The organism is Rhodococcus sp. 4CII (assembly GCF_014256275.1).
Lineage (GTDB): Bacteria > Actinomycetota > Actinomycetes > Mycobacteriales > Mycobacteriaceae > Rhodococcus_F > Rhodococcus_F wratislaviensis_A.
In genome coordinates this window covers 6,755,172-6,812,842 of sequence record NZ_JACCFE010000002.1, presented here as the reverse complement: position 1 = coordinate 6,812,842, position 57,671 = coordinate 6,755,172, and the positions used below count along the sequence as shown (strand labels likewise).

50 protein-coding genes and 1 pseudogene (2 of these 51 cut by a window edge) are annotated in these 57,671 nt (G+C 68.8%); 21 read left to right on the top strand and 30 right to left on the bottom strand.

Going from position 1 to position 57,671, the window contains the following annotated elements; translation table 11 throughout:
* Window positions 1–1,083, bottom strand: partial view of a Xaa-Pro peptidase family protein gene (locus tag H0B43_RS32415; RefSeq protein ID WP_185724203.1) — the 5' portion only. 57 nt of this gene lie to the left of the window's left edge; only the first 1,083 of its 1,140 coding nucleotides appear in the window; its start codon is at window positions 1,081–1,083; the stop codon falls past the left edge of the window.
* A gap of 36 nt (window positions 1,084–1,119) precedes the next feature.
* Between H0B43_RS32415 and H0B43_RS32410 the strand changes: the two genes are divergently transcribed.
* Window positions 1,120–2,076, top strand: coding sequence for a 5'-3' exonuclease (locus tag H0B43_RS32410; RefSeq protein WP_185724204.1), 957 nt, complete (start codon window positions 1,120–1,122; stop codon window positions 2,074–2,076).
* Window positions 2,077–2,085: 9 nt separating this feature from the next.
* Here the strand turns inward: H0B43_RS32410 and H0B43_RS32405 are convergent, their stop codons facing one another.
* From H0B43_RS32405 to pafA, 8 genes are all read right to left on the bottom strand, one after another.
* A complete protein-coding gene (locus tag H0B43_RS32405; RefSeq protein WP_185724205.1) occupies window positions 2,086–2,778 on the bottom strand; it encodes a DUF4333 domain-containing protein in 693 nt (230 codons plus the stop codon).
* 102 nt (window positions 2,779–2,880) lie between these two features.
* Window positions 2,881–5,616: an RNA helicase gene (locus tag H0B43_RS32400; protein ID WP_185729727.1), complete on the bottom strand. Its 2,736-nt coding sequence runs from the start codon at window positions 5,614–5,616 to the stop codon at window positions 2,881–2,883.
* 18 nt (window positions 5,617–5,634) lie between these two features.
* On the bottom strand, window positions 5,635–6,675 hold the full coding sequence (gene tatC / locus H0B43_RS32395) for a twin-arginine translocase subunit TatC (protein ID WP_185724206.1): 1,041 nt from the start codon (window positions 6,673–6,675) through the stop codon (window positions 5,635–5,637).
* 71 nt (window positions 6,676–6,746) lie between these two features.
* Window positions 6,747–7,025 carry a Sec-independent protein translocase subunit TatA gene (gene tatA, locus H0B43_RS32390; RefSeq protein ID WP_185724207.1) on the bottom strand — a complete coding sequence of 93 codons (279 nt, stop codon included), beginning with the start codon at window positions 7,023–7,025 and terminating at the stop codon, window positions 6,747–6,749.
* A gap of 72 nt (window positions 7,026–7,097) precedes the next feature.
* A complete protein-coding gene (locus H0B43_RS32385) occupies window positions 7,098–8,162 on the bottom strand; it encodes a 2-dehydropantoate 2-reductase (protein ID WP_312033643.1) in 1,065 nt (354 codons plus the stop codon).
* Complete coding sequence (locus H0B43_RS32380) at window positions 8,159–9,139, bottom strand: YafY family protein (RefSeq protein WP_185724208.1); 981 nt, start codon at window positions 9,137–9,139, stop codon at window positions 8,159–8,161. The genes H0B43_RS32385 and H0B43_RS32380 overlap by 4 nt, the downstream gene beginning before the upstream one ends.
* Window positions 9,136–10,128, bottom strand: coding sequence for a YafY family protein (locus tag H0B43_RS32375; RefSeq protein ID WP_185724209.1), 993 nt, complete (start codon window positions 10,126–10,128; stop codon window positions 9,136–9,138). Before H0B43_RS32375 ends, H0B43_RS32380 begins: the two co-directional genes overlap by 4 nt.
* 47 nt (window positions 10,129–10,175) lie before the next feature.
* Window positions 10,176–11,534 carry a Pup--protein ligase gene (gene pafA, locus H0B43_RS32370; RefSeq protein ID WP_012687833.1) on the bottom strand — a complete coding sequence of 453 codons (1,359 nt, stop codon included), beginning with the start codon at window positions 11,532–11,534 and terminating at the stop codon, window positions 10,176–10,178.
* 73 nt (window positions 11,535–11,607) lie between these two features.
* Here pafA and H0B43_RS32365 point away from each other — a divergent pair, with 73 nt between their 5' ends.
* Entirely contained in the window at window positions 11,608–13,074 is a 1,467-nt protein-coding gene (locus H0B43_RS32365) for a phosphatase PAP2 family protein (protein ID WP_185724210.1), read from the top strand.
* On the opposite strand, the gene prcA is transcribed toward H0B43_RS32365, so the two are convergent.
* The 5 genes from prcA to H0B43_RS32340 form a co-directional block, all read right to left on the bottom strand.
* On the bottom strand, window positions 13,065–13,892 hold the full coding sequence (gene prcA, locus H0B43_RS32360) for a proteasome subunit alpha (RefSeq protein WP_185724211.1): 828 nt from the start codon (window positions 13,890–13,892) through the stop codon (window positions 13,065–13,067). The genes H0B43_RS32365 and prcA overlap by 10 nt on opposite strands.
* On the bottom strand, window positions 13,889–14,773 hold the full coding sequence (gene prcB, locus H0B43_RS32355; protein WP_185724212.1) for a proteasome subunit beta: 885 nt from the start codon (window positions 14,771–14,773) through the stop codon (window positions 13,889–13,891). The genes prcA and prcB overlap by 4 nt, the downstream gene beginning before the upstream one ends.
* Entirely contained in the window at window positions 14,770–14,964 is a 195-nt protein-coding gene (locus H0B43_RS32350) for a ubiquitin-like protein Pup (RefSeq protein ID WP_005242990.1), read from the bottom strand. The genes prcB and H0B43_RS32350 overlap by 4 nt, the downstream gene beginning before the upstream one ends.
* Before the next feature lie 170 nt (window positions 14,965–15,134).
* A complete protein-coding gene (gene dop / locus H0B43_RS32345) occupies window positions 15,135–16,634 on the bottom strand; it encodes a depupylase/deamidase Dop (protein WP_185724213.1) in 1,500 nt (499 codons plus the stop codon).
* 74 nt (window positions 16,635–16,708) lie between these two features.
* A complete protein-coding gene (locus H0B43_RS32340; RefSeq protein ID WP_185724214.1) occupies window positions 16,709–17,086 on the bottom strand; it encodes a nitroreductase family deazaflavin-dependent oxidoreductase in 378 nt (125 codons plus the stop codon).
* Between the two features lie 82 nt (window positions 17,087–17,168).
* On the opposite strand from H0B43_RS32340, the gene H0B43_RS32335 reads away from it, so the two are divergent.
* The gene (locus H0B43_RS32335) at window positions 17,169–17,729 is read left to right on the top strand and encodes an NUDIX domain-containing protein (RefSeq protein WP_185724215.1); all 561 of its coding nucleotides are present in this window, start codon (window positions 17,169–17,171) and stop codon (window positions 17,727–17,729) included.
* A 54-nt stretch (window positions 17,730–17,783) separates the two neighbouring features.
* Here H0B43_RS32335 and arc read toward each other — a convergent pair whose 3' ends face one another.
* The gene (gene arc / locus H0B43_RS32330; protein ID WP_185724216.1) at window positions 17,784–19,559 is read right to left on the bottom strand and encodes a proteasome ATPase; all 1,776 of its coding nucleotides are present in this window, start codon (window positions 19,557–19,559) and stop codon (window positions 17,784–17,786) included.
* A 183-nt stretch (window positions 19,560–19,742) separates the two neighbouring features.
* Between arc and H0B43_RS32325 the strand changes: the two genes are divergently transcribed.
* Window positions 19,743–20,255: a hypothetical protein gene (locus H0B43_RS32325; protein WP_185724217.1), complete on the top strand. Its 513-nt coding sequence runs from the start codon at window positions 19,743–19,745 to the stop codon at window positions 20,253–20,255.
* 45 nt (window positions 20,256–20,300) lie between these two features.
* On the opposite strand, the gene H0B43_RS32320 is transcribed toward H0B43_RS32325, so the two are convergent.
* A complete protein-coding gene (locus tag H0B43_RS32320; RefSeq protein ID WP_185724218.1) occupies window positions 20,301–21,155 on the bottom strand; it encodes a tRNA (adenine-N1)-methyltransferase in 855 nt (284 codons plus the stop codon).
* 96 nt (window positions 21,156–21,251) lie between these two features.
* On the opposite strand from H0B43_RS32320, the gene H0B43_RS32315 reads away from it, so the two are divergent.
* Both H0B43_RS32315 and H0B43_RS32310 read left to right on the top strand, forming a co-directional pair.
* Window positions 21,252–22,157, top strand: coding sequence for a RecB family exonuclease (locus H0B43_RS32315; protein WP_185724219.1), 906 nt, complete (start codon window positions 21,252–21,254; stop codon window positions 22,155–22,157).
* Window positions 22,154–22,990, top strand: coding sequence for a thioesterase family protein (locus H0B43_RS32310; RefSeq protein WP_185724220.1), 837 nt, complete (start codon window positions 22,154–22,156; stop codon window positions 22,988–22,990). Before H0B43_RS32315 ends, H0B43_RS32310 begins: the two co-directional genes overlap by 4 nt.
* 37 nt (window positions 22,991–23,027) lie before the next feature.
* Here H0B43_RS32310 and hisG read toward each other — a convergent pair whose 3' ends face one another.
* Genes hisG through metH form a run of 6 tightly spaced genes read right to left on the bottom strand, consistent with a single transcriptional unit; the run spans window position 23,028 to window position 30,256 of the window.
* Complete coding sequence (hisG, locus tag H0B43_RS32305) at window positions 23,028–23,879, bottom strand: ATP phosphoribosyltransferase (RefSeq protein ID WP_012687844.1); 852 nt, start codon at window positions 23,877–23,879, stop codon at window positions 23,028–23,030.
* A 47-nt stretch (window positions 23,880–23,926) separates the two neighbouring features.
* Window positions 23,927–24,208: a phosphoribosyl-ATP diphosphatase gene (locus H0B43_RS32300; protein WP_009473527.1), complete on the bottom strand. Its 282-nt coding sequence runs from the start codon at window positions 24,206–24,208 to the stop codon at window positions 23,927–23,929.
* Between the two features lie 25 nt (window positions 24,209–24,233).
* On the bottom strand, window positions 24,234–25,127 hold the full coding sequence (locus H0B43_RS32295) for a pseudouridine synthase (RefSeq protein WP_185724221.1): 894 nt from the start codon (window positions 25,125–25,127) through the stop codon (window positions 24,234–24,236).
* A gap of 1 nt (window position 25,128) precedes the next feature.
* Complete coding sequence (locus tag H0B43_RS32290) at window positions 25,129–25,986, bottom strand: rhodanese-related sulfurtransferase (protein ID WP_185724222.1); 858 nt, start codon at window positions 25,984–25,986, stop codon at window positions 25,129–25,131.
* Between the two features lie 15 nt (window positions 25,987–26,001).
* Window positions 26,002–26,694, bottom strand: coding sequence for an HAD family phosphatase (locus H0B43_RS32285; protein ID WP_185724223.1), 693 nt, complete (start codon window positions 26,692–26,694; stop codon window positions 26,002–26,004).
* Entirely contained in the window at window positions 26,687–30,256 is a 3,570-nt protein-coding gene (metH, locus tag H0B43_RS32280; RefSeq protein WP_185724224.1) for a methionine synthase, read from the bottom strand. Before metH ends, H0B43_RS32285 begins: the two co-directional genes overlap by 8 nt.
* A 51-nt stretch (window positions 30,257–30,307) precedes the next feature.
* Between metH and H0B43_RS32275 the strand changes: the two genes are divergently transcribed.
* The 6 genes from H0B43_RS32275 to H0B43_RS32250 all read left to right on the top strand — a co-directional run bounded on the left by H0B43_RS32275 (window position 30,308) and on the right by H0B43_RS32250 (window position 38,298).
* Entirely contained in the window at window positions 30,308–31,249 is a 942-nt protein-coding gene (locus H0B43_RS32275; protein WP_185724225.1) for a PAC2 family protein, read from the top strand.
* On the top strand, window positions 31,246–32,397 hold the full coding sequence (locus H0B43_RS32270; protein ID WP_185724226.1) for an MFS transporter: 1,152 nt from the start codon (window positions 31,246–31,248) through the stop codon (window positions 32,395–32,397). The genes H0B43_RS32275 and H0B43_RS32270 overlap by 4 nt, the downstream gene beginning before the upstream one ends.
* A 90-nt stretch (window positions 32,398–32,487) precedes the next feature.
* Window positions 32,488–34,980, top strand: a complete 2,493-nt coding sequence (nirB, locus tag H0B43_RS32265; protein WP_185724227.1) for a nitrite reductase large subunit NirB — start codon at window positions 32,488–32,490, stop codon at window positions 34,978–34,980.
* Window positions 34,977–35,303, top strand: a complete 327-nt coding sequence (locus H0B43_RS32260) for a Rieske 2Fe-2S domain-containing protein (RefSeq protein WP_185724228.1) — start codon at window positions 34,977–34,979, stop codon at window positions 35,301–35,303. The genes nirB and H0B43_RS32260 overlap by 4 nt, the downstream gene beginning before the upstream one ends.
* A 122-nt stretch (window positions 35,304–35,425) precedes the next feature.
* Window positions 35,426–37,609 carry an acyltransferase family protein gene (locus tag H0B43_RS32255; RefSeq protein WP_185724229.1) on the top strand — a complete coding sequence of 728 codons (2,184 nt, stop codon included), beginning with the start codon at window positions 35,426–35,428 and terminating at the stop codon, window positions 37,607–37,609.
* Window positions 37,610–37,701: 92 nt separating this feature from the next.
* The gene (locus H0B43_RS32250) at window positions 37,702–38,298 is read left to right on the top strand and encodes a carboxymuconolactone decarboxylase family protein (protein ID WP_185724230.1); all 597 of its coding nucleotides are present in this window, start codon (window positions 37,702–37,704) and stop codon (window positions 38,296–38,298) included.
* Here H0B43_RS32250 and H0B43_RS32245 read toward each other — a convergent pair.
* Window positions 38,283–38,723 carry a DUF3224 domain-containing protein gene (locus H0B43_RS32245; RefSeq protein WP_185724231.1) on the bottom strand — a complete coding sequence of 147 codons (441 nt, stop codon included), beginning with the start codon at window positions 38,721–38,723 and terminating at the stop codon, window positions 38,283–38,285. The genes H0B43_RS32250 and H0B43_RS32245 overlap by 16 nt on opposite strands.
* A gap of 65 nt (window positions 38,724–38,788) precedes the next feature.
* Between H0B43_RS32245 and H0B43_RS42930 the strand changes: the two are divergent.
* Window positions 38,789–39,587: pseudogene (locus H0B43_RS42930) on the top strand (helix-turn-helix domain-containing protein).
* 18 nt (window positions 39,588–39,605) lie between these two features.
* On the opposite strand, the gene H0B43_RS32235 reads toward H0B43_RS42930, so the two are convergent.
* Both H0B43_RS32235 and H0B43_RS32230 read right to left on the bottom strand, forming a co-directional pair.
* Window positions 39,606–39,818 carry a hypothetical protein gene (locus H0B43_RS32235; protein WP_185724233.1) on the bottom strand — a complete coding sequence of 71 codons (213 nt, stop codon included), beginning with the start codon at window positions 39,816–39,818 and terminating at the stop codon, window positions 39,606–39,608.
* A gap of 13 nt (window positions 39,819–39,831) precedes the next feature.
* Window positions 39,832–40,422: a helix-turn-helix domain-containing protein gene (locus H0B43_RS32230; RefSeq protein WP_185724234.1), complete on the bottom strand. Its 591-nt coding sequence runs from the start codon at window positions 40,420–40,422 to the stop codon at window positions 39,832–39,834.
* Window positions 40,423–40,469: 47 nt separating this feature from the next.
* On the opposite strand from H0B43_RS32230, the gene H0B43_RS32225 reads away from it, so the two are divergent.
* The 6 genes from H0B43_RS32225 to H0B43_RS32200 all read left to right on the top strand — a co-directional run bounded on the left by H0B43_RS32225 (window position 40,470) and on the right by H0B43_RS32200 (window position 51,139).
* Window positions 40,470–41,309, top strand: a complete 840-nt coding sequence (locus H0B43_RS32225; RefSeq protein ID WP_185724235.1) for a trans-aconitate 2-methyltransferase — start codon at window positions 40,470–40,472, stop codon at window positions 41,307–41,309.
* A 131-nt stretch (window positions 41,310–41,440) separates the two neighbouring features.
* The gene (locus H0B43_RS32220) at window positions 41,441–42,562 is read left to right on the top strand and encodes a type IV toxin-antitoxin system AbiEi family antitoxin (RefSeq protein WP_185724236.1); all 1,122 of its coding nucleotides are present in this window, start codon (window positions 41,441–41,443) and stop codon (window positions 42,560–42,562) included.
* A 182-nt stretch (window positions 42,563–42,744) separates the two neighbouring features.
* Window positions 42,745–43,908 carry a hypothetical protein gene (locus H0B43_RS32215; protein WP_185724237.1) on the top strand — a complete coding sequence of 388 codons (1,164 nt, stop codon included), beginning with the start codon at window positions 42,745–42,747 and terminating at the stop codon, window positions 43,906–43,908.
* Between the two features lie 234 nt (window positions 43,909–44,142).
* Window positions 44,143–45,594, top strand: a complete 1,452-nt coding sequence (locus H0B43_RS32210; RefSeq protein WP_185729729.1) for a TIGR02677 family protein — start codon at window positions 44,143–44,145, stop codon at window positions 45,592–45,594.
* Window positions 45,591–46,985, top strand: a complete 1,395-nt coding sequence (locus tag H0B43_RS32205) for a TIGR02678 family protein (protein ID WP_185724238.1) — start codon at window positions 45,591–45,593, stop codon at window positions 46,983–46,985. Before H0B43_RS32210 ends, H0B43_RS32205 begins: the two co-directional genes overlap by 4 nt.
* On the top strand, window positions 46,982–51,139 hold the full coding sequence (locus H0B43_RS32200; protein WP_185724239.1) for a TIGR02680 family protein: 4,158 nt from the start codon (window positions 46,982–46,984) through the stop codon (window positions 51,137–51,139). The genes H0B43_RS32205 and H0B43_RS32200 overlap by 4 nt, the downstream gene beginning before the upstream one ends.
* A gap of 39 nt (window positions 51,140–51,178) precedes the next feature.
* Here the strand turns inward: H0B43_RS32200 and mshC are convergent, their stop codons facing one another.
* The 5 genes from mshC to H0B43_RS32175 form a co-directional block, all read right to left on the bottom strand.
* Window positions 51,179–52,426, bottom strand: a complete 1,248-nt coding sequence (gene mshC / locus H0B43_RS32195) for a cysteine--1-D-myo-inosityl 2-amino-2-deoxy-alpha-D-glucopyranoside ligase (RefSeq protein WP_185724240.1) — start codon at window positions 52,424–52,426, stop codon at window positions 51,179–51,181.
* Between the two features lie 72 nt (window positions 52,427–52,498).
* Window positions 52,499–53,299, bottom strand: coding sequence for an SCO1664 family protein (locus tag H0B43_RS32190; RefSeq protein WP_185724241.1), 801 nt, complete (start codon window positions 53,297–53,299; stop codon window positions 52,499–52,501).
* A gap of 3 nt (window positions 53,300–53,302) precedes the next feature.
* A complete protein-coding gene (locus H0B43_RS32185; RefSeq protein WP_185724242.1) occupies window positions 53,303–53,896 on the bottom strand; it encodes a DUF3090 domain-containing protein in 594 nt (197 codons plus the stop codon).
* Between the two features lie 258 nt (window positions 53,897–54,154).
* Window positions 54,155–54,853: a histidine phosphatase family protein gene (locus H0B43_RS32180; RefSeq protein WP_185724243.1), complete on the bottom strand. Its 699-nt coding sequence runs from the start codon at window positions 54,851–54,853 to the stop codon at window positions 54,155–54,157.
* 40 nt (window positions 54,854–54,893) lie between these two features.
* The gene (locus H0B43_RS32175) at window positions 54,894–55,739 is read right to left on the bottom strand and encodes an undecaprenyl-diphosphate phosphatase (protein ID WP_185724244.1); all 846 of its coding nucleotides are present in this window, start codon (window positions 55,737–55,739) and stop codon (window positions 54,894–54,896) included.
* Window positions 55,740–55,973: 234 nt separating this feature from the next.
* Here H0B43_RS32175 and H0B43_RS32170 point away from each other — a divergent pair, with 234 nt between their 5' ends.
* A complete protein-coding gene (locus H0B43_RS32170) occupies window positions 55,974–56,903 on the top strand; it encodes an aldo/keto reductase (protein ID WP_185724245.1) in 930 nt (309 codons plus the stop codon).
* A 98-nt stretch (window positions 56,904–57,001) separates the two neighbouring features.
* Window positions 57,002–57,671 carry the 5' portion of a heme oxygenase (biliverdin-producing) gene (locus tag H0B43_RS32165; protein WP_185724246.1) on the top strand. It continues 17 nt past the right edge of the window, so only the first 670 of its 687 coding nucleotides appear in the window; it begins with the start codon at window positions 57,002–57,004; the stop codon falls past the right edge of the window.

Below are 57,671 nucleotides of genomic sequence, written 5' to 3'. Positions count from 1 at the left end.
GGCGGTCACGATCACGATGTCCTCGATCCGGGCGCCCCACTCGCCGCGGAAGTAGATTCCCGGCTCCACACTGAACGCCATTCCCTCGGCCAGTGCGATGCCGTTACCCGACACGATGTAGGGCTCCTCGTGCACCGACAACCCGATTCCGTGCCCCGTCCGGTGCACGAACACCTCGGCCAGACCCTGCGCGGCCAGCAGGTCCCGGGCCGCGGCGTCGACCGCCTCGGCGGTGACTCCGGGACGCACCAGGTCGACGGCCGCCGCCTGCGCCTCCTCGAGGACCGCGAACTTGGCTGCCACCCCGGGGTCGGGTTCACCCATGCTGTACGTGCGGGTGGAGTCGGAGTTGTAGCCGGGTTCGACGGGTCCGCCGATGTCGATGACCACGACGTCCCCGGACTCGACGACCCGCTCCGACACCTCGTGGTGCGGGTCGGCGCCGTGCGGGCCCGACCCGACGATGACGAACGCCGCTTCGGTGTGCCCCTCCTCGAGGATCGCCGCAGTGATGTCGGCCGCCACCTCGGCCTCGGTGCGGCCGACCTTCAGGAACTCCCCCATGCGGGCGTGCACGCGGTCGATGGCCTGACCGGCCCGGCGCAGCGCGTCGATCTCCGCGTCGTCCTTGACCATCCGCAACTCCCGCAGCACTCCCGTGGCCAGCACCGGCAGCGCACCGAGTGCCTCCGACAGCGGAATCAGGTGCAGCGCAGGCATCGCATCGGTGACGGCGGTCCGGGCCGGCGACGGCAGCAACGCCGATACCAACGCATACGGGTCCACCCCGTCCACCCAGTCGCGGATCGTCAACCCGAGTTCGGCCGCCGCCGATTCGGTGAGCGAGGCCAGTTCGAGCCGCGGCACCACGACGGACGCGGTGTCGCCGTTCGCGGGGATCACCAGGCAGGTGAGCCGCTCGAACGACTCCGCACGCGAGCCCAGCAGATACCGCAGGTCCGGTCCGGGAGTGACGAGGAGGCCGTCGAGTCCGGCGTCGCGGGCCAGTGCGCCTGCGCGAACGATCCGGTCGGCATAGATGGTGGTCGGGAAGCGTGAAGTCGATGCGCCGAGGGAACTCATGGCTTCAGGCTAAACCGGTTTGGCAGGATGAGGGTCATGACAGGGCCTCTGCTTCTCCTCGACGGTGCCAGCCTGTGGTTTCGCGCGTACTACGCGCTGCCCGACTCGATCACCTCACCCGACGGTCGATCCGTCAACGCGGTGCGCGGATTCACCGACATGGTGGCCGCACTGATCACCAAGCACCAGCCGTCCCGGCTCGCGGTGTGCCTCGATCTCGACTGGCGACCCGCGTTCCGCGTCGAAGCGGTGCCCACGTACAAGGCGCACCGCGTCGCCGAGGACACCGGCGGGGCCGAGGAAGAGGTCCCCGACACCCTGTCGCCGCAGGTCCCGATGATCCTGGATGTCCTGGCCGCCACCGGAATCGCGACCGCGGGCGCCGAGGGCCTCGAAGCCGACGACGTTCTCGGCACCCTCGCCGCCACCGAGACCCGGGACCCGACCATCGTCGTCACCGGCGACCGCGACCTCCTGCAGGTCGTCACCGACCACCCGGTGCCGGTGCGGGTGCTGTACGTGGTGCGCGGCCTCGCGAAGGCCGAACTGCTCGGGCCCGGCGAGGTGGCGGCGAAATACGGGGTGCCCGCCGACCGGGCCGGCGACGCCTACGCGGAACTCGCGCTGCTGCGCGGCGACTCGTCCGACGGGCTGCCGGGTGTGAAGGGAATCGGCGAGAAGACCGCGTCGAGCCTGATCATGCAGTACGGGTCGCTGACGGCTCTGCGGGCCGCCGCGGCCGATCCCGAATCCGACATGGCGAAGGGTGCGCGTGCGAAATTCGCCGCGGCCGCCGACTATCTCGACGCGGCGCTTCCTGTGGTGCGGGTGGTCCGCGACGCGGACGTCGAATTCTCCCGCGAAGACACACTGCCCGCCGAACCGGTCGACGCAGACCGGCTCGGCAGACTGGCGGAGGAACTCGGGATCGAGAATTCCGTGGGCCGTCTCACGGCGGCGATGAAAAAGGTGGCCGCCGCACGGGTTCCGTGACGGGCTGGCCTAACTCGGGCGGCTCACCTCGTACGTGCCCTTGTCGTCGGTGAAGGTGAGAGTGACCTGCTTCTTCTCGCCGTCGACGGTCAGGCTGCACGTGAAGCTGTTGCCCTTCTTCACTTCCTGATCGGCCGGGCACGTCACACCGGAGACGTTCTCGGCGCCGTACGAATCGGTGACGATGCGTTCGACACCGTCCTCGGCGGCCTTCTGGTCGAGCGTGTCCGTGCCGAACACGGTGAACGCGAGGACGAGCGCGATGCCCACGATCACCAGCAACGCCACCACACCGCCGATGATCAACGGCAGCTTCGACTTCCCCGACGACGGCGGCTGCCCCCACTGCTGCTGCCCGGGAGTCGGCCCCCACTGCTGCGGCTGACCCGGCTGCTGGCCCCATTGCGGCTGACCGGGCTGCTGACCACCCCACTGTCCGGGACCCGGCTGTCCGAGCTGACCGGGCTGCGGCTGCTGACCCCACTGAGGTTGTCCGGGTTGCTGGGGGTGCTGGCCCCACTGTTGCTGACCCGGTTGCTGAGGCTGACCCGGCGCCGGCTGCCCCCACGGCTGGGCGGGCGGCTGCTGACCGTACTGCGGCGCCCCGTATTGGCCGCCCGTCTGGTCAGGATTACCCTGGCCCGGTTGCTGTCCCTGGGCCCATTGCCCGTTCGGGTCGTTCGGTCCGTAAGGGCCGCTCATCGTCGCCTCCCGCTCACGTGTCAAGTTTTGTACCCACCGTAACGCCCCACCATCGGATTCGGGCCTTCGGACGGCGTGCGAATCCAACCACACGGCGTCGGGTCACGCAGCATCCACGGCGACGACACCGCGCCGGATCGCCGCCACCGCACGACCCGCGGCCTTGCCCACCTCTGGATCGGGCGATGTCGACCGGACCTGTTCGAGCAGGTCGATCACCTGCCTGCACCACCGGACGAAGTCGCCGGCGGACAGGGCCCGCCCCTGATCCCCCGCCGCGATCAGCGCTTCGACCAGCGAATTGTCGCTCGCCCAGTGGTAGATCGCCGCGGCGAATCCGAGATCCGGCTCGCGGGTGGGCGGCAACTTGTGCCGGATCTCGTCCGCCCGCAATTCCCGCCACACGCGGACGGTCTCGTCGAGGGCATGCCGCAGCGCTCCCGGACCGCCGCTCTCGACGGTGTCCCCCTCGCGACGCGATTCGAAGATGACCGCGGAGACGACGGCGGCGAGTTCGGCGGGCCCGAGCCCCTTCCACACCCCCTGCCGGAGGCATTCGGCCACCAAGAGGTCACTCTCGCAATAGATTCGGCTCAGCCGCGTGCCGTGTTCCGTGGCGTCGGGGTGCTCGCCCGTCGAGATGTAGTCGCGTTCCGCGAGCAGCGACAGGATGCGGTCGAACGTGCGCGCCAGCGAATTCGTCGTGGCTGCCACCTTCTGCCGCATCGTGTCGGTCTCCCGGGCCAACCGGTTGTACCGCTCCCCGATCCGGCTCAGTTGCTCACGGTCGGGCCAACTGTGGCAGGGGTGCTGCCGGATGGCGCGCCGCAACCGTGCGATCTCGGCGTCGTCGCCTGCGCCGCCCGCCTTCTTCCGCTTGTGACGTCCCGGCGCGACGATTCCCGTGCTGCGCAACGCCGATGCCAGATCGCGGCGCACCCGGGCGGTGTGGTGATCGAAGCGTCTCGGCAACCGCATCGATCCCAAAGACCGTGCGGGCTCGGGGAAGTCGCCGGCCGACACCCGGCCCGCCCACTTCGCCTCGGTGAGGATCAACGGCTTCGGGTCGGTCGGATCCCGGTCCGGTTCCAGCACCACGGCTAGACCGGAGTGCCGTCCCACGGGGATCGCGATCACGTCGCCGCGCCGCAACGCGACGAGGGAGGCCACAGCGGCGTCCCGCCGTTCGGACCGGCCGGCGCGCTCCAGCGACCGTTCCCGGCTGCTCAGTTCCTCCCGCAGACGCGCGTACTCGAAGTACTCCCCGTCCTCGCCGCCGAGTCGTTCGCGGAGGGTGGTCAGCGCGGCCTCGTTGCGTTCGATCCCGCGGGTCAGTCCGACCACGGAACGGTCGGCCTGGAACTGGGCGAAGGAACGCTCGAGCAGGGCCCGCGATTCGGCCGCACCCATCCGATCGACCAGGTTGATGGTCATGTTGTAGCCAGGACGGAACGAGCTGCGCAGCGGGAACGTGCGGGTGGAGGCCAGGCCGGCGACGTCCACCGGCTCCACCCCCGGCTGCCACAGGACCACCGCATGACCCTCGATGTCGATGCCGCGGCGCCCGGCCCGACCGGTGAGCTGCGTGTACTCACCCGGCGTGAGTTCGGCGTGGGCCTCACCGTTGTACTTCACGAGGCGTTCGAGGACGACGGTGCGGGCAGGCATGTTGATCCCGAGCGCCAGCGTCTCGGTGGCGAACACGGCCCGGACCAGACCCTTGACGAACAGTTCCTCGACCGTCTGCCGGAACGCGGGCAGCATCCCCGCGTGGTGCGCCGCCAGGCCCCGTTCGAGCGCCTTGCGCCATTCCCAGTACCCGAGGACCTCCAGATCGGCCTTCGGCAGTTCCGCGGTGTGCGCGTCGATGATCGTCCGGATCTCGGCGACCTGCTCGGGCGTCGTCAGATCGAGGCGGGACCGCAGGCACTGCGCCAGCGCAGCATCGCACCCGGCCCGGCTGAAGATGAACGTGATCGCCGGGAGCAGTCCCTCGTCGTCGAGGCGAGAGATCACCTCGGGTCGGGGCAACGGCCGGAAATCGCTCGAATACCCGCGGCCGCCGCCGCGGCGTCCCCGGCCCCGCGACTCCCACGAGTCGGCCCGCTCCAGCGCCTGACGTTGTTTGACGTGCCGCACCAGGTCCTGGTCGACCACCAGATCCCTGCGGGCGTCCCCGGTGCCCACCCTCGTATCGAAGAGATCGAACAATCGCTTCCCGACCATGATGTGCTGCCACAGCGGGATCGGGCGGTTCTCGTCGACCACCACGGTGGTGTCGCCGCGCACCGTTTCCATCCACGCGCCGAACTCCTCGGCGTTGCTGACGGTCGCCGACAGGCTGACGAGGCGGACGTCCTCGGAGAGGTGCAGGATCACCTCCTCCCACACCGCCCCACGGAACCGGTCGGCGAGGAAGTGCACCTCGTCCATGACGACGTGGGACAGACCGCGCAGCGCCGGGGAATCGGCATACAGCATGTTCCGCAGCACCTCGGTGGTCATCACCACCACCGGGGCGTCCGAGTTGATGCTCGAGTCGCCCGTCAGCAGGCCGACGGTGTCCTTGCCGTACCGGCGCACCAACTCGGCGTACTTCTGATTGCTCAGGGCCTTGATGGGTGTGGTGTAGAAGCACTTTCGCCCGGCGGCGAGGGCCAGGTGCACGGCGAACTCGCCGACGACGGTCTTGCCCGCACCGGTCGGGGCGCAGACGAGGACGCCGTGGCCGCCCTCGAGCGCGCGGCAGGCGTCGATCTGGAAGGGGTCGAGCACGAAACCGAGCTGCGCCGAGAACACATCGAGTTCGGCGCCGCCGGTCGTGTCACCTGTTGTCACTGCCACCCCGTCAGATTGTCACAGGGTGTCGGAGAAGTCCTGACCCGGTGTGTTGCTACCGGTCGTGCTCGCGTCGTCGTTCTTGTCCGACCCACCGGACCTGCCCGGCTTGCGGGACCGCCGGAACCGGCCGGCAGGCTCGGGGACCGGGGTCGCGGCCACGTCGAACGCCTCGTCCAGATCCGTCGGCGCCGCGATGGTCGACGCCTCGTCGTCGTCGAGGGCGCCCCACTCCTGCTCCGTGCGACGCGCCTTGCGCCGGTCGTTGAGACGGGCGATCTGCACGGCGACCTCGAACAGCACGGTCAACGCGAACGCGAGGGCGAGCATCGAGAACGGGTCCTGCCCGGGGGTGGCGATCGCGGCGAACACGAACAGAGCGAAGATAAGGCCTCGCCGCCACGCCTTGAGTCTCGTGTAGGGCAGGATGCCCACGAAGTTCAGGGCGACGATGAGCAGCGGAATCTCGAAGCTGACGCCGAAGATGATCAGCAGGTTGATGATGAACCCGAAGTATTCGGCGCCGCCGAGCGCGGTGATCTGGACGTTGTCACCGATCGTCAGCAGGAAGTGCAGGGCCTTCGCGACCACTACGTAAGCGAGGACGGCGCCGGTCATGAACAGCAACGCACCGGACACGACGAAGCCGATCGCGTAGCGCCGCTCCTTCGCATACAGACCGGGCGTGATGAACGCCCACAGCTGGTACAGCCAGAACGGGCACGCCAGCACGATGCCCGCCGTCAGCGCAACCTTGAACCGGAGCATGAACTGCTCGAACGGTCCGGTCGCGAGGAGGCGGCACGACCCGTCGCTGGTCAGGTCGGCGCGACTCGACGACGGCAGCGAGCAGTACGGTCCCTGCAGGAGCGCACCGAGACTTTCGATCCCGAAGATCTGGTGGGAGTACCAGTAGAAGCCCACCGCCGTGGTGACCAGGATGGCCAGCACCGACAGCAGCAATCGTGTCCGCAGCTCGTAGAGGTGGTCGACCAACGACATGGTGCCGTCGGGATTGGTCCTCCGCTTGCTGTTGCGCGGATCGAACGGAATTCGCACTGTTATTCGCCCTAGTCTCGGTCAGCAGTCAACCGGGGTGACGTGTCACCCCGGTTGTCAGGCGGCTCGGGCTACGCCGACTTCGGCTCGGTGTGCTGCGGCTGCACGGGCGCCGGCGGAGTCACCGGGGCGGTCGTGGTGTCTGCCACGGGCAGCTCGGCGGGCGCGCTCGGCTGCGCGGTGGGCGCCGGGCTGCTGCTGTTGTCGTTCTGCATTTCCTTGACTTCGCTCTTGAAGATGCGGAGCGAGCGGCCGAGTCCACGAGCCGCATCGGGCAGCTTCTTGGAACCGAACAGGATGACGACGACCAGCGCAACGATGGCCCAGTGCCAGGGGCTCATGGCTCCCATGATGAAACCTCCAAAAGATCAGGTGACCCCGATGCTACCGGACATACACGGCACCAGCCCGGTCGAAACTGGCTAGTTGCGCTGCCGTTTGCCTGCCGGATTCCTGGGTGCCCGCTGGGCGCGGAGGTCTGCGAGGAGGGCATCCCCGGCCCAGTGCCGATTGCCGCCCGCCTCCGCCTCGCGGATCAGTTCGACCAATCGCGCATTTACCGGGGCTACCGTGCCAGACGTCGCCGCCAGCCGCACGACCTCCCCGCTGATCCAGTCCACCTCGGTGCGCCTGCCCGCCTCGAGGTCGTCCCACATCGACGACCGCGCGTGCGGGTCGATGGCCAGCATCCGGCTGCCCGCCACCCGGAACACCCCGTCCGGGACGGTCAGCAACCGGGGAATCCATCGCGGCGGCAGCGGTGTGAGCTTGGCGACAGCGATGCCGCGGGCAGCCAGGAGCGCGAGCGCTTCTCGCTGCGCCAGCGCGAGAACGCGCCGGAACGGCCGCCGCGACAACTCCTCGCGGAGCGGCAGACCGGACAGGGCGTTGACCGCGTTGTTCAAATTGAGCAGCAATTTCGCCCACTGCACGGCACGGAAATCCTCGCGGGCGTGCAGGGGAAGCCCGGCGTCGCCGAACATCGGCGCGACGGCGCCGACCGCCGGATGCTGCTCGATCTCGAGGTCGCCCTCGGAGCCCTGATGGAAATGTCCGTCGCCGCGGTGCACCACGTTGAACAGCACCGTCGCCGCCAGAACGACGTGCCCCGGCAACGCCGCACGCAGGGTGTCCGCGTTGCCCAGCCCGTTCTGCGTGCTCACCACCACCGTGCCGGGACCGAGCACCGGTGCCAGAGCGACCCCCGCCGCCGGTGTGCCCGCCGATTTCACCGCGACGAGAACGAGATCGGCGGTGGCCGCCGACTCGGGGCCGGTGGTGAAGGCGAGGTCGGAGGCACCGACCCGGATGTCCGCGCCGTGCAGGTCCGTCAGGCGCAACCCATGAGCGCGGATCTCCGAGCCGATGTGCTCACGGCCGATCAGCGTGACCTCGGCGCCGGCCGCCGCGAGTCGACCCCCGAGATAGCAACCGATGCTGCCCGCGCCGAACACGCTGACCCGCGGCGCACGCACGGCGTCGTTCACGCCTCGACGGCGTCGTACGCCGACAACGCCTCCACCGCCCGGCGTCGCACCTCGTCGACCAGTTCCGGCGGTCCGAGCACCGTGATTCCGGAACTGAACCCGAGGACCAGTCGCGCCATCCACTCGAGTGCCCCGTAGCTCATGCTCGCCTCGACCGAGCCGTCGGCGGCGACCGTGCGGACATCCATCGGGTAGTAGTCGAGCACCCACACGCAGTCGGCACCGATGCGCAGTAGTGCCTGCGGCAGCGACGCGTCGCCGCTGAACAGTTCGAGGTTGGAATCCCGCACGAGGGCCTGCGCGGGCGGGTTCGACGGCTCGTCCAGTTCGGTGGCCGCGTCGATCCGGTCGAGCCGGAACAACCGGACCCCCTCGGCCTGCCTGCACCACGCCTGCAGATAACTGTGATTGTCGACGAGCACGATCCGCACCGGATCCACGGTCCGCTCGGTGACCCGGTCCCGGGACGCCGAGTAGTACGTCAGGTGCAGAGCACGGCGGCGATGGAGCGCGGATCGCACCGCGGCGGCGATCGGGTCTTCCGCCACGTCGTCCGCTGCATCCCGCTCCGACGTCGGAGTCACCGTCGCGCGGGCCGCCGCGGTGCCCGCGGCATCCTCGATCTTGGCGATCGCACTGTGCGCCGCCGACGGGTCGACCATCCCCGGCATCTCCACCAGCGAACGCAGTGCAATCAGCAGGGCCGTCGCCTCCGTCGAGGTCAACCGCAGCGGTCGGTCGATGCCCGCCGAGAACGTCACCTCGATGCTCTCCTCGGAGAACGAGAGGTCGATGAGGTCGCCCGGACCGTATCCGGGCAGCCCACACACCCAGAGCTGATTGAGATCGGACATCAGCTGTGTGGTGGTGACGCCCAGTTCCGCGGCGGCCTCGGCCGCACTCATCCCGGGGTTCGCGATGAAGTAGGGCACCAGATTGAGGAGCCGCGACAGTCTCGACGACAGCCTGTTGCTCACGACGTGCCCCCGTCCCCTGCGGCATCCTTCAGTTTGGTCAGCACATCGTGGCGTAGTTCGGGCGGGTCGAGGACCAGGGCGTCCGCGCCGTGGCCGGCGACCAGCCGCGCAATCCAGTCCCGGGAGCGGACCGGGATCTCGAGCACGGTGCCGCTGCGCTCGTTCACCTGCTTCACCCCTGTCGCCGTCCCCAGCCGGCGCAGTTCCTGGGCGCGTCCCTCGGCCACCCACACCGTGGCGGTCCCGGTGACCTCCCCCGAACCGGTGACGCGGTCCACGATCTCCCGCAGGTCCACACCAGCCGGTTTGTGCACGGCCCCCGACGGTCCGAACTCCCGCACATCGTCGCCGATTCGCGACAGCCGGAACGTCCGGACCGCGCCCCGGTCGACGTCGTGACCGACGAGATACCACCGGCCGTGCGCCGTGACGACACCCCAGGGTTCCACGGTGCGCTCGATGTACGGCTCGTTGAGGGCACCGCGGTGCGGGAAGTGCACGGCGCGGCCGGCGTCGACGGCCGCAAGCAACTTCCCGAGCGCCGGCTCGGAGCCGCGGGTCCGGGCCGGGACGGCGGTGATCGGAGTAGCCGCCGAGTCCGGATCCACCTGCACACCGGCCGCCCTCAGCTTGAGCAACGCCCCCTGGGCGGCCGACGTCAACTCGGGCGACTCCCACAACTGGACCGCGACCGCGACCGCCGCCGACTCCTCCTGGCTGAGGTCGATGTCGGGCAGCTCGTACGCGTTGCGGTTGATGCGGTAGCCCTCCACCGTCGAGAATCGCGACGCCTGCCCCGTCTCCAGCGGAACACCGAGATCCCGTAGTTCGTTCTTGTCGCGTTCGAACATGCGGCTGAACGCCTCGTCGCTGGCGGAGTCGGCGTACCCGGCAACGCTCTCGCGAATCTTCTCGGCGGTGAGGAACTGTCTGGTGGACAGCAAACAGATCACCAGGTTCATCAAGCGCTCGATCTTGGAAGTCGGCACGCCCGGAAGCCTAGTGGGTGAGCCCGTTCCGGACTCCCTCAGCGCGGCTACATCGAGGCAATCAGCCGCTCCACTCGCTCGTCGACCGACCGGAACGGGTCTTTGCACAGCACGGTCCGCTGGGCCTGGTCGTTGAGCTTGAGATGCACCCAGTCGACCGTGAAGTCGCGACCGGCCTCCTGCGCGGCAGTGATGAACTCGCCGCGCAGCTTCGCCCGCGTGGTCTGCGGCGGGGTGTCGACCGCCGCCTCGATCGTCTCGTCCTCGGTGATCCGCTTCACGAGCCCCTTGCGCTGCAGCACGTCGAACACACCGCGACCGCGTTTGATGTCGTGATACGCCAGATCCAGCTGCGCGATCTTCGGGTCGGCCAGCTCGAAGCCGTGCCGGTCCTGATAGCGCTGGAACAACTTGCGCTTGATCACCCAGTCGATCTCGGTGTCGACCTTCGCGAAGTCCTGCGTCTCGACGGCGTCGAGCATCCGGCCCCACAGGTCCACCACCTGCGTGACCTGCGGATCGGGGTCGCGGTTCTGCAGGTGTTCGACCGCACGCGCGTGGTACTCCCGCTGGATGTCGAGAGCGCTGGCCTGCCGGCCGCCGGCCAGCCGCACCGGGCGACGTCCAGTCACGTCGTGGCTGACCTCACGGATAGCGCGGATCGGGTTGTCGAGCGCGAAATCACGGAACGACACCCCGGCCTCGATCATCTCGAGGACGAGAGCAGCCGTACCCACCTTCAGCATGGTGGTGGATTCGGACATGTTCGAATCGCCGACGATGACGTGGAGGCGACGGTACTTCTCCGCGTCCGCGTGCGGTTCGTCGCGGGTGTTGATGATGGGCCGCGACCGTGTGGTCGCCGACGACACACCCTCCCAGATGTGCTCGGCGCGCTGCGACAGACAGAACGTGGCCGCCTTCGGCGTCTGCAGGACCTTGCCGGCGCCACAGATCAGCTGCCGCGTGACCAGGAACGGGAGCAGCACGTCCGAGATCCGGGAGAACTCGCCGGCCCGGGCCACGAGGAAGTTCTCGTGACAGCCGTACGAATTGCCTGCCGAATCCGTGTTGTTCTTGAACAGGTAGATGTCGCCGCCGATGCCTTCTTCGGCGAGCCGCTGTTCGGCGTCGATCAACAGCTCCTCGAGAACTCGCTCACCCGCCCGGTCGTGATTGACCAACTGGATGAGGTTGTCACACTCGGCCGTCGCATATTCGGGGTGCGAGCCGACGTCAAGATACAGGCGGGCACCGTTCCGGAGGAAGACGTTGGAGCTGCGGCCCCACGACACCACCCGCCGGAACAGGTAGCGCGCAACCTCGTCCGGGCTCAGTCGCCTGTGACCATGGAAGGTGCACGTCACACCGAACTCTGTCTCAATTCCCATGATTCGTCGCTGCACACCTCGAGAGTACAACGCGGATCACCCGGCGGAGCGTTAAAACGGTTCGGCAACGCACCACGCATACGCTGAGGTGGTGAACCCACATCTACGCCGCATCCACCGGGCAGACGAGATCCTGTTCGACCGCAGCGCGAATCTGAACCCGTCCCACGTCGACCGGTTGATGCGCTTCCTCAGCCGGGCCGCCGACAAGGGCATTCTGTGGTGGTCCGTGGCGGCCGTACTGGGACTGGTCGGCGGGCGTGCCCGCAGGGGCGGTGTGCGAGGCCTGCTGTCACTGGGGCTGGCGAGCGGCCTCGCCAACGGCATCCTCAAACCGGTGTTTCCGCGGCGGCGACCACCCCCGCGGGTCTGGGCGAACGTGCTGCGCGGGGTGGAGATTCCCCGGTCCTCGTCCTTCCCGTCGGGACACTCGGCGTCGGCGGCCGCGTTCACCACCGGCGTCGCCCTGGAATCGCCCGCGGCCGCGGCCGTCGTGGCGCCCCTCGCCGCTGCGGTCGCCTACTCCCGGGTGCACAACGGTGTGCACTGGCCGTCGGACGTGCTCGCCGGACTCGCCCTCGGTGGGGCCGTCGCGGCCGGTACCCGCCGGTGGTGGGCGGTGCGCCCGGAGGAACCAGCGGAGCTGGGACCGTCCGTCGACGCGCCCGCACTGCCCGGCGGTGAGGACCTGCTCGTCCTGGTCAACCCGGAATCGGGGCCGGACGGCGTCGACCCCCGCGAGGAGATCGCGACTGCTCTCCCCAAGGCCGACGTGCGTACCTTGGACACGGACCGCGATTTCGCCGAGCAACTCGACGCCTGGGTGGCCGACACGCAGCCGCGAGCCCTCGGCGTGTGTGGTGGAGACGGGACCGTGGTCGCCGTCGCCGCGGCGGCCGCGCGTCACCGGTTACCGCTGGCAGTGTTCCCGGGCGGAACGCTCAACCACTTCGCCCGGGACGTCGGCGTCACCGACATCTCCGGCACGGCAACCGCCGTCGAGACCGGGCAAGCGGTTCTCGTCGACCAGGCGGTGGTCCACACCGATGTGTCGGAATCCGCGCCGTTCCTCAACACCGCCAGCCTCGGTGGATACCCCGACGCGGTGCGACTGCGGGAGAAGTGGCAACCCCGTTACGGGAAGTGGCCGGCAGCAAGTGCGGCGATGATCCGGATTCTCTCCGCGGCAACTCCGCTCGCCGTCACCATCGACGGGCGGCCCGTGCAGGTCTGGATGTTGTTCGTCGGGAACGGTCGGTATTCGCCGTCCGATCAGGTTCCGATGTCGCGCCCGGCCATCACCGGTGGGCTGCTCGACGTCCGGTACGTGCGGGCGGACCGCCGGGCATCCCGGCCGCGGCTCCTGTTCGCGGCCGCGACCGGGACACTCGGAAGCAGTCGGGTGTACGTGCACGCATTGGTCCCCCGGGTCACCGTCCGGGTGAACGGCGCGCCGGTCGCCCTCGCCACCGACGGCGAAGTGGTGGCCGACGCCCGCCGCTTCGACTTCCGGACGGTGCCCGAGGCGATCGCGGTGTACCGACCTCAGTCCTGAGAGTCGGTCGGCTTCGCCTCGGCACCGCCGGTCGGCTTCGCCTCGGCACCGATGGTCGGCTTCGCCTCGGGCGCCGCCTTCGAATCCGCAGGGGGCTCGGAGGCGGCCGCCGGGGCCGCAGGAACCAACTGCTCGAGCGCGGCGCCGGCGATTCTCCGGAACGCCCGGCGAGGCCGGGACTGATCGAGCACGGCCACCTCGAGGCTGGCCACGTCGACGTTCCGCTTCTCGCCTTCCCCGGCACCCCCTTGACGCAACGCGTTGACGGCGACACCGACCGCCGACTCGAGATCGAGGTCGGCCCGGTACGACTCGCGCATGGCGGTCGCGATCGGCTCGGTCGTGCCGCCCATCACGACGAAATGCTGCTCGTCGACGATGGACCCGTCGTAGGTGATGCGGTACAGCTGGGGCGGCTTCGGGCTGCCCACGCGCCCGACCTCGGCAACACAGATCTCCACCTCGTACGGCTTGGGTTGCTCGGTGAAGATCGTGCCGAGGGTTTGCGCGTACGCGTTGGCCAGGGACCGGCCCGTGACGTCGCGGCGATCGTAGGAGTAGCCGCGCATGTCGGCGTGGACGATTCCGGCGCGCCGCAGGTTCTCGAACTCGTTGTACTTGCCGACGGCCGCGAAGCCGAGCCGGTCGTACAGTTCGCTCACCTTGTGCAGCGCCGTGGACGGATTCTCGGCGACGAACAGGACACCGTCGCGGAACGTGAGCACCACGACGCTGCGTCCCCGGGCAATCCCCTTGCGCGCCAACTCGGAGCGGTCCCGCATGATCTGCTCGGCGGAGGCGTAATACGGCATGGTCATCGCGCGGACCCCCCTTCTTCGGTGCGCTCGGTGACGATCCGCCGAGCCAACTCGGACGTCGTCTCCTCGGGCACGACTACAGCGCCGGCCTGGGTGATGGTGACCGCGGTCGGGTAGATACCCCGGGTGAGATCGGGTCCACCGGTGGCCGAATCGTCGTCTGCTGCGTCGTACAGCGATTCGACGGCCGCCCGCAGGGCGGTCTCCTCGTCGCTGTCCGGCGAGTAGATCTTCTTCAGTGCCGACTTCGCGAACAGCGATCCCGAACCGACCGCGTGGTATCCAGCGCGTTCCTCGTACCGGCCGCCCACGACATCGTACGAGACGATGCGGCCCGCGCGGGCCTCGTCGTCCGCGTCGAGGTCGTAGCCGACGAGCAACGGAACCACCGCGAGACCCTGCATCGCCGCGCCGAGGTTGCCCCGCACCATCGACGCCAGCCGGTTGGCCTTGCCGTCGAAGGTCAGGGGGACGCCCTCGATCTTCTCGTAGTGCTCGAGTTCGACGGCGAACAGGCGAACCAGTTCGATCGCGATGCCCGCGGTGCCGGCGATACCGGCCGCCGAATACTCGTCGGTGACGTACACCTTCTCGACGTCCCGGCTCGCGATCAGGTTGCCCTGGGTCGCACGCCGGTCGCCGGCGAGCAGAACGCCACCCTTGTAGGTGAGCGCCACGATCGTCGTTCCGTGCGGTGCGAGATCACCGCTGTCCATCCCGTCACCACCCCGTGTCGAGTGCGAACGATGGCCGATCCGATTCTCCGGCAGCAATTCTGGTGCGTGACCGCGCAGAAACTCGGTGAACGAGCTCAGATTCGATCCGAAACTGAGCCTCGTGTCACCGTCGCCCGTCCGCAATGCCGGTCGATCCGCCGTCACTGGCCGCCCTTCTGGACATAGGCCCGGACGAAGTCCTCGGCGTTCTCCTCGAGCACGTCGTCGATCTCGTCGAGCAGGTCGTCGGTGTCCTCGGCCAGCTTTTCGCGACGTTCCTGACCAGCGGCACCGTCACCACCGGGGGTGTCGTCCTCGTCGCCGCCACCAGTTCGTTTGGTCTGCTCTTGCGCCATCGCCGCCGACCTCCTTCTGTGAAGGGAGCTCTTCTTCCGAGCGTCCTGTCGTGCCAAGCAGTCTGACTACATCATCCGCTCGGACCTTCACCCTACCGAGCGACGCCGCCGCACGTGTGCCGACGCGACGGCGAGTTCCGGCGCAGATCCGTCCGGAAGCGGTCGCTCGGTCAGTTCGTGAGCTCGTCGACGAGTTCTTTCGCCGTCGCCACCGACTCCAGCAGCTCCCCTACGTGCGCCTTGCTGCCGCGCAGAGGCTCGAGCGTGGGAATCCGCACCAGGGAGTCGCCCCCGAGATCGAAGATCACCGAATCCCAGCTCGCCGCCGCGATGTCTGCGCCGAACTTGCGCAGGCACTCGCCGCGGAAGTAGGCGCGGGTGTCGGTGGGCGGGGTGTCGACCGCGTCCAGCACCTGCTGCTCGGAGACGAGGCGCTCCATCGACCCGCGCGCAACGAGCCGGTTGTAGAGCCCCTTGTCGAGACGGACGTCCGAGTACTGCAGGTCGACGAGATGCAGCCGCGGCGCGGACCAGTTGAGCCCCTCCCTGTTCCGGAACCCCTCGAGCAGGCGCAGCTTGGCCGGCCAGTCCAGCAGGTGGGCGCATTCCATCGGGTCGCGCTCGAGAAGGTCGAGCACCATCGCCCACTTTTCCAGCAGGTCGGCCACGCGGGGGTCGTCGTTGCCCTCCGCGGACATGAACTTGTCGACGCGATCCAGGTAGATCCGCTGCAACGCAAGCCCGGTCAATTCCCGGCCGTCGGCCAGCGCGACCGTGGCGCGCAGCGTCGGATCGTGGCTGATGTGGTGCACGGCCGTCACCGGCCGGGCCAGTTGCAGGTCGGTGAGGTCGACACCGGCCTCGATCAGATCGAGGACCATCGCCGTGGTCCCGACCTTCAGATACGTCGACATCTCGGCGAGGTTCGCGTCGCCGATGATGACGTGGAGGCGTCGGTACTTGTCGGCGTCGGCGTGGGGTTCGTCGCGGGTATTGATGATGCCGCGCTTGAGCGTGGTCTCGAGCCCGACCTCGACCTCGATGTAGTCGGCGCGCTGGGACAGCTGGAAGCCGGCCTCGTCGCCGGACTGCCCGATTCCGACGCGACCCGACCCGCAGATCACCTGACGGGACGCGAAGAACGGCGTCAGGCCGTTGATCACCGCGGAGAACGGCGTCGCCCGCGACATCAGGTAGTTCTCGTGGGTGCCGTACGACGCGCCCTTGCCGTCCACGTTGTTCTTGTACAGCTGCAGTCGTGGGGCACCGGGAACGCTCGACGCGTGCCGGGCGGCGGCCTCCATCACGCGTTCACCGGCCTTGTCCCAGATGACGGCGTCGAGGGGGTCGGTGACCTCGGGGGCGGAGTATTCGGGGTGCGCGTGATCGACGTACAGACGGGCGCCGTTGGTGAGGATCATGTTGGCCGCGCCGACCTCGTCGGCGTCGATCACCGGCGCCGGGCCGCTCAGCCGGCCGAGGTCGAACCCACGGGCATCGCGCAGCGGGGATTCCACCTCGTAGTCCCATCGGGTGCGCTTGGCACGCGGCACCCCCGCGGCGGCCGCGTAGGCCAGCACCGCCTGGGTGGACGTCAAGATCGGATTGGCCGAAGGCTCGCTGGGTGAGGAGATTCCATACTCGACTTCGACACCGATGATCCGCTGCATGCTGCCGAGCCTATGCGATCAGTCCCCTCGCCCGGCGGCACACTCCTGCCGCGCGAGCCGTTCGCGTCGCGCGGTCAGGCCGGCGAACACTCCAGGTACTGATCCGCTGTGATCGCCCCGAGCACCGTTCGGACCCCGGTGGGAGCCCAGGCATGGGTGCTGTCGGTGACGATTCTCGGGTCGGTCAGGGTGATGGTGCGTCGGCGCGTCTCGATGGTGCACCCGCCCGCCGCCACCACGTTGCGCACCCAGTCACTCCGGGCGCCGTACGTGAGCGCGAACCGGTAGCGGCCGTCCACGACGAACACGTTGACGGGTGTGCGATACGCCGTGCCCGACTTCCGGCCCCGGTGCTCGACGACGGCGAAGCCCGGCAGGATCGTCGCGACGTGACGGCTCACCTGATTGGTGACCACCCGGTTGAACCGGGCGATCGAACGCGGCAACGCCATGATCTCGGACCCCTTCGGCACCGGAACGAGCAACCACCCACGACGGTACCGGCCCCCGACGGGGTACTGGCAGGATCGACGCATGGATTCCGTCCCGAACACCCCGCCCGGCGCGGACGAAGTGGTGGCGGTGTTCGACAGCGCGGGCCGACCGGCCGGTACCGCCGAGCGTTCCCGGGTCTACGCCGAGGGGTTGTGGCACGCCAGCGCCGGGGTCCTGGTCCGCTCCGGTGACGGCCGGCGGCTCTACGTGCACAGACGCTCGGACACGAAGACCGTGTTCGCCGGACAGCACGACTGCCTCGCGGGCGGGGTGGTCGATCCCGGGGAGACCGCGGAGGAGGCCGCGACCCGCGAACTGGCGGAAGAACTCGGCATCGCCGGAGTCGCGCTCACCCCCATCGCGCAGGTGGCGTGGGACGGACGGTGGCACGGACTGCGGCTCCGCTGCCACCTGTACGCCTACGAGACGCGCTGGGACGGGCCGGTGGTGCACCAGGCCAGCGAGATCGCGGCCGGCTGGTGGTGGACGCCCCACGAACTGGTCGCACATCTGCGTGACCCGCAGTGGCCGTTCGTCCCGGACACCCGGGCTCTCCTGGAGGACTACCTCATCGCCCTGGACCACCGGCGCGACGGCTGACCTGCACGGCGGGAACTCGATTCGAGTCCCGCCGCGCAGGTGGCAGTGAGCGGCCTACAGGTACTGGCCCGTGTTGGATTCGGTGTCGATGGCGCGGCTCGCGCTCGCGTTCTTACCGGTGACCAGCGTGCGGATGTAGACGATCCGCTCACCCTTCTTGCCCGAGATCCGGGCCCAGTCGTCGGGATTGGTGGTGTTCGGCAGATCCTCGTTCTCGGAGAACTCGTCGACGATGGAGTCGAACAGGTGCTGGACCCGCAGGCCCGGGGCACCGGTGTCGAGCACCGACTTGATCGCGTACTTCTTGGCGCGGTCGACGATGTTCTGGATCATCGCCCCCGAGTTGAAGTCCTTGAAGTAGAGGACTTCCTTGTCGCCGTTGGCGTACGTGACCTCGAGGAAGCGGTTCTCCTCGCTCTCGGCGTACATGCGGTCGACGACCCGTTCGATCATCACCCGGATGCACGCGGTGCGGTCGCCGCCGAACTCCGCGAGGTCGTCGCTGTGCACCGGCAGCGTCTCGACGAGGTACTTCGAGAAGATGTCCTGCGCCGACTCGGCGTCGGGGCGTTCGATCTTGATCTTCACGTCGAGGCGTCCCGGACGCAGGATGGCGGGGTCGATCATGTCCTCGCGGTTGGATGCGCCGATCACGATGACGTTCTCGAGTCCCTCGACACCGTCGATCTCACTGAGCAGCTGCGGCACGACTGTCGTCTCGACGTCGGAGGAGACACCCGACCCACGAGTACGGAAGATCGAGTCCATCTCGTCGAAGAACACGATCACCGGGGTGCCCTCGGACGCCTTCTCCCGAGCCCGCTGGAAGATGAGCCGGATGTGCCGCTCGGTCTCGCCGACGAACTTGTTCAGCAGCTCGGGGCCCTTGATGTTGAGGAAGTAGGACTTGGCTTCCTTGCTGTCCTGCCCCCGCGCCTCCGCGATCTTCTTCGCGAGCGAGTTGGCGACCGCCTTGGCGATCAGCGTCTTGCCGCATCCGGGCGGGCCGTAGAGCAGCACACCCTTGGGCGGGCGGAGCTCGTATTCGTGGAACAGGTCCTTGTGGAGGAACGGCAACTCGACGGCGTCGCGGATCTGCTCGATCTGCCTGCCGAGACCACCGATGTCGTCGTAGTGGACGTCGGGAACCTCTTCGAGGACCAGATCCTCGACCTCGGCCTTGGGGATCCGCTCGAACGCGTAGCCGGCCTTCGTGTCGACGAGGAGGGAGTCGCCCGGGCGCAGCTTCCGGGTGGGCGAGTCCGCGTCGTACGCGATGGTCTCCTTCTCGCTCTCCTCGAACACGGTGGCGAGGGGTTCGGCGAGCCAGACGATTCGTTCCTCGTCGGCGTGACCCACCACGAGGGCGCGATGACCGTCGTCGAGGACCTCGCGCAGCGTGCTGATCTCACCCACGCGCTCGAAGTTGCCCGCCTCCACGATCGTGAGTGCCTCGTTGAGGCGCACGGTCTGGCCGAGCTTGAGGGTCTCGGCGTCGACGTTCGGGGAGCAGGTCAACCGCATCTTGCGACCGGAGGTGAACACGTCCACCGTCTGATCGTCGTGCACTCCGAGCAGCACGCCGTAGCCGCTCGGCGGCTGGCCGAGGCGGTCGACTTCTTCTCGAAGCGCAATGAGCTGCTGGCGGGCTTCCTTGAGGGTGTCCATCAGCTTGGTGTTCCGGATGGACAGCGAGTCCACTCGCGATTCCATCTCACGAAGCTGTTCCGGCGACTCCGCGAGCTGCCTGCGCAGTGCCGACGCCTCTGCGCGCAACGCCTCGAGCTCTCGTGCGGCCGCAACCGAATCGGGGTTCTCTGTCGAGCTCATGTGCGTCTCCTCCCAATGAGATCTATCAACGCTACCGGCACTGCCCGAATTCTGCGCCGTGACACGGATTCTGCCGATTGCGAATCGGCATACGCGACGCCCCGGACCACCGAAATTCTCATGTTAGCCTTACCTACCTGTCGAGCAGTTTTCTCTCTGTTCTGTGTAACGAAAGGGTTCGTCGTGATAATCCGCAAGCCCCTGAACGGCACATCCGCCATCGGTAGGTCCGTGGTCGCCGTCGGCGCGGTCGTCCTCGCGCTCGGGATGTCGGCCTGCTCGTCAGACGACTCGTCCGGCACCACGGCGACGACGTCCGCTGCCACGTCCTCCACGTCCTCCGCGTCCGGAGCGGCTGTCGCGGCCCCCACCTCCGCGGAACTGCTGCGCACGCTCCAGCTGCTCGTGGACCCGGCCCGCCCGGTCGACGACAAGACCGGCGTGGTGGTCGACGGCGACGAACGCCGCCCGAACCTGGAGGCGATGACTGCGGCGATGGCGAACTATCCGGTGTCCTTCACGGTCACGGATGTGCAGGTGGAGGGCGATACGGCGACGGCGAACGTCGCGATCGTCAGCCCGCACGGCACGGCCGCCCCGACGGCGTGGACGTGGGAGAACGTCGACGGCACGTGGAAGGTGTCCGACGAGAGCACCTGCACCCTGCTCGGCATGGCGCGCGTCGGCTGCAGCTAGCTTGCCGAGCTTCGGCGGCGGCCCGGGCGCCGCCGACGTCAGGGCTCAGCCCTTGCCGGACCGGCGCTGCGGCTTGGGAGTGACCGTTCCCTCGGCGAGCCGCCTGGCGCTCACCAGGAACGCGGTGTGGCCCTGCATCCGGTGCTCCGGGCGCACCGCGAGCCCGACGACGTGCCATCCGCGGACGATCGATTCCCAGGACCGCGGCTCCGTCCAGCATTCCTGCTCGCGCATCGCCTCGACCACCTTCGACAGCTGCGTCACGGTCGCGACGTACACGATCAGGACCCCACCGGGAACCAGGGCCTCGGACACCGCGGGCAGAGCGTCCCACGGGGCCAGCATGTCGAGGACCACCCGGTCGACCCGGCCGCCCGCCGCCGCGGCGTCGAACTCGGCGACGTCGGCGATCGTCAGGTCCCAGTTCTCCGGGCGTTCCCCGAAGAACGTCTCGACGTTCCGGACGGCGTGTTCGGCGTGGTCGTCGCGCACCTCGTACGAGATGACCCGGCCTTCGGGCCCGACCGCGCGGAGCAGCGAGCACGTCAACGCTCCGGACCCGGCGCCGGCCTCGAGCACCCGGGCCCCGGGAAAGACGTCACCCTCGTGGACGATCTGTGCCGCGTCCTTCGGGTAGATGACCTGCGCACCGCGCGGCATCGACAGTACGTAGTCGGTGAGCAGCGGTCGCAATGCGAGGTACGGGGTGCCGTTGGTCGACTTGACCACGCTGCCCTCGTCGGTGCCGATCAGGTCGTCGTGGAGGATGCCGCCGCGGTGGGTGTGGAACTCCTTGCCCGCCTCCAGGTTGACCGTGTAGTGCCGGCCCTTCGCGTCCGTCAACTGGACGCGATCGCCCACCCGAAACGGTCCACTCGGTCGCGTTTCGCGTCCCACCATCGTCACCGACTCCTCAGCCTGTTCGTCCGGGCACCGTCCGGCGCCCACACCACAGCCCCGACAGGACTGTCGGAGCGGGGGCCTACCCTGCCAGGTGTGAGCATCTCAGAGTCGCCAGCCCCCGTCGTAACGGGTTCCCCGTCACAGCGCGACGACACCTCGGCGACCCGCAGGCGGCCCGCCCTGTCCCCGTCCCGCGCCGGCGACTTCAAACAGTGCCCGCTCCTCTATCGTTTCCGCGCCGTCGACCGGCTCCCCGAGGCTCCGTCCCGGGCGCAGGTGCGGGGCACGGTGGTACACGCCGCACTGGAAACGCTGTTCGGGCTCCCCGCGGCCGAACGCGTGCCTGCGCGCGCCGTCGACCTCGTCCTCCCGTCGTGGGAGCGACTCCTCGACGAGGCCCCCGACCTGATCGATCTGGTTCCGGGTGACGAACGCGAGTCGTTCCTCGACGAGGCCCGGTCCCTCGTCGAGGCCTATTACCGATTGGAAGACCCCACCCGGTTCGAGGCCGAGTCGTGTGAACAGCACGTCGAGACCGAACTCGACGACGGAGTGGTACTCCGCGGGTTCGTCGACCGCATCGACGTCGCCCCCACCGGTGAAGTCCGGGTGGTCGATTACAAGACCGGTCGTGCGCCCCGCGAGATGTCCGAGTCCAAGGCGCTGTTCCAGATGAAGTTCTATGCGCTGGTCCTGCTGCGCACCCGGGGCATCGTCCCGGCGCAACTGCGCCTGCTCTACCTCGCCTCCGGGACGGTCCTCACCTACGCACCCGACGAGGACGAACTGCTGCGGTTCGAGCGCACGCTGTCGGCAATCTGGAAGGCCATTCTCGCGGCCGGCGTCACCGGCGATTTCCGACCCAAGCCGAGTCGCCTCTGCGACTGGTGTGATCATAAGTCCCGATGCCCCTCGTTCGGCGGAACGCCGCCTCCCTACCCCGGGTGGCCCGAGGGGCCGGCCGAAGACGCACCGGGTTTCGAGGAGATTGTCGAATGAGTTCCGAGTCCTACTACGTACCAGTCGGTTCGGAAACGCTGGGTGCTCCGACACCGGGCTCGGACCAGAAGGTCACCGTGGAGCGGTTCGACAGCACGGATCTGACGATCAGTGTGTGGGCCGACACGATGCAGCACGGCGCTCCCCCGTCCGCGCTGCTCGTGCGGGCGCTCGAACGCTGTGCCGCACGCGACGACGCACGCCTCACCCGGGTGGTGGTCGAGATCCTGGGCCCCATCCCGATCGCCGAACTCGAGGTCCGATCCTGGGTGCAGCGCCCGGGACGCCGGGTGGAACTGGTGGTCGCGGAACTGTGGACCGTCGGCGACCGTCCCCGTGCCGTCGCGCGGGGCTCGGCCTGGCGCATGGAGACCGTCGACACCAACGACGCCGTCCATGTCGTCGACCCGCCCCTCGAACCGCGATCCGCGGGCCGGGACGGCGCATTCGGGGGCAGCTGGAACTCCGGCTACCTGACCACCCTCGACTGGCGGTGGATCGCCGAGATGGGATGCGCGGGCCCGGGCAAGCTGTGGGCGAAGCCGCGGCCCGCGCTGGTGCTCGGTGAGACCATGACTCCGCTCGAGCGACTGTTCTCCATCGCGGACATCGCCAACGGAGTTGGATCGAAGCTCGACCCGGCGCACTGGACGTTCCTCAACACCGACCTCACCGTCCACATCTTCCGGGTACCCGAAGGCGACTGGGTCGGAGTCAGCTCCGAAACCTCCATCGGCCCCGACGGAGTGGGGATGTGCGCGGGGGTTCTCTACGACGAGACCGGCGCCGTCGGCCGGATCGCCCAGACCGTACAGGTCCGCGCCCGCTCCTGACCGGAACGGGCGCGGATCGTCGTGCGGCGGAACGGGTTCAGAGCGCGCGGCAGGACCGGATGTTCGACGCGAGGATCGCCTTGGCGCCGAGGTCGGCGAGTTCGTCCATGACGCCGTTGTGGCCCTTGATCGGCACCATCGCGCGGACCGCGACCCAGTTCTCGTCGGCGAGCGGCGACAACGTCGGCGATTCCAGGCCGGGGGTGATCTTCAACGCGTCGTCGAGGATCGTCTTGGGGCAGTCGTAGTCCAGCATCAGGTTCTGCTGCGCGAACACGATGCCGCGCACGCGCTCGACGAGCTGGTTGCGCGCGGAATCGTCGGCGGGCGAACCGGCCCGCTCGATGAGCACACCCTCGGAGTCGCACAGGGTGTCGCCGAAAGCGACCAGGTTGTGCTGGCGCAGCGTGCGGCCGGATCCGACGACGTCGGCAATGGCATCGGCGACGCCGAGCTGAATCGAGATCTCCACGGCGCCGTCGAGGCGGATGACCGAGGCCTCGATTCCGCGGGCGGACAGGTCGTCGCGCACCAGGTTGGGGTAAGACGTGGCGATGCGGAGTCCGGCGAGGTCCTCGACCTTCCAGTCCTTGCCCGCGGGCGCTGCGTACCGGAACGTGGAGCGGCCGAAGCCGAGCGACAGCCGCTCGGCGACCGGGGCGCCCGAATCACGGGCGAGGTCGCGGCCGGTGATACCGAGATCCAGTTCACCGGATCCGACGTAGATCGCGATGTCCTTGGGGCGCAGGAAGAAGAACTCGACTTGGTTGGACGGGTCCAGGACCGTCAGGTCGCGGGAGTCGGTGCGACGGCGGTAGCCTGCCTCACTGAGGATTTCGGCGGCGGACTCGGACAGCGAGCCCTTGTTCGGGACTGCGACGCGCAGCATGGCGGAGGGTTCCTTTCGGGAGCGGGTGGAGGAGTCTCGATCACCGATCACAGATGTCGGTAGACGTCCTCGAGTTTCAGGCCCTTACCCACCATCAGCACCTGCGTCCAGTACAGCAGCTGGGAGATCTCCTCGGCGAGCGCCTCGTCGCTCTCGTGCTCGGCGGCGATCCACACCTCACCCGCCTCTTCGAGGATCTTCTTTCCCTGCGAATGGACGCCGGCGTCCAAGGCGGCAACGGTGCCGGACCCCTCGGGGCGGGTAGCGGCACGCTCGGTCAGCTCGGCGAACAGGGATTCGAAGGTCTTCACGAGGACCCATTGTTTCACGCCGCCGCGGACCTCTCCGAACCGGTCACCACCCGAGTGTGCGGCGACTCTCGAAGCGGCGGACGTCGCCGGAACGGGGATCGGTGAACTCGATGGCCCGCGCCAGCAGGCGCAGCGGGGTCGAGAAGTCGCCGGGCTCGGATCGGCGGAAGTCCGGGTAGTAGTTGTCGCCTTCGATCGGCAACCCCAGCGAGGACATGTGAAGGCGCAATTGGTGCGTCCGGCCGGTCTTCGGCAGCAGCCGGTATCGTCCGCGACCGTCGCGGGCCTCGATCAGGTCGACGACGGTTTCACTGTTCGGTTCTCCCGGTTCCTCCGTCGCCGTCATGATCCCGTGTTCCTTCACGATGCGGCTGCGGATGGTCCGCGGGAACGCGACCTCCGGATCGTGTGCGGCGACGGCCTCGTATTCCTTGGTGACCTGCTTTGACACGAACAGGTCCTGATACGGCCTGCGGTCCTCTCGTCGCACCAGGAACACCAGGACACCGGCCGTCATCCGGTCGAGCCGGTGCGCCGGCGTGAGGTCGGGCAGGTCGAGCGCCCTCCGCAGCCGCACCACCGCCGTCTCGGTGATATGCGCGCCGCGCGGAATCGTGGCGAGGAAATGGGGCTTGTCGATCACCACGAGGTGGTCGTCGCGGTGGAGGATGTCGATCTCGAACGGAACGGGGATCTCCGGGGCCGGGTCCCGGTAGAAGTACACGAACCGGGTCGGGGAATACCGGGTGCCTCGGTCGACCACCCGTCCGTGTTCGTCGACGACTCCGCCGCCGTCGATCAGGGACAGCCAGTGCGCGCACTCGTCCGGGTAGGTCTGAATCAGGAAGTCGGCGACCGTCTTCGTGTCGAGTCCGGCCGGCATTCTCAGGCGATCGGGACCGAGCCCGTTGCGGACCGGCAGGGGCGCCCCGGCCACCTCAGGCGGTCCGGTTCTCGGCGCAGCCGTCGCAGACGAGGACGAGTTCGCGGCCCCGGTCGTCGGGCAGATTTTCGTACCGGGACGTCGGACCGCCGCACTCCGTGCAGCGTCCCAGGGTCTTCGCCCGCTCGCTGAACTCGACGGACATCCGCTTGTCGAAGACGTAGAGCGAGCCTTCCCACAGACCGGTGTCGCCGAACGTCTCCCCGTAGCGGACGATGCCGCCGTCCATCTGGTAGACCTCCCCGAACCCGCGCGCACGCATCAGCGAAGACAGGACCTCGCAGCGCACTCCGCCGGTGCAGTAGGTGACCACCGCCTTGTCCTTGAGGTGGTCGTACTTGCCGCTGTCGAGTTCGTTCACGAACTCGCGGGTGGTCGACACGTCGGGCACGACGGCGCCCCGGAACCGGCCGATCTCCGCCTCGAAACTGTTGCGGCCGTCGAAGAAGACGACGTCGTCGCCGCGGCCCTCGACCAGTCGGTGCACCTCGTCCGGCGCCAGGTGGGTGCCACCGCCGACGACACCGCCCGCGTCCACCTTCAGCTCGCCCGGCGCACCGAACGTCACGATCTCCGACCGGACCTTCACGCTCAGGCGCGGGAAGTCGTCCCCGAGCCCGTCGGACCACTTGATGTCGGCGTTCTTGAACGGGACGTAGCTGCGGGTTCCCTTCACGTACCGCTTGACGTCGTGGATGTCGCCGCCGACGGTCGCGTTGATGCCGTGCTCGGAGACGAGGATCCGCCCGGTGAGGTCGTGTGCCGCGGCGAGCGTGTACTGCCACAGCCGTATCGCCTCCGGGTCGGCGAGCGGAGTGAACACGTAGAACAGCACGATTTTCGGGACAGCCACGGGAAATCAGGATACCTAGAGACGCACACCGCTCCGCTGCGCCCACATGTCGACGAGGTCGGAACCGGTGAGACCCTCGAGGCTGTCCCGGAACACCCGCCCCGGGCCGTCGTCCACCGGAATCTCGCACGGGACGACGAGCACGACGCATCCCGCGGCCTGCGCGGACGCCGCGCCGGTGGGCGAATCCTCGATGGCGAGGCATTGCGACGGATCGAGCCCGAGCAGTTCCGCACCCCGCAGATACGGGTCCGGATGCGGTTTGCCCGCCGGAACCTCGTCGCCGCACACCGAGTGGTCGAAGTGATGCCGGCCGAGCGTCTCGAGTGCCCGCTCGGTGAGCCGACGTTCGGTGTTGGTCACCAGCGCCGACCGCAGGCCGTGGGCCCGCACGGTCCGCAGGGCGTCGTGGGCGCCCGGCCGCCACGGGATCCCGTCGCCGAACAGTTCCTCGACGCGGGTGAACATCCACTCCTTGGCCTCGGCGAGCGACGCCGGGTCCCGGTCGAGCCCGAGGGCGTCGAAGATGACGCCGAGAGCGTTGGCGCTGGACGCACCGATCGTCTTCAGCCGCGTCTCCTCGGTCATGGGACCGCCGAGGTGCAACGACAACTCCCGGACCGCGACGTCCCACATCTTCTCGGAATCGAGCAGCGTTCCGTCCATGTCCCACAGAACGCCTGCGAGACCGGCCTGCCCGTCAGACATTGAAGTACTTCGCTTCCGGGTGGTGCAGCACGAAGGCGTCGGTGGACTGCTCGGGATGCAACTGCAATTCCTCGGACAGTTTCACGCCGATCCGTTCGGGTTCGAGCAGCGCCACCATCTTCGCGCGGTCCTCCAGGTTGGGGCACGCGCCGTACCCGAAGGAGTAGCGGGCACCGCGGTACGCGAGGTCGAAGAATCCGGACACCTCGGACGGGTCCTGCTCGGCCACGTTGTGACCGCCGGGCAGCACGAGTTCCTCACGGACCCGCTGATGCCAGTACTCGGCCAGCGATTCCGTCAGCTGCACACCGATGCCGTGCACCTCGAGGTAGTCGCGGTACGCGTTGGCGGCGAACAACTCGTTCGCGAAGTCGGCGATCGGCTGCCCCATCGTGACCAACTGCATCGGGAACACGTCGACCTGACCGGTCTCCTTCGCCTCGGTGCGGGACCGGACGAAGTCGGCGACGCACAGGAACCGGTCGCGGTGCTGGCGTGGGAACGTGAACCGGAACCGTTCCTCCGCGTCGGGCGTCGGGTCGGTGAGCACGACCACGTCGTCGCCCTCGGAGACGGCGGGGAAATACCCGTACACCACCGCGGCGTGCGCGAGGATCCCCTCGGTGCTGAGCCGGTCGAGCCAGTACCGCAGCCGGGGCCGGCCCTCGGTCTCCACCAGTTCCTCGTACGTGGGACCGTCGCCGGAACGCTGCCCGCGCAGACCCCACTGGCCGAGGAACAGGGCACGCTCGTCGAGCAGCCCCGAGTAGTCCGACAGCGACACGCCCTTCACGATCCGGTTGCCCCAGAACGGCGGGCTCGGGACCGCGATGTCGGTGGCCACGTCGGACCGCTCCGGCAGCACGACGGGGACCTCGGCGGCCTTGCGCTTCTCCGCGATCCGCTTGGACCGCTCGTGGCGGGCCTTGCGTTCGGCCGCCTTCTCGCGGGCCGCGATCGCTTCCGGGCTGTCCGGGTCGGGTGCGCCGCCCCGCTTGACGGCCATGATCTCGTCCATCCGATGCAGGCCCTCGAACGCGTCACGCGCGTAGCTGACGTCGCCCTCATACACCTCGGCCAGGTCGTTCTCCACGTACGAACGCGTCAGTGCGGCACCACCGAGGAGGACGGGGAACTTCTCCGCGACACCCTTGGCGTTGAGCTCCTGCAGGTTGTCCTTCATCACGACGGTCGACTTCACGAGCAGCCCGGACATGCCGATGACGTCGGCCTTCTGCTCGATCGCCGCATCGAGGATCGTGGCGATCGGCTGCTTGATGCCCAGGTTGACGACGTCGTAGCCGTTGTTGCTGAGAATGATGTCGACGAGGTTCTTGCCGATGTCGTGGACGTCGCCCTTGACGGTGGCGATGACGATGCGGCCCTTCCCGTCCTCGTCGGTGGCCTCCATGTGCGGTTCGAGGTACGCGACGGCCGCCTTCATCACCTCGGCCGACTGCAGCACGAACGGCAGCTGCATCTGCCCAGATCCGAAGAGCTCGCCCACGGTCTTCATGCCGGAGAGCAGGGTCTCGTTGATGATCGCGAGCGGCGGCTTCTCCTCCATCGCCGCGGTGAGGTCCTCGTCGAGGCCGGCGCGTTCGCCGTCGACGATGCGACGTTCCAGCCGCTCGAACAGTGGAAGCGCCGCCAGCTCCTGGGCGCGGGATTCGCGCGCCGACGCCGCGGACACGCCCTCGAACAGTTCCATCAGCTTCTGCAGGGGGTCGTAGCCCTCACGGCGACGGTCGTAGACCAGGTCGAGGGCCGTTTCCCGCTGTTCGTCGGGGATCCGCGCCATCGGCAGGATCTTCGACGCGTGCACGATGGCCGTGTCCAGGCCTGCTTCGGTGCACTCGTGCAGGAACACCGAGTTCAGGACCTGCCGGGCCGCCGGGTTCAGGCCGAACGAGATGTTGGACACACCGAGGGTGAAGTGCACCCGCGGATGCCGCTTCTTCAGCTCGCGGATCGCCTCGATCGTCTCGATGCCGTCGCGGCGGACCTCTTCCTGACCGGTGGAGATCGGGAACGTCAGGGCGTCGATGATGACGTCGGACTCGTCGAGGCCCCAGTTCACCGTGATGTCCTCGAGCAGGCGCTCGGCGATGCGGACCTTGTGCTCCGCCGTACGCGCCTGGCCCTCCTCGTCGATGGTCAGCGCGACGACGGCAGCGCCGTGCTCCTTGACGAGCCGCATGATCTTCTGGAACCGCGAGTCCGGACCGTCGCCGTCCTCGTAGTTCACGGAGTTGACGGCGCAGCGGCCGCCGAGGTGTTCGAGGCCGGCCTGCAGGACCGCGGGCTCGGTGGAGTCGAGCATGACCGGCAATGTCGAGGCCGTCGCGAACCGGCTCGCGAGCGCGGCCATGTCGGCGGCGCCGTCACGGCCGACGTAGTCGACGTTCAGGTCGAGCATGTGCGCGCCGTCGCGCGTCTGGTCCTTCGCGATGTCGAGGCACTTCTGGTAATCCTCGGCGATCATCGCCTCACGAAAAGCCTTGGAGCCGTTGGAGTTCGTGCGTTCACCGATCATCAGGATGCTGGCGTCCTGCTCGAACGGCACCGCCGTGTAGAGCGAGGACGTCCCCGACTCGTGCACCGGGGAGCGCTCGGCCTTCTCCACGAGGCGTACCGCCTCGGCCACCTGCCGGATGTGCTCCGGGGTGGTGCCGCAGCAGCCGCCGACCAGACCGAGACCGAACTCGGTGACGAAGCCGCTGAGCGCCTCCGCGAGCTCCTCCGCGGTGAGCGGGTACTCGGCGCCGTTCGGTCCGAGCTGCGGCAGTCCGGCGTTGGGCATCACCGACACCGGGAGCGAGCTGTACTTCGACAGGTGCCGGAGGTGCTCGCTCATCTCGGCGGGACCGGTCGCGCAGTTGAGGCCGATCATGTCGATACCGAGTGGCTCCAGCGCGGTCAGCGCGGCACCGATCTCGCTACCGAGGAGCATCGTGCCGGTGGTCTCGACCGTGACGTGAGTGATGATCGGCAGCCGCGACCCCAGCGTCTCCATCGCCCGCTGGCTGCCCAGGATGGCGGCCTTCACCTGAAGCAGGTCCTGGCACGTCTCGACGAGGATCGCGTCGGCGCCCCCGTCGATCATGCCCATCGCGGCCTCGGCGTAGGCGTCGCGAAGTGTCGCGAACGGTGCGTGGCCGAGCGTCGGGAGCTTGGTTCCGGGCCCCATCGAGCCGAGGACGAAGCGTCCCATGCCGTCGCGCCCCGGACCCATCTCGTCGGCCACCTCGCGCGCCAGCCGCGTACCCTTCTCGGCCAGTTCCCGGATACGGTCCGAAATGTCGTAATCGGCCAGGTTGGGGAGATTGCAGCCGAACGTGTTGGTCTCGACTGCGTCGGCCCCGGCCTCGAAGTACGCGCGGTGGATGTCTTTCAGCACGTCAGGGCGGGTGTCGTTGAGGATCTCGTTGCAGCCTTCGAGCCCGAGGAAGTCGTCGAGGGTGAGATCCGCGGCCTGCAACATGGTGCCCATGGCTCCGTCGCCGATGACAACGCGCTGGTTCAACGCATCGAGCAGGGCAGAGTGAAATGGCGCAGACATGCCGTCCAGACTAGTGGGCGCGGGAACCAACGCTGGCCGTAGGCTGGGTGGGTGAGTTCCAGTGAGTTCCCTGTCACGCCTGCGGGCCGCGACGACGACGCCCCCGACACCGTGGATGCCGGTGCGGCGGACGACGGCGTGCCCGTACTTCGTGACCCTGTCCTGGTCGCCGCCTTCGAGGGTTGGAACGACGCCGGTGACGCCGCGAGCGGCGCCGTCGAGCATCTCGAGCTGACCTGGGACGCCCAGCCGCTCGCCGAGCTCGACTCCGAGGAATACTACGACTACCAGGTCAATCGTCCCACGGTGCGACAGGTCGACGGCGTCACCCGGGAGATCGTGTGGCCCACCACCCGGCTGTCGGTGTGCTCCCCTCCCGGCAGCGCCCGCGACGTCGTGCTGCTCCGCGGGATCGAACCGAACATGCGCTGGCGCAGCTTCTGCGAAGACCTCCTCGAGCTGATCGACCAACTCCGGATCAACACGGTGGTGATCCTCGGAGCGCTGCTCGCGGACACCCCGCACACGCGGCCGGTCCCGGTGACGGGCAGCGCCTACAGCAGCGAGGCCGCCGAGCGGTTCAACCTCGAGCAGACCCGGTACGAGGGGCCGACCGGCATCACCGGTGTGCTGCAGGACGCGTGCGTCCGGGCCGGTGTGCCTGCGGTTTCGTTCTGGGCGGCCGTGCCCCACTACGTGTCCCAGCCGCCTAACCCCAAGGCGACGGTCGCGCTGTTGCAGCGCGTCGAGGATGTCCTCGACATGGAAGTCCCCCTCGGCGAACTGCCGTCCCAGGCCGACGACTGGCAGGAAGCCGTCACGGAGATGACCGCGGACGACGAAGAGATCGGCGAGTACGTCCGCTCCCTCGAAGAGCGGGGCGACGCCGAGACCGACATCTCCGAGGCCATCTCGAAGATCGACGGTGACGCGCTCGCGGCCGAGTTCGAGCGGTACCTCCGCAGGCGCGGGCCCGGCAGCTTCGGGCTGTGACGAAGAACTCACCCGGGTCGCTTCGTTCCTCGCTCCAGCGCACGGCGCTCTACGCCGGCGGTTTCCTCGGTCCGTTCGGCGGCGGGGTCGTCGCCTCCATCCTCCCCGAGATCGGGAACGACCTCGGGGTCAGCGCGTCCGCCGCGGCAAGTTCGCTGACCGCGTATCTGTTGCCGTTCGCATTGCTGATGCTGGTGTCGGGCACGCTGGGCGCCCGGTGGGGGCAGACGCGGACGGTGCGCATCGCCTACGGGGTCTACCTGCTGTCGTCGCTGGCGTGTTTCCTCGCGCCGACGCTCCCGCTCTTTCTCGGCGCCCGCGTGCTCCAAGGGTGTTCCAACTCCTTCACGACGCCACTGCTGCTGGCCGCGCTCGCCGCGTCGACGCCGCAGAAGCATCTCGGCCGCGCCCTGGGGATCTTCGGCGCTTTCCAGGCCGCGGGGCAGTCGAGCGCGCCTCTCGTCGGCGGACTCGCGGCCGAGGTCGACTGGCGACTCGCCTTCCTCGTCATCGCGCTGGTCGCCGCGGTGCTGGGGGCGGTCGGTGTGCCCGACAGCGCTCCCGCCGAGACCGGTGCCGCCCGCCCGCGGTTGCGCGACGCTCTCACCCCGCCGGTCCTGAGAATTGGAATGGTCGCGCTCCTGGGGTGGGGCGCACTGGGCGGACTGAGTTTCCTGGTCGCGTTCCGCGCCGGGGACGTGTTCGGGCTGAGCCCCACGCAGCGCGGTCTGCTGCTCACCGGATTCGGTGTGGCGGGGATCCTCACCGCACGGCTCGTCGGCGGGGTCATCGACAGGATCGGGGCCCGGGCCGCCGTGCTGATCGGCGCGTTCGCGGGGGCGATTCTCGTCGCGGCCGCCGGCACCGTGTCGCTCCTCGCGGTGGTGGCGGTAGCGTGGTTCGCGGCCGGAACCGCGGGCCAGTTCATCCTTGTCGGGGTCAATGCCGCGGTGCTCGGGTCGCCGGGCCCGAACCGGGGTGGCGCGGTCTCGGTCGTGCAGGCGTTGCGGTTCATGGGCAACGCGCTCGCACCGATCACCCTCACCCCGGTGTACGCGGTGTCGCCCGCCGCGGGTTTCCTTCTGCCCGCCGCGCTCCTCGCCGTGCTGGCCCCACTGCTGATGCCGCGCGACCGCCCACCTGCCTGACGCAGAGTCCGGGAGGGCTGTGAGGTGTTTCTGATTCCCACGTAACGTGCACGCAGCCGTTACGACACTCCGGAGGCGGAGCCTCGGTGCATGGCCCACACACCGAGTTCGAGCAAGCTGCTGGTCGTCGGCAACGGTATGGCCGGCGCGCGCACCGTCGAGGAGGTCCTGAATCGCGGCGGACGCGAGCGTTTCGAGATCACCATGATCGGTGACGAGCCGTACGGCAACTACAACCGGATCATGCTCTCGCACGTGCTGTCCGGGGAGGCGGCCGTCGACGACGAGGACCTCATCCTCAACCCCGTGGGCTGGTACACCGCGAACGGCGTCAAGCTGCACGCCGGTGACCGGGCGGTCGCGCTCGACCGGTTCGCGAAGACCGTCACGTGCGAGAGCGGCCGCGTCGTCGACTACGACGTGCTGATCATCGCCACGGGGAGCAACACGTTCTTCCCCAACATGGACGGGCTGCGGGAGCACGACGGACGCCTGGCCCGCGGTGTGTTCGGATTCCGGAACATCGCCGACACCAACGGCATGCTCCAGATGGCGCAGGCCCACGACGTGTCGGCGGTGGTGATCGGCGGCGGACTGCTCGGACTCGAGGCCGCGTACGGGCTGCGCACGCAAGGGCTCACGGTCAATGTGGTGCACTCCCCCGGGCACTTGATGAACCAGCAGCTCGACGAGCGCGGCGGCAGCGTCCTGCGCGCCGAGATCGAGAAGCTGGGCGTCGGCGTCCACACGTCGATGCGGACCACCGCCGTGCTGCGGAACGAGGCCGGCCTGGTGACCGGGGTGTCGTTCGTCGACGGATCGACCCTGGACGCCGACATGGTCGTCGTCACCGCGGGCATCCGGCCCAACACGGAACTGGCGCGCGCCGCGGGACTGGTGGTCGAGCGCGGCGTCGTCGTCGACGACCAGATGCGCTGTGAGGACGAGGGTTCCGTGTACGCCGTCGGCGAGTGCGCACAGCACCGTGGGGAGACGTACGGCCTCGTCGCACCGGTGTGGGAACAGTCCGTCATCCTCGCCGACGTCCTCACCGGCTCCGATCCGGAAGCGGCCTACGTGGGTTCGCGCACCACCACCAAACTGAAGGTCGCGGGTGTCGACGTCGCTGCGATGGGCGTCAAGGGCCCGGAGACGGCGGACGACGAGTTCGTCCAGTATTACGAACCCCGCAGCGGCACTTACAAGAGTCTCGTCGTCCGGGACGGCAAACTGATCGGCGCCACCCTGATGGGTGACATCAGCAAGGCGGGCTTCCTCACGCAGGCGTTCGACGGCAAGGTTCCGCTGCCGGAGGAGCGGATCAGCATGCTCTTCGACGTCGGGGCCCCGACTGCCGCGGCGAGCGCCGCCGACCTTCCCGACGATCTGCAGGTGTGCAACTGCAACGGCGTGAGCAAGGGAGATCTGGTGGCCCGCGTCCATTCCGGCGCCAAGACCCTGACCGATGTCTGCGCGCAGACCCGGGCGGGCAAGGGATGTGGCTCGTGCAAGGGCCTCGTCGCCGACATCGTGGCCTGCGCCGCCGGCGGCGAACTCGAGGCCGATCCGTCCGCCGACTGGTACGTGCCGTGCATCCCCCTGAGCAAGCCCGAACTCGTCGCGACCATCCGGGAACGCGACCTCCGCGCCGTGTCGCAGGTGTTCGCCGCACTCGCAACCGGCGGCGAGGAGGACGCGTCCGCGAAGATGCCGCTCGCGTCCCTGCTCCGCACCGTCTGGGGTCCCGAGTGGGTGGACGAGCGCGGCGCGCTGTTCATCAACGACCGCGTGCACGCCAACATTCAGCGTGACGGCACGTTCTCGGTGGTCCCGCAGATGAAGGGCGGCGTCACCACGCCGGATCAGCTCCGGAAGATCGCTGACGTCGCCGACAAGTACGCCGTCCCGCTCGTGAAGGTGACCGGTGGGCAGCGCATCGATCTCCTCGGCATCAAGAAGGAAGATCTGCCCCGGGTGTGGGGCGACCTCGACATGCCGTCCGGGTTCGCGTACGGCAAGAGCATGCGCACGGTGAAGACCTGTGTCGGAACGGATTTCTGCCGCTACGGTCTCGGCGACTCGACGAGCCTCGGCATCGCACTCGAGGAGCGGTTCCAGGGTCTGGAGACACCCGCGAAGCTCAAACTCGCCGTGGCCGGATGCCCACGCAACTGTTCCGAGGCGCTGTGCAAGGACTTCGGCGTGGTCGCGGTCGGTGACGGCCGCTGGGAGATCTACGTCGGCGGCGCCGCCGGAGCCCACATCCGCAAGGGCGACCTGCTGGCCACGGTCGAATCACCGGGAGCGGTACTGGAACTCGGCGGGCGGTTCATCCAGTACTACCGCGAGAACGCGAAATGGCTCGAACGCACCTACGACTTCGTGCCGCGGGTGGGGCTCGAACACCTTCAGGCGCTGCTGGTCCGAGACGAGGAGGACATCGTGACGGGATTGGACGAACGGATCCAGACGGCCGTGGACGGTTACCGCGACCCGTGGATGGAACGCACCGCACCGAAGTCGCCGGCGCAGTTCGCCCCCTCGCTCCCCCTGCTGCCGCTCCCCCAGGTGCCGGTCCGATGACGGCCCTGATCGACGACCCCTCCGGCGTCGCGGTGGGGCCGGTCAGCGACCTCACCCCGGGCGAAGGACGGACGTACGTCGTGCAGAACCGTCAGGTCGCCGTGTTCCTGTTGTCGGACGGAACAGTGCGGGCCATGGATGCGGTGTGCCCCCACCGGGGCGGCCCCCTCGCCGACGGGCAAATCGATGCCGGCGGCGTGATGTGCCCCCTCCACCAGTACGCGTTCTCCTTCGACACCGGTGCCTGCGCGTCCGACGGTGTCGGGTCCGTGCGCACCTACACCGCATCGATCCGCGACGGATCGGTGGTCGTGCACGTCTGAGACGCTCACAACCGCTGCGTTCCGGTACGGCGTGGCTTCCGGAAAACGTCGGCTCCGCTGTCATCATGAGGCCAGTGCTGCAGCCGAAGGAGAGCTCGTCGCATGGACAGGTCGTCAGTCGAATGAATACCGTCGCAAGTCCGGAACGGCGGCGGCTGTCCGCGGCGCGGCGCCCGAACGACGTGCCGCAGGCGGACACCGGTTTCCGCCCGGACATCGAAGGCCTGCGGGCGGTTGCGGTGCTGGCCGTGGTCCTGTTCCACGTGGGTGTCCCCGGGATGGCCGGAGGGTTCGCCGGGGTCGACATCTTCTTCGTCGTCTCGGGGTTTCTCATCACCGGGCTGCTGTGGCGGGACGTGGCGTCCACCGGCCGCGTCCGGCTCACCCACTTCTACGGTGCGCGGGCACGTCGGCTCCTCCCTGCCGGGTGTGTCGTGCTGGTGGCCACCGCAATCGGCGCCGCCGTCCTGTTGCCGCCGTTGCAGGCCCGCCAGGTTCTCGGCGACGGCATTGCCAGCGCGCTCTACGTCGGCAATTACCGGTTCGCGCTGCACGGCACCGACTACCTGGCGGCCGACACGCCCCCGTCGCCGTTCCAGCACTACTGGTCGCTCGGCGTGGAAGAACAGTTCTACCTGCTGTGGCCGGCGCTGATCATCGCGGTCGCCTGGCTCGTTCGGCGCCGGACCCGGCACGCCGAGTCCGACGCCCCACCGTCGGCGACGCCGTACCTGCTGCTCCTCGCCGTGGTCGCGGCAGCGTCGTTCGCGGTCTCGCTCGACTGGACCCGAAACCTCCCGCCGTGGGCGTTCTTCTCGCTCCCCTCGCGGGCATGGGAGTTGGCGGCCGGCGGGCTGGTGGCACTGTCGATCCGGCACTGGCGACGCCTGCCGCCGGTGGTCGCCGCAGCGGCCGGGTGGGCAGGCCTCGCCCTGATCGTCGTCGCCTGCACTCGACTGGGCGAGGCCACACCCTATCCCGGTACGGCCGCCCTGCTGCCCGTCGCCGGCACGGTACTGGTGATCGGGGCCGGTTGCGCTGCACCCCGACTGGGCGTCGGGCGGAGCCTGTCGCTGCCGCCCATGCGGGCCGTCGGCCGGATGTCGTATTCGTGGTACCTGTGGCACTGGCCCGTGTTGCTGCTCGCACCGGTCGTCCTCGGCCGCTCACTCGTCGTGACCGACCGCCTGGCGATCCTCCTGGTGTCCGCCGGACTCGCCCTCCTGACTCTGCACCTGATCGAGAACCCCGTCCGCTTCGCGACCCCGCTGCGGCACTCGACCGCGCGCAGTCTCGCGGTCGGCGGCACCGTCACCGCGCTCGCAGTCTGCGCAGCGCTGGTGCTGCTCGTGCTGCGGCCGGTGCCCGTCGGGCACGGCGCCGAGGCAGCGGCGCTGACCGTCGCTGCGCCACCCGTCCCGGCGGCGGCCGTCGATCCGCAGGAGGCGGCGGTGCGGGAGGTGACCGCACAGGTGCAGGCCGCGGTCACGGAATCGGCCGGGCTCCAGGCTGTCCCGTCGAATCTGTCGCCACCGCTCGCCGACGCGCCGGCGGACAAGCCCGCGGTGTTCGTCAACGGCTGCGTGCGCTCGTGGCGCGAGGTCGGGCAGGACGAGTGCGCGTCCGGAGACGTGACCTCACCGACGACGGTGGCCCTGGTCGGCGATTCACACGCCGCGATGTGGGCGCCGGCGTTCGAGCAGGCCGCCGAGCAGCATCACTGGCGGCTGGAGACCATGGGCAAGGTCACCTGCCCGCTTCTCGACCTGACCCTCACCAGCCCATATCTCGGTCGGGAGTACACGGAATGCGAGCAGTGGCGGGGCGAGATCGTCGACCGCCTGCAGACGGAGCGGCCGCGGTTGGTCGTGCTGAGCATGTCCCGCCGGTACGGCGCCGATTTCGGTTTCACCGTCTACGGTCAGGCCTGGCTCGACAGTCTGACCCGCCTGGTCACAGAACTCCGGGCCACGGGCGCAGCCGTTCTCGTGCTCGGACCGATTCCGGACCCGAAGTCGACCGTGCCGACCTGCTTGTCCGATCACCTGGACGACGCGACCGCCTGCTCGCCGCCGCGGCAGGTTGCGGTCGACGACGTCGGCGTCGCGGCCGAGGCGACCGCCACCACCGCCGGTGGCGGGCGGTACGCCGACCTCACCTCGCTGTTCTGCACCACCGACCTCTGTCCGGTAGTCGTCGGCAACGACCTCGTCTTCCGCGACGACAACCACCTGACCCTCGAACACGCACAGGCGCTCACCCCCGTCGTCGCGGCGCTCGCCGACCTCGCACTCGCACCGGGCTGAGGGGCGGCCGGCGCAAGAATCCGGTTCGGATGTCACATTCGGCTCGTGGCCGGTGTCTCTATGCCGAGAGCATTCCAACCGGAGGAGGAATCATGACCGGCAATACCAGGATCCCGCAGGCAGAGCTGACCGGCATCTACGGTGCGGTCGTCAAGCGGATGTCCCGCAAGTTGCTCGGCGAGGTGCCCGACGGGGTGGGGGTTGTGTGGCACAACCGTAAGGTGCTGAACTTCAGCTTCACCGTCGGTCGCAAGGTACAGAAGTGGGACCGGTGTGACGAGAATCTGAAATCATTTGCCCACATGGCGGTCGCGAGCATGGTCGGCTGCGGTTTCTGCCTGGACTACGGCTACTTCCAAGCCCACAACAAGGGACTGGACGAGACGAAGGCACGTGAGGTGCCCCGGTGGCGCGAGTCGGACGTCTTCAGCCCGTTGGAGCGCGACGTGCTGGAGTATGCCGAGGCGATGACGCTGACGCCGCCTACGGTCACCGACGACCTGTCGGCCAGGCTACTGGAGGCACTCGGCCCGGCCGCGATGGTGGAACTGACCGCGTTCATCGCACTGACTAACTTCATGACCCGCTCCAACACCGCGTTCGGCATCGAGTCGCAAGGCCTCGCGGCGTCGTGTGGCCTGAAGCCGCTGAGCACACGCTCGGCGACCCGTATTCAGCCGACGTCGTAGGACAGGACGAATTCGTAGCCGCTGTCGCCGGGTCCGGTGATGGACAGGTCTGCGCTGCCGCGCAGGTAGGTGAGACCGCCCGTGCCCATGCCCGGCACCACCTCGATCCGTGCCGAAACGGAACCCTGGTCCTGGATGCCGAGGTGCTGGAACACGCACGTTCCGTCGTGCCCGCCGATCGAGCCCTCGAAGCGCTCGAGGCCGAGCACCGGCGCAGCATCGGCCTTGTACGCGATCAAGTAGGCCACCGTGCTCGTTCCCTCGATGTCCCCGGAGTACGAGTATTCGACGGCCGCCCGGGTGGCGCCGCGCGCGGGATAATAGGTGTCGCCGGCGGTCGTACCTTCGCCGTCGATGTCGGTGATCACCGATTCCGACCACGACGCAATGGTGAACTTGCTTCGAGCAGTGTGTGAGTGGCTCATGTCAGGAGACTCTAGGTACGCGACGCCGTGGCGTTCTTGAACATTCGCGACACTAGGATGGGCGAGTGCCGAATGTGCCAGGACACCCCGAGGCGATCGTCCGCCCGACCGCCGACGCACCCGGTTTCGAGGTCGAACGAGTCGCTCCCCGACCGGATTTGGCCGAGTTCGTGGACTACCACTGGTTAGTGAGGTGGTCGGTGCCGAAGCCCCATCGGCAGCAGGTCGTTCCCCAGCCGCGCGTTCACATCGCCGCCGAGGACGGACAGTTGCTGGTGCACGGGATCTCCCGGTCGCCGTTCTACCGAACGTTGACCGGACACGGCCACGTGCTGGGAGCCGCGTTCCACGCCGGCGGGTTCCGGCCGCTGTTGAAGGGCAGTCTCGGTGCGATCTCTGGAACCGTCCAGCCCGGACGGGATCTGCTCGCCGGTGACGACCGCCCGGTCGCGGAACGGATCCTCGCCGGCACGGACAGCGCGGACATGATCGACGCCTTCGAGCGGTACCTTCTGCGCTCCGATCCCGTTCCGGATCCCACAGGACGGGAGGTCACGGTCCTGGTCGGCGACGCCCAGCGCCGCCGAGACATCGTCCGCGCAGACCAGCTCGCCGCACACGCCGGCTGCAGCCTGCGCACCCTGCAACGACTGTTCACCGAGTACGTCGGCATCGGACCGAAATGGGTGATCCAGCGGTTTCGCATACTCGACGCGGCCGCCGCCGCCCACTCGGGTGAGAGGATCGACTGGTCTGCGCTCCTACGAATTAGGGTTCAGCGACCAGGCCCACCTGACCCGGGTCTTCACCGAGGTCGTCGGTACACCGCCTGCCACCTATCAGCGCGCGAACGGCCTGCTGTAGCGCGTCCGGCGCCGCCGATCAGCTTGCGAAGCCGAGCCCCCGCTCCGCAAGCTCCTCCCCGAGGATCCGGATCGCCTTGGGTCCGACGCCGTGGATCTTCAACAGCTCCCTGGCGGTGACCGTCGTCAGTTGATGGAAACGCGTGTAGCCGTGCGCCGCGAGTTCGCGTCGCGACACCTTCCCCATGCTTGCGGGAAACTCGGTCTGATCTGAGGCCTCGGAAGGGGACATGCCGGTAAGCCAATCACGGCTGCGCAGGCGCGTCCACGGCGTGCAGGTGAGCACGCTCGCCGTCGTGGTCGAAGATGGTGAGGATCTCGACGGGACCGTCGTGGGCGCCGATGGAGTGCGGCACCATGGTCGAAAATTCGGCTGCCGCACCCTCTTCGATCAGGATGGTGCGCTCCCCCAGATGCAGACGCGCGGTCCCCGACAGGACGGTGAACCACTCGTGGCCGGGGTGCACGCTGACGTGCTCCGGTCCGGCGGGCCGCTCGGGGGTGATGCGCATCTTCGCGACGGTTGCACCGTGGAGCGCGCGTTCGCGGGACAGCAGCCAGGTCGTCAGCCCTCGGGTGTGTTCGGGCTGCGGTCGGATCACCACATCGTCGTCCTCTGCGGACTCGACGAGCTGATCGAGCGTGGTGCCCAGTGCCCGCGCGATGGGAACCAGCTGATCGAGCGCGATCCTGCGATGCCCGGTCTCGATGCGGCTGAGCGTGGACGGACTGAGATAGCAGCGCGCCGCGAGCGCGTCGAGCGACCAGCCCCGCGCCACCCTGAGACCGCGGATGCGCTGACGGATCACGGCGTCCAACCCCAAATCTTGCGTCATACGCAAGATCATATGCTTCCAGCGCATTGCCTGGTTAGCCTGGAGACATGGCACAGCATTCGCATCACCACACCGCGCACGCCCACCACCACGGACCCGCATGGGCAGAGCTCCTGGACCTGGACGCCGAAGTCCTCGGGTCCTACCTCCAACCGCTGACCGAATGGGCCGGGCAGCACACCCGCGAGATCCCGCGCAGGATCGTCGACGTGGGCGCGGGAACGGGCGTCGGCACCCTGACTCTGGCCCGGCGGTTCCCCACGGCCGAGGTGATCGCGATCGATCGGTCGGAGTTCATGCTCGAGCGCGTCCGAACGGCCGCGCTCGCGCGGGGCCTCGCCGACCGGGTGAGCGTCGTGCAGGCCGATCTCGACGTCGCATGGCCGGCGGTCGATGCCGGGGACGTCATGTGGGCCGCCTCCTCGCTACACGAGGTGACCGACCCCGATCGCGTGCTCCGCGACATGTACGGCGCACTGAACCCCGGCGGCCTGCTGATAGTGGTCGAGATGGACACCCTGCCAAGCCTTCTGCCCGACGACCTCGGCGTCGGCCGCCCAGGCTTGGAGTCACGCTGCCACGACGCGCTGGCCCGGATGAATTGGAACTCGCATCCGAACTGGCGATCACACCTGGAGCACGCCGGTTTCGAGATCGTCGAGGAACGCACCTTCGTCAGCGATGCGACCCCGGCGCCGCCGAGCACCGGACGTTACGCACACGCCCACCTGTGCCGCGTCCGCTCCACCCTCGACGGTCAACTGGCCGCCGACGATCTCAGCACTCTCGACCTCCTGCTGTCGGACGACGACCCGCAGAGCGTTCTGCTCCGCACGGATCTGGTCCCCCGTGGCAACCGGACGGCCTGGGCGGCTCGGCGTCCGTGATCAGTGTGACGACGGTGTGATCGTGGTGAGTTCGGCTCTGACATGACGCCTCGGTCGGGCACGAGACAGCGGCAGGTAGATTCGGGTTATTACTCGCTTCCGTAAGTGACCGATTCGGTTACGCTCGCGATGTGGCCACACAGGAGAACGCCGAATTCGCCGGGAGCGAGCCGAAGGTGCCGTTTCCCAAGCCGGAACGTGACATCGACCTCTACCGCCGGGCGATCGCGACGCTGCAAGCCGCACTCCCCCACGGCTGGACGTTGACGTCCGGAAAGTCACGCTCCCTCGCCGACGCCCCGGAACGATTACTGGTCGGCGCCCCGGGCGGCGAGACAGCGTCCTTTTCCGTCATCCCCGCCCGGGGGGTGCTCGCCGGCGACGCCGCCCGTTTCGCGGACAGCCTGTCCGAGTCGGACCGCGGATTCGTGTGTGCTCGTTACCTTTCCGAGCCGGTACGCCGGCAACTCGACGCCCGGGGCCTCTCCTATGCCGACGCGACGGGCAACACCTCGCTGGCCGCCGACCGGCCCGCGATCTGGGTGCGCGATCGCGGCGCGGACGCCGACCCGTGGCGCGGCCCCGGCCGTCCCGCCGCCCAGCTGACCGGCGACCCGGCCGCGCGAGTGGTTCGCGCACTCGCCGACCACTCGGGTCAACTCACGGTCCCCGAACTCATCCGGTTGTCCGGCGCGTCCACCGGCGCCACGTACCGGGTGGTCGAAACCCTCGAAGAGCGGGATCTACTCGAACGGCTCCCCCGCGGACCCATCACCAGCGTGCGGTGGCAGCAGATGCTGCGCGCCTGGAGCAGCGACACCAGCTTCAAGGACTGCCCCACCGTCGGCTACTTCGCACCCGAGGGGGTGCAGCCGTTTCTCGCGAAACTCGGGAAGGTCGCCGACCATCTGTATGCAGTCACGGGATCGGTCGCGGCCGCCGCGTTCGTCGAATACGCGCCGGCGCATCAGGTCCAGATCTATGCCGATCACGGTGAGCCGCTGGCCGCAGCTCTGGAACTTCGCCCCGTCGACCAGGGCGCCAACGTACTCGTCGCCACTCCCCGATCGGCGGCGGTGTTCGAGCGCACACTGTTCCGGGACAACGTCCGAGTGGTCGCGCCCGCGCAGGCCTACGCCGACCTGCTCGCCGGCACCGGGCGGCATCCCCAGGAAGCGGAGCATCTCCTCGCGTGGATGACCGAGAACCTGCCCGAGTGGAGAACAGCCCTCGGCGCACCGACGGTGACCTGACCGATCGCCGTCGGCCGGCCGAATCCGACTGAATGTGCGCGACACGACCACGCCACGCCGCGCGTGATGGCGCACACAAGCGTGCTCTGGTAGCAGGATGTACATCTTGTGGCCTCACCGAGTGAGTCGGAACGGGCCTGACGGAAGTCGCAATCCGGTCGCAAACGAATAGAGGTACTTGCATGTCCATGGGAGTCGGGCTCAGGATCGGCAGTGTCGTGTCCACCGCGGTCGTGGCGTCGAACGATCCGGGGTCTCCAGATCCGATCGTCATCGTCCGGGACACCGTCCTGCACATGTGCCCGGACGGCACCGCGATCCTCGGCGGTTCGGCACCGCACACGATCGGCGAGACCCACACGACGTCGGGATTCCTCCCCCGCGTCGGCGACCCCGCAGGTGTCCTCGTGGGCGACGGAACGCGCTACCGCGCCGAAGACCTGGTCGCGGGGGCGATGCGCTGCCTGCTCCGGGAATGTGAACCACTCCCCGACCACGGCGGCCGGACCGGCGGGGCCCCCGACATCATGGCCACGTACCCCACCCGCTGGGACTCTGCCGCCGTCGCGGCGCTCCGCGACGCGCTCGACTACGCCGACATGTCCTACCTGTCACTCGTCTCGGACGCCGAAGCCGCGGCGGCCTGGTTCGAATCGGAGATCGCCGAACGCCCCGGACAGCTGGTCGGCATTTATCACGTCGACGACACCGGCTCGACCGTCGCCCTCATCCGCTCTGGCGTCGAGGCAGGCAAGGCGTTCCGCTTCTCCACCGGCGGCTCCCCCACCGCCCAGATCGCCACCGCACTGGGCGCATTCGGGTGGCTGCCCGGCAACCTCGACGCCGTCGTCGTCACCGGTGACGGCCTGATCGCCCGGGACTCCGCGGCCATTCACGACTACGCGAACACCGTGAGCGAAAAGTTCGGTGTGCGCTGCGTCGTCGGCCCGGGGCCCGAGCAGACCGCCGCACTGGGCGCCGCCATCCGCGCCGCCGGATTCAATCCGACCACCCACAGGGTCACCCCGATCGGCTTGCCGCCCTCGTACGACGTGACCGAAGTGATCGACGCCGTCGTCGGCGAACCCGTCCCCTCCGGTCCCTCGACCCCGGCCAAGCCTGCGACTGCCACCGGAAAACACGCCTCCGCAGCGGCCGTAGGCGCCTCGCCCGCGCGGGTGTCCGGCGGAACCGCCGTCGCGACGCCGCCGGAGCCGCGTGGCGTCGCACAGGCCGAGATCGACACGTCCCCCGAATCGACGTCCCGGGCGTCGTGGCTCGTCGCCGCCGCGGTCGGGCTGGCGCTCGTCCTGGTCGCGATCGTCTTCGTGCTGTTCGTTCTCTGAGCGACCAGGTTGGGCGCACCAGAATCATCGACGCCGATTCGGTATACTTCTGCATTCCGTCACGAACCGATTCGATCACAGTGTTGTCGATGCAGGTCGGCACGGCGTTCGCTCGACGACTGCACGACCGCATAACCTGTCACGGTGAGTGAATCAGGCAGCGATCCAGGTCGATCCCCGTCGGGACTGCGCGCACCGCGGCCGGCCGTCACTCCCCCACTCCGGGACGATCGGCTGAAACTGTTCGCCTTCACCACTGCGGAGAAGCGCGCGGAGTATCTGTGGGTGCTACGGGCGTTCGATCACGGCCGCGCCAACTACGTCGTGCTGCTCCATGCCGCCGACGTCGCCCGCATCCTGGACGGCCTCGCCGTCGACGATCCGGCGGGCCAACTCGGCGCCGGAGACGTCACCCCGCTGCTCGAGCAACTCCACGTGTGGGAGGTGCTCGAGCGCAGCTACGACGGCACCCGCGCCGCGAAGCTGGCCGAATACCGGAACCGGCACTTCGTATATCAGTTCAGCCAAGCCGGCTACCAGGTGTTTCGAGCCGTCGAGGACGCGCTCGCCGCCCGCCTCGACGACGCGTCCCTGTCTCGGTTGGCGCTGCCCGACCTCCTCGCCGACATGAACGACCTGGCCGCCGCCAACCGCGCAGCCGACAACGACCTGGTGTACCGGAAACTCAATCGGCTCGACGCGACACTGTCCGACATGGCCGGACGTGCAGCGCAGTTCTATCTGACGCTGGGCGACCTCGTCCGTACCACGGAGATCACGCCGGAAACGTTCATGTCCCACAAGGACGCACTCCTCACTCACATGCGCGAGTTCAGCTCGGACCTGTCGCGTTATGCGCCGAAACTCGCGGCCGCCATCGCGCTCGTCGAGAACACCGGTGTCGAGGCGATGGTGGCCCGCGCCGCCGCCAGCGACGAGCGGGTGTTCCTCGGTGTCGAGGAACGCGAAGCCGATTGGCGCGCGAGGTGGGCGGGGTTGACGCACTGGTTCGTCGGCTCGGACGGGGGTCTCAGCGAGTCGGAACGTCTGCGCGAAGGCACCATGAGTGCGATCGCCGCGGTGCTGTCGCTGCTGCGCCGGGTCACCGAAACCCGGAAGGGCGGTGTGAGCAGGGAGAGCCAATTGCGCCACCTCGCAGGCTGGTTCGCGGCCACCCCCTCCGAGGACGCCGCGCACGCATTGTTCCAGGCCGTGTTCGATCTCGGCCGGCCGCGCCATCTCTCGATGGTGCACCCGGACGCCGACGTCATTCCGGACACCCGGTCCTGGTGGGAGGCCCCGCCGGTGGAGATCTCCCGCACGCTGGCCGAGACCGGACGTCCGCCGTCCCCCGGCCTGCCCGCCCGGGTGCAACGCAACGAGGGCAGCGTGCGCCGCCTCCGCGAGGAACAGCTGGCGGCGCAGCGGCTCCGCGCCGCCGCCGCCCAGTCGCTGGCCCATGGCGGCGTCTACGAGCGCGAACTGGACGAGGCGGAAACCGACGTCCTGCTGAGCCTGCTCAATGCCGCGCTGACGGCGCGGGTCCCGGTCAGTGGCCGCGTGAAGAGCAGCACCGGATCGGAGAACGGCGTGAAACTCACCCTCAGCCCGCACACCGAGTCGACGGTGGTGCGCACCGCCCGAGGACGCCTGCACCTCGACGGACTGCAGGTGAGCGTCCAGTGAAGGCACGGGAGATTTCGCCGCTGGCCCTCGACTCGTATCAGCGCGCGGCGCGCGTCATCCTGTCGAATCATCTGGTGACACAAACGTATCCGGACCGCATCGCTCTTCCGCTGCTGCGCCGGTGGGCCACCGAATTGCGCGACGACCTGATGACTCTCTTCGGGTACCGCCTCGAGGTCACCGAGACGACGGCCCGGTTGTTCACCGTGAGCGACCGATTGGACGCCGGAACGCCGGCCAAGACGGCTACCGACCGCACGTTCGACCGCTACCGCTACGCCTACCTGGCACTGGCATTGGCCGCGCTCGGCCGCGCGGGCAACCAGATCACGTTGTCCGAGCTCGCCGATCACGTGGCCGCCGACGCCGCGCAGGTCGACGGCGTGGACCTGTCCACCGAACGGGCATCCGACCGGGACGCGTTCGTCGACGCCGTCGGCTGGCTCGCTGCCCGCGGCGCCATCGCCCTCGCGGACGGAGACGCGGGCGGGTGGGCCGCCAATCCCGATGCGGGAGAAGCGCTGTACGACATCGATCGATCCGTGGTCATCGCGCTGTTCCGGCCGTCTCGCGCACTGCAGCACCTCCGGTCGATCCGCGGACTGCTCGCCGGCGCCGATGCGGTGGCCGACGACGACACCGCGGAATCCGGGTCGACCCGGCCGGTCGACGTGAAGGAGACGGCTCGGCGGGTCCGGCGGGCTCTCGTCGAACGGCCCGTGGTCTACGCCGCCGACCTGGACGACCGCGAGCTGGTCCAGCTCGCACTCCCCCGCACTGCGGCCGATGTCGAGTTGCTCACCGGACTGGTCGCCGAGCGGCGCGAGGAGGGCGTCGCGATGATCGACACCTCCGGACGTCTCTCCGACATCCGATTCCCCGGCACGGGAACGGTCGCGCAGGTCGCACTCCTCCTCGCCGGCGAGATCGCCGACCGCGTGCTCGATCCGGATCTGCCGGAACCGACTCGGATTCCGTCGCCGCACAATCGTGTCGACCATCTGATCGAGCAGGTCGACAGCGCCGTCCCGCAGTCGGGGATCTTCGACAGCCTCGCGGGCCACGACTACGCCGAACCCGCGGACCCGGCCCCGACGGAGCGGGTCTTCCCCGTCGTCGAGGACGAGTGGATCACGGACACGGTGCGAACACTGACCGATCGGTTCGGGCGGACGTTCGCCGCCGGTTGGCAGGCAGACCCCGACGGACTCGGACGCGCGGCGCTGGTCCTGCTCGAGCGGCTACGACTTACCGCGGCGGTGCCGGGCGGAGTGCTCGCTCTCCCGGCGCTCGCCCGCTACCGAGGGGTGGTGGTCACGATCCGCGACCGCACCCCGGAGATCGACCTGTTCCAGAGCTCAGCGAACGACAGCGAGGAAGTCACAGCATGACGAGTGCGCGTTTCCGGCCCACCCGCGCCGGAATCATCAACCTCTGGGACTACCGGGATCAGGAGTTCTCCTTCGCCGACGGTCGGCTCGTGCTCCGCGGTCCCAACGGTTCAGGCAAGACCAAGGCGCTGGAAGTGCTGTTCCCCTTCGTCCTCGACGGCCGGATCGAACCTCGACGGCTCAATCCGTTCGCCGGCGAGGAACGAACCATGAAGTCGAACCTGCTGTACCGGGGGCAGGAGAGCGCGTACTCCTACGTCTGGATGGAATTCTGCCGCGGCGCGAAGGACGACCCCGAGGCGGTCACCGTCGGCATCGGCATGCGCGCCAGCCGCACCAACGACAAGGTCACCCGCTGGTACTTCGTCGCCGACGGTCGCGTCGGCGTCGACTTCTCGCTGCTCGGCAGCGACGACCGTCCGCTGACGAAGAAGCAACTCGGCGAGCAGATCGGCACCGACTCCATCACCGACAGGCCGCTCGACTACCGCGCCGCGATCGACGCCCGGATGTTCGGACTCGGCGTCCAGCGATACGACCAGCTGATCAACCTCATCCTCACGCTGCGCCGACCCCAGCTCGCGAAGAACCTCGACCCCAAGGGACTGTCGCAGGCGCTGACCGACGGTCTGCGACCCCTCGACGAGCAACTGGTCCTCGAGGCGGCGCGCTCGTTCAGCGACATGGAGGAGGTCGGCCGGGCGCTCGAAGGGCTGGCCGCCGCCGATCAGGCGGCGCAGAGCTTCGTCGGCGTGTACGCCAAATACCTGCGCCAGCAAGCACGGACCGATGTCGACCACCTCGCGACCCGGCTCGGGGCCGTGCGTTCGGGTATCTCCGCGGTCCACGGCGCAGCTGCCGACCGGACCCGCAGCCGGGAGAGCCGCGAGGCCGCCGAAGAACGCTTCACCGCGGCCGAACGCGCACTCGATCAAGCCAATGCCACTCTCGACGCGCTGAAGAGGTCGACGGCCTACGAGGGCCGGACACAACTCGACGACCTCGCGCAGGCCGTCGCGACGCTCGAGAAGTCGACCGAGCTGCAGGCGGAGAAGGCGCGCAAGGCCAAGGCGACCCTCGAACAGCGGACCGAGGAGCACGAGAGAGCGGGCGACGCGGTCGCCCGAGCCGCCGAGTCGCTCGCACACGCCGAGGACGAACTCCACCTCGCCGCCGAGGACGCGGGAATTCCCTGGGCAGCGCTGCCCGCCGATGCGCGCACCGATCAGCTGACCGCGGCCCTGCGCGGGCACACCGAGGAACGCGACGGCGACATCCGCGCGGTCCGGGCCGCGCTCGCGACCGTCGAGAAGGCCACCACCGAGCGGACCCGCGCCGACGACGCGGCCCGGCGCGGCCAGGAGCAACTCGATACCGCGAAGGTGACCGTCCTCGAGGCCGAGACCGCGGTCGAGTCGGCCCGCAGCGGATGCGCCACCGAACTGCGGTCCTGGTGGGCGGACCAGTCCTCCCTCTACTCCGAGATCGACGCTCCTCCTTCGCTGTTCGATGCGCTGGACGCCGCGCTCGGCCGGATCGGCGAAGACGACGCCGCCACCCTGTCGGAGACTTTGACGGAACAGATCACGGACGCCGTCGACGCGTTGCGGCTGCGTCGTCAGCAGTACGACCGGGATGCGACGGCCGCGGCGGAGGCGATCACCGAACACGAATCGGCGCGCACCGCAATCGAATCCGAGCACGACGACGCCCCAGAGGTGTCCGCGGCCCGCCACGACACCCGTTCGCGGCTGGCCGGAGCACCGTTGTGGCGCCTGGTCCGATTCGCCGACGGCGTCGACGCCGCATCGGCGGCGGGGATCGAGGCCGCTCTCGAGGCAGCAAACCTCCTCGACGGCTGGGTTCCCGTCGACGACGCCCTCCCCGACGTCGAGTCCGAACAATTCCTCGTGGCACTTCCCGCCGAGGATCGGCCCACCGGCCGGACCCTCGCGGATGTTCTCGAGGTCGAGCAGGACGCGGGAGTCCCGGACCGCCGGGTGCGCGGGATCCTCGAATCGATCGCCCTCGAATCCCTGGACCTGTCCGGGGGCCAGGTGGGTGTCGCCGAGGACGGCGGGTACCGGCAGGGAATCCAGCGCGGACGTCACACGAAACCGGATGCCGAATACATCGGAACCACCGCCCGCACCCGCAGGCGTGCCGCTCGGATCGCCGAACTCGACCGCATCCTCGAGGAGACCCGGGCGGCACTCGCCACGGCCCGGTCTTCCGCGGACGCGGCCGACGCACTGCTGACGCGGGCGACCGCCGCGGCGCGGGCCCTGCCCCGCACCGGATCGATCCTCACGGCGCTGAAGAAGGTCACCGAGTCGGCAGGCGCCCTCCGCAGCCGCTCCGACACCGCGACGGCGGTCGGCCGCGAGCTCGATCAGGCCATCGCCGACCTGTCCGCGAAGGAGAAGCAGCTCCGGGTCACCGCGTCCACCCACCGGACCCCGCACGTCGCCCGGGAGATCGATTCGCTCGCCGCCGCCGTCCGGCATTTCGAGAAGCAGGGCGAGATGGTGCAGCGGTGCAGGCGCGAACACACCAAGGAAGTGGAGCACACCCGCGCATCCGAGGACCGCCTGCACGAGGCGCGGGGCAACGCGGAGGAATTCGCAGAGGAGGCCGCCGTCGCCGAAGAGGTTCTCGCGCAACAGGTCCAACGGCTCGACACGCTCCGTGACACGCTGGGTGCGGGGGCCGAGCAGTTGGACCGGCAACTCGAGGAAGCGCACGCGCGGATCGAGGCGTGCAAGAAGGAGCAGCGCGACGCCCGCAAGGCGGACAAGGACGCCGGCGAGGCCATCGGCAAGGCCGAGGGCGCCTACAACACCGCGGTGCAGACCCTCCGCCTGGCACTCACCGAAACGCACGCCGACGCCGCCCGGCTCGCGCCGTATGCCCGGCGCGACCTCCTCGAACTCCTCGGTGTCGACGGCGGTCACACGTGGCCGGCGAGCACGGCAGCGTGGATGAGCGCCGATCAGCTGGTGTACCGCATCCAGAACGCCGCCGAGGACATCCCGATCCTTCCGCCCGAGGTGGATGCCCTGTTCCGGGCACTGGACGGCGCCACCGAATCGGTGCGGGTCAGCGACGCGGCCCGCAAATCGACGAGGTCCGCGCTCACCACCGCTCTCCAGGACTTCGACGCCCAGCTGGCGGCCGCAGGCCAGGACTACCGGTTGCAGTGGGATGCGCCGGACGGCGTGACCGTGGTGCAGGTGCAGGACGACGACGGCTACTCGTCGATCGGCGAATTCGCCGCCCGCATCGCCGCCGCCCGCTCCGATCAGGAGTTGCTGCTCACCGAATCCGAACGTCGCATCCTCGAGGACGCGCTACTCACCGGGCTCGCTCAGCAGATTCACGAACGCACCGTCGACGCCCGCGAACTCATCGCCCGGATGGGCACCGAGATGCGGGAGCGGCGGATGTCGTCGGGCAACACCATCGGCGTCCACTGGGTTCTCGCCGACAACCTCGACGACAGCGCGAGAGCGATCTCCAAACTGCTCGAGCGGGACACCTCGGCGCTGGGCCCGGACGAGCTCGCCACGATGCGCGCGCACTTCGCCCACCAGATCCGGACGGCCCGCGCCGCCCACCCGGAACGGTCGTACCCGGAGATCCTGGCGTCCGCCCTCGACTACCGGCGGTGGCGGGTGTTCTCGTTCACCCTGATCAGCGGAAACGGCAACGAGGACCGGTTGACGGTCGCCCGGCACAGCGCCCTCTCCGGCGGCGAACAGTCCGTCTCGCTGCACCTGCCGTTGTTCGCCGCGGCGCACGTCATGCTGGACTCCGCCGACCCGCACGCCCCGCGACTGCTCGCGCTGGACGAGGCGTTCGCCGGCGTCGACGACAACGGCCGGGCCGAACTGCTCGGCCTCAGCGTGCAGTTCGACCTCGACCTGTTCATGACCGGGTTCGACCTGTGGATCACATACGGCGGTGTCCCGGGTTGCGCGCACTACGATCTGGCGCACTCGACCGCCGAACAGAGCGTCAGCGCCACCCTGCTCGTGTGGTCCGACGGCGAACTGCTCGCCGAACACGACGGCACCGACCTGGCGCAGGCGCTCGGGTCACCCCTGCGCCGACGGGTCCCGACCCCCGCGGAGGGGGCTCTCGAGTTCGCCTGACCCGTGAGTACTTGTCAACCGCGGGCGGTTGACAAGTACTCACGGGCGCCGGAGGCGCACACCGAGGAGAGCATCCACCGCAGCGGCGAATTCGCTCGGCGCGTTCGTGTCGGAGCCACCGTGGTCGAGGGCGCGACGAGCCCAGCCGTCGAGGGCGTCGAGGGCCTTCGGCGTGTCGAGATCGTCCGCGAGATGCTGACGCAACCGGGCGATCGTGTCCGTCGCCGACTGCGCCGACTCGAGTGCCGCGGCGTCCTTCCACAGCGTCAGCCGGGTGTGGGCGTCGGCGAGCACCTGCTCGGTCCAGGGCCGGTCCTGCCGGTAGTGCCCGGACAGCAGTCCCAGGCGGATGGCGGCCGGGTCGACGCCCTCGCCGCGCAGTTTCGACACGAACACGAGGTTGCCGCGACTCTTCGACATCTTCTCGCCGTCGAGACCGATCATGCCGGTGTGCACGTAGTGGCGGGCGAAGCGACGGTCTCCCGTGGCCGACTCGGCGTGCGCGGCGGAGTACTCGTGGTGCGGAAAGATCAGGTCGCTGCCGCCACCCTGCACGTCGAAACCCGAGCCGATGCGGTTGAGCGCGATCGCCGAACACTCGATGTGCCAGCCGGGACGACCGGGACCGAACGGCGACGGCCAGGACGGCTCCCCCGGACGCACCGCACGCCACACGAGCGCATCGAGCGGATTCTGCTTGCCGGGGCGGTCGGGGTCGCCGCCGCGCTCGGCGAAGAACTTCGCCATCGTCTCGCGGTCGTAGCCGGACTCGTACCCGAACTGCTCGGTCGCGTCGGCGCGGAAGTACACGTCGGGAAATTCAGGGTCGTCGACAACGTAGGCGGCGCCGGACGCGACGAACTTCTCGACCATCTCGATCACTTCGCCGATCGATTCCACCGCACCGATGTAGTCGCGCGGGGGCAGCACCCGCAGGGCTTCCATGTCTTCCCGGAACAGCGCCGTCTCGCGCATGCCGAGGACGACCCAGTCCTCGCCGTCGCGGTCGGCACGCTCGAACAGCGGGTCGTCGACATCGGTGACGTTCTGGACGTAATGCACGTCGTGTCCCGCGTCACGCCAGATCCGGTTCACCAGATCGAACGTCAGGTACGTCGCCGCGTGACCGAGATGGGTGGCGTCGTACGGGGTGATCCCGCACACGTACATGGTGGCCGTACGTCCGGGAGTGACCGGGCGAACCTGCCGGTCAGCGGTGTCGAACAACCGCAGCGGAGGCCCCTGGCCTGGGACGGACGGGACAGCGGTTTCGGACCAAGACTGCATGACTGCGAGCCTAGTGGACCCGCATTTCCGCCTCGGAGGGAGCCGTCGGCGTACGGGCTCCTGCCGGGCCCGTCAGAAGGCGGGCCACGGGATGGGCCGATGGCCGTTCGGGCGGGGCATCACCGGCGCCGCGAGCAGATCGACGGCTCGCTCGTACAGTGCGGCGACCTCGCCGGACGTGATGTGCTGCCCCAACCGCTCCCCGAAATCGCCTTCGAGCGAGGTGGTCAGTTCCGCGATGTCCACGACGAGCGCTCCCGGCACCTCCGTCCCCGCCCAGCCCCACAACACGGTCCGCAACTTGTTCTCCGTGTGCAGGCAGATGCCGTGGTCGACGCCGTACACCGAACCGTCGAGACCCTCGAGCGCGTGGCCGCCCTTACGGTCGGCGTTGTTGATCAGCACGTCGAGGACGGCCATCCGCTGCAGTCGCGGGTCGTCCGCGTGGATGAGCGCGACCGGTTCGCCGTCCATGTCGGTGGCCCGCAGAATCTCGAACCAGCCCTCGGGCACGGCGTCGGGGGCGCAGATGTCGACCAGGCCGAGACCGCCGGCATCCTCGTGCCGGTCGGGAGTGTCCACCCACCGCTGCACCATCCCCGGCCCGAACGGGCCGTCCCGCAGCAGCGTGCGGGGAATCACATTCCAGCCCAGCTTGTCGGACACGAGGTACGACGCGTACTCACGGCCGGCGAGCGTGCCGTCGGGGAAGTCCCAGAGCGGACGCTCCCCGCGGATCGGTTTGTACACGCACCGGACGGTGGTCTCGCCCGCGACCGCATCGCAGACCAGCGTGGCATTGCTGGCATGCGTGATCTGGCCGATGAGGGTCAGCTCACCGAATTCGAGAGGGTCGGACTCCGCGGCAGGCAACCGTCAGTCCTCCTCGTCCATTTCCGGGGTGAGCCCGAAGCTCTGGCCACGGCGGTACCCATTGGTGCGGATGCAGATGTGTCCTTCGGGTGCGAGCGGCTCGCCGCACAGCGGGCACGGCGCCCGCCCGGCGGCGATGACCCGTTCGGACCGCAGCGAGAAGTCCCGTGCCTGCAACGGGGTGAGGAAGACCCGCACCGCGTCCGGTCCGTCCTCGGAGTCGTCGAGGACGACGGATTCGTCGAATTCCGTCTCACTGACAGCGAGCAGTTCCACCACGACAGCCCCTGCGTCGGCGTCCCAGCCCAGGCCCATGGTGCCGACCCGGAATTCGGCGTCGATGGGAGTGACCAGCGGACTCGAATCGTCGAGTTCGGCCCCCTCCGGCGGAACTTCCGTTCCGAATCGGCGGTGCACCTCCTCGAGGAGGAGCCCCATCCGGTCGGCGAGCACCTGGACCTGTTGCTTCTCCAGCAGGACGCTGATCACTCGCGCCTCGTGTACTGCCTGGAGATAGAACGACCTGTCGCCGGGTTCACCCACCGTCCCGGCAATGAATCGGTCAGGAGTGCGGAATACGTGAATTGCGCGTGACATTGCACCTCCTTCAGCTGGAGCCGGGCCCTACTGCGGCACTGCCCACTCGTTGTTCCGTCTCGGACTGTTCCTCGCAGCGCGTTGCGTTCATTATCCGTCAATCGTGACCGGCCGGGTCCGGCTTATCCTCACGGCCGGGGTCCGCCTCGTCTTCACCGGCGGGGTCCGCCTCAGGGTCATGTTGGGACAGGGACGGGGCTCCGCCCGTCTTCACCGGCGGGGTCCGCCTCATCTTCACCGGCGGGGTCCGCCTCATCTTCACAGCCGGACCTCCCCGCCCGGAACGGATCCGGATACTTCGGCGCGGGCGCCGTCGCCGGAGACCGGGGGGGTGTTCACTCCGGACAGGTCGGCCCCGGTGTCGTTCATCTTCAGCACGTACGGCCGGGTGGAGGTGTACCGGACGACGCTGATCGAGGCGGGCTCGGCGACGATCCGCTGGAATCCGTCGAGGTGCGCCCCGAGGGCGTCCGCGAGTACCGACTTGATGACGTCTCCGTGTGAGCAGGCCACCCACACGACGTCCCGGCCGTGCAGTTCCGCGAGCCGGGCGTCGTGCTCCCGGACCGCGGCGACGGCCCGGGCCTGGACCTGGGCGAGCCCTTCTCCGCCGGGGAAGACCGCCGCGGACGCGTGCTGCTGCACGACCTTCCACAACGGCTCCTCGAGCAGGACCTTCAGCTCGCGACCCGTCCAGTCTCCGTAATCGACCTCGACGAGGCGGTGTTCCACCACGGGGGTGAGGCCCCGCGCCCGGGCGAGCGGCTCGACCGTCTGCTCGCACCGGACGAGCGGTGAGTGCACGATCTCCTCGATGTCCACGCCCGCCAGCCGGGACACGACGGCCTGCGCCTGTTCGCGGCCGCGGTCGTCGAGTTCGACTCCCGGTGACCGGCCGGCAAGCGTGTGCGCGGTGTTCGAGGTCGACCGCCCGTGGCGCAGCAGCACAACTGTCATTGGCCCAGCCTAGTGTCGCGCGGTCCCCGGCCGCCCGATCTCAGGTGGCCGACACGACGCCGGTCGCCAGAAGCGACAGGACGACGGCGCCGAGGATGATGCGGTATCCGACGAACCAGTACATCGAGTGGTCGACGACGAACCGCAGCAGCCAGGCGATCGACGCGTAGCCGATGGCGAACGCGATCACCGTGGCGAGGAGGAGTTGCGGACCGCTCGCGTTCAGACCCTCACCGGCCGGTTCGAATGCGTCCGGAAGGCTGAACAGCCCGGATGCGACGACCGCGGGGATGGCGAGGAGGAACGAGTATCGCGCCGCGGCTTCACGGGTGAGCCCGAGGAACAGTCCGGCACTGATCGTGCCGCCCGACCGGGAGACACCGGGAATGAGGGCGAGCGCCTGGGCCGAGCCCATGATGATGCCGTCCCTGGCGCGCAGGTCCTCGATGGGGCGCACCTTCCGGCCGTAGTACTCGGCCGCCGCGATGACCAACGCGAACACGATCAACATGGTCGCGATCAGCCAGAGGTTGCGGGCACCGGTGCGGATCTGGTCCTTGAACAGGAACCCGAGCACACCTACCGGGATCGTGCCGATGATCACATACCAGCCCATCCGGTAATCCAGATCACCGCGATGTTCGGGATGCAGCAGTCCCCGGAACCACGCCGCGATGATCCGGCCGATGTCGCGGGCGAAGTAGATGAGCACCGCGGCTTCGGTGCCGAGCTGGGTGACGGCGGTGAAGGAGGCGCCGGCGTCGTCACCGAAAAAGATCTCCGACACGATCCGGAGGTGTCCCGAGGAGGAGATCGGCAGGAATTCGGTCAATCCCTGGACGGCACCGAGGACAATCGCCTGGAGCCAGGTCATCGCCTCCCCCATCACTCACCGGCTCCGAGGTCGAATGTGCTGTTCTGAGGCCAATTTCCCGTGTCGCGTTCGTAATTCACCGGCGCCACGGTACCGGGGCGGGTGACCTCCGACAGAATCCGGCGTGGCAGGACCCGGGCCACGCGATACCCCACTAGTCTGCACCTGTGGTGGCCGGTCCCGGGAGACGACAGCAGTCTCGGGGCGAAGCCCGGGTTGCAGCTACAGCACGAGACGCAGGCGGTTATGGAACAGAGATCGGTCGGAGCAAGCGGGTTGCGGGTGTCACGGCTCGGCCTGGGCACCCTCACGTGGGGGCGGGACACGGACGGGGACGAGGCCGCGGCGCAGATCGCGGCGTTCGTGGATGCGGGCGGCACACTCGTCGACACGTCCCCCGCGTACGGCGACGGTATGGCGCAGCGGATCCTGGCGGAACTGCTCGACGACGTGGTGCCGCGGACCGAACTCGTCCTGAGTTCCAGTTCCGGGATCAATCCTGCCGGTCCGTCGCGCATCGACTGCTCGCGACGAGGCCTCGTCGCACAGCTCGATGCCACCCTGCGCGAACTCGGCACCGACTATCTCGACATGTGGCAGGTGGCCACCTGGGATCCGTTCACCCCGGTCGACGAGGTCGCCGCCACACTCGATTTCGCGGTGTCGAGCGGCCGGGTCCGGTATGTCGGGGCACGGGGTTACCTCGGGTGGCAGCTCGCCACCGCGGCGGGCGCCTCCCGGGGCACGACACTCGTCGCCACCCAGGTGGAGTACTCGCTGCTGGCGCGGGGTGTCGAGGAGGAGCTCGTCCCGGCCGCGGCGCATCACGGGATCGGCGTGTTCGCGGCGGTGCCTCTCGCCCGTGGGGTCCTGACCGGCAAATACCGCAACGGCATCCCCGTCGATTCACGCGGTGCCGACGACGCGCACGCCCAGGATGTCCAGAGTTATCTCACCGACTCCTCCGTCGGGGTCGTCGACGCCGTCGTGACGGCGGCCGACGGCCTCGGCACGTCACCGCTGGCCGTCGCCCTCGCCTGGGCGCGCGACCGTCCCGGCGTCGCGAGCGCGGTCGTCGGGGCCCGCGACATCGCCCAGCTGACCGGCGTGCTCGTCGCCGAGGAACTGGTGTTGCCGCCTGCGATCGCGGCGGCGCTCGACGACGTGAGTGCCTGACGTCGGCACGAGACCGGCCGACGCGCACCTGCAGTTCACGTGCAGGGCAGGCTAACCTGGTGCCACCGGCCGACGTCCGTTGACCTTGCAGGAGAGCCATGACCACGCTGAACGAGGCCGACGCGGCCGATCGCCGAATCGTCGGCTTCGCCGAGCGCATCAGGTCCGGCTCGGACGCCGCGCACCGTGAGACCCAGCAGTCCCGGTTCGTCGCGGCGCTCCTCGCCGGTGAGCTCACCTCGGACGGCCACGCCGAACTCCTGGCGCAGACGTACCTCGTCTACCGCGAACTCGAGGACGCGGGACGGACCCATACCGGCAACCCCGTCGCGTCTCCGTTCCTCCACGACGAACTGCTGCGCGTCCCGTCGCTGGAAGCGGATCTCGAATTTCTGCGCGGCCCGTCGTGGCGCGACAGCGTGTCCGCACTCCCGGCCACCGCCCGCTACGTCGAGCGGCTCCGTGAGGTGGCGTACGCATGGCCCGCCGGTTTCGTTGCACACCACTACATCCGGTACATGGGCGACCTGTCCGGTGGGCAGATCATCCGGCGCATGCTCGAACGCGCCTACGGTTACACCACCGACGGTCTGCAGTTCTACATCTTCGACGCCATTCCGAAACCCAAGGTGTTCAAGGACACCTACCGCGCGAAGCTCGACGCCGCACCCCTGTCCGCCGAGGATCAGCGGCGGGTGATCGACGAGGTCAACCTCGCCTACCGCCTCAACAACGAACTGTTCGCCGACCTCGAGGCCGGCATCGACT

Coding starts and splice junctions, on each gene's coding strand:
- H0B43_RS32175 (WP_185724244.1), bottom strand. CDS start 55,739: ATGGGGGAGGCGATGACCTGGCTCCAGGCGATTGTCCTCGGTGCCGTC.
- H0B43_RS32340 (WP_185724214.1), bottom strand. CDS start 17,086: ATGGCGTTGCCGCGTTCGATCGCCCGGTTCAACCGGGTGGTCACCAAT.
- H0B43_RS32285 (WP_185724223.1), bottom strand. CDS start 26,694: ATGTCTGACGGGCAGGCCGGTCTCGCAGGCGTTCTGTGGGACATGGAC.
- H0B43_RS32255 (WP_185724229.1), top strand. CDS start 35,426: ATGAATACCGTCGCAAGTCCGGAACGGCGGCGGCTGTCCGCGGCGCGG.
- H0B43_RS32170 (WP_185724245.1), top strand. CDS start 55,974: ATGGAACAGAGATCGGTCGGAGCAAGCGGGTTGCGGGTGTCACGGCTC.
- hisG (WP_012687844.1), bottom strand. CDS start 23,879: ATGCTGCGCGTCGCAGTCCCGAACAAGGGCTCGCTGTCCGAGTCCGCC.
- H0B43_RS32335 (WP_185724215.1), top strand. CDS start 17,169: ATGGATTCCGTCCCGAACACCCCGCCCGGCGCGGACGAAGTGGTGGCG.
- H0B43_RS32405 (WP_185724205.1), bottom strand. CDS start 2,778: ATGAGCGGCCCTTACGGACCGAACGACCCGAACGGGCAATGGGCCCAG.
- H0B43_RS32180 (WP_185724243.1), bottom strand. CDS start 54,853: ATGACAGTTGTGCTGCTGCGCCACGGGCGGTCGACCTCGAACACCGCG.
- mshC (WP_185724240.1), bottom strand. CDS start 52,426: ATGCAGTCTTGGTCCGAAACCGCTGTCCCGTCCGTCCCAGGCCAGGGG.
- H0B43_RS32320 (WP_185724218.1), bottom strand. CDS start 21,155: ATGGTGGGACGCGAAACGCGACCGAGTGGACCGTTTCGGGTGGGCGAT.
- H0B43_RS32350 (WP_005242990.1), bottom strand. CDS start 14,964: ATGGCGCAAGAGCAGACCAAACGAACTGGTGGCGGCGACGAGGACGAC.
- H0B43_RS32200 (WP_185724239.1), top strand. CDS start 46,982: ATGACGAGTGCGCGTTTCCGGCCCACCCGCGCCGGAATCATCAACCTC.
- tatA (WP_185724207.1), bottom strand. CDS start 7,025: ATGGGAGCCATGAGCCCCTGGCACTGGGCCATCGTTGCGCTGGTCGTC.
- H0B43_RS32310 (WP_185724220.1), top strand. CDS start 22,154: ATGAGTTCCGAGTCCTACTACGTACCAGTCGGTTCGGAAACGCTGGGT.
- metH (WP_185724224.1), bottom strand. CDS start 30,256: ATGTCTGCGCCATTTCACTCTGCCCTGCTCGATGCGTTGAACCAGCGC.
- H0B43_RS32410 (WP_185724204.1), top strand. CDS start 1,120: ATGACAGGGCCTCTGCTTCTCCTCGACGGTGCCAGCCTGTGGTTTCGC.
- H0B43_RS32260 (WP_185724228.1), top strand. CDS start 34,977: ATGACGGCCCTGATCGACGACCCCTCCGGCGTCGCGGTGGGGCCGGTC.
- H0B43_RS32235 (WP_185724233.1), bottom strand. CDS start 39,818: ATGTCCCCTTCCGAGGCCTCAGATCAGACCGAGTTTCCCGCAAGCATG.
- arc (WP_185724216.1), bottom strand. CDS start 19,559: ATGAGCTCGACAGAGAACCCCGATTCGGTTGCGGCCGCACGAGAGCTC.
- H0B43_RS32230 (WP_185724234.1), bottom strand. CDS start 40,422: ATGACGCAAGATTTGGGGTTGGACGCCGTGATCCGTCAGCGCATCCGC.
- prcA (WP_185724211.1), bottom strand. CDS start 13,892: ATGACCATGCCGTATTACGCCTCCGCCGAGCAGATCATGCGGGACCGC.
- H0B43_RS32185 (WP_185724242.1), bottom strand. CDS start 53,896: ATGTCACGCGCAATTCACGTATTCCGCACTCCTGACCGATTCATTGCC.
- H0B43_RS32245 (WP_185724231.1), bottom strand. CDS start 38,723: ATGAGCCACTCACACACTGCTCGAAGCAAGTTCACCATTGCGTCGTGG.
- H0B43_RS32250 (WP_185724230.1), top strand. CDS start 37,702: ATGACCGGCAATACCAGGATCCCGCAGGCAGAGCTGACCGGCATCTAC.
- H0B43_RS32215 (WP_185724237.1), top strand. CDS start 42,745: ATGTCCATGGGAGTCGGGCTCAGGATCGGCAGTGTCGTGTCCACCGCG.
- H0B43_RS32225 (WP_185724235.1), top strand. CDS start 40,470: ATGGCACAGCATTCGCATCACCACACCGCGCACGCCCACCACCACGGA.
- nirB (WP_185724227.1), top strand. CDS start 32,488: ATGGCCCACACACCGAGTTCGAGCAAGCTGCTGGTCGTCGGCAACGGT.
- dop (WP_185724213.1), bottom strand. CDS start 16,634: ATGCAGCGGATCATCGGTGTCGAAGTCGAGTATGGAATCTCCTCACCC.